This window comes from Salinivibrio sp. KP-1, assembly GCF_000968645.1.
GTDB classification, from domain to species: Bacteria; Pseudomonadota; Gammaproteobacteria; order Enterobacterales; family Vibrionaceae; genus Salinivibrio; species Salinivibrio siamensis.
On sequence record NZ_LAQR01000006.1, the window covers coordinates 1 to 56,909 of the forward strand.

55 protein-coding genes, 2 tRNA genes, 2 rRNA genes, 1 pseudogene and 1 riboswitch are annotated in these 56,909 nt (G+C 52.5%); of the genes and pseudogenes, 16 read left to right on the forward strand and 44 right to left on the reverse strand.

Going from position 1 to position 56,909, the window contains the following annotated elements; translation table 11 throughout:
- Positions 1-280: pseudogene (locus WN56_RS08090) on the reverse strand (hypothetical protein); the annotation flags it as partial.
- Between the two features lie 87 nt (positions 281-367).
- Between WN56_RS08090 and rsmD the strand changes: the two are divergent.
- The gene (gene rsmD / locus WN56_RS08095; RefSeq protein WP_046074560.1) at positions 368-979 is read left to right on the forward strand and encodes a 16S rRNA (guanine(966)-N(2))-methyltransferase RsmD; all 612 of its coding nucleotides are present in this window, start codon (positions 368-370) and stop codon (positions 977-979) included.
- 10 nt (positions 980-989) lie between these two features.
- On the forward strand, positions 990-1,256 hold the full coding sequence (locus WN56_RS08100) for a DUF1145 domain-containing protein (RefSeq protein ID WP_046074561.1): 267 nt from the start codon (positions 990-992) through the stop codon (positions 1,254-1,256).
- A 3-nt stretch (positions 1,257-1,259) separates the two neighbouring features.
- Here the strand turns inward: WN56_RS08100 and WN56_RS08105 are convergent, their stop codons facing one another.
- The 4 genes from WN56_RS08105 to WN56_RS08120 all read right to left on the reverse strand — a co-directional run bounded on the left by WN56_RS08105 (position 1,260) and on the right by WN56_RS08120 (position 3,850).
- On the reverse strand, positions 1,260-1,559 hold the full coding sequence (locus tag WN56_RS08105; RefSeq protein ID WP_046074562.1) for a DUF2007 domain-containing protein: 300 nt from the start codon (positions 1,557-1,559) through the stop codon (positions 1,260-1,262).
- 1 nt (position 1,560) lies between these two features.
- Positions 1,561-2,196: a lysoplasmalogenase gene (locus WN56_RS08110; protein WP_046074563.1), complete on the reverse strand. Its 636-nt coding sequence runs from the start codon at positions 2,194-2,196 to the stop codon at positions 1,561-1,563.
- A gap of 139 nt (positions 2,197-2,335) precedes the next feature.
- Positions 2,336-2,695 (reverse strand): DUF4145 domain-containing protein, encoded by a 360-nt coding sequence (locus WN56_RS08115; protein WP_046074564.1) that lies wholly within the window; start codon positions 2,693-2,695, stop codon positions 2,336-2,338.
- A gap of 144 nt (positions 2,696-2,839) precedes the next feature.
- Positions 2,840-3,850 carry an acyltransferase gene (locus tag WN56_RS08120; RefSeq protein ID WP_046074565.1) on the reverse strand — a complete coding sequence of 337 codons (1,011 nt, stop codon included), beginning with the start codon at positions 3,848-3,850 and terminating at the stop codon, positions 2,840-2,842.
- Between the two features lie 250 nt (positions 3,851-4,100).
- On the opposite strand from WN56_RS08120, the gene WN56_RS08125 reads away from it, so the two are divergent.
- The 3 genes from WN56_RS08125 to WN56_RS08135 all read left to right on the forward strand — a co-directional run bounded on the left by WN56_RS08125 (position 4,101) and on the right by WN56_RS08135 (position 7,766).
- Positions 4,101-5,699 carry an AbgT family transporter gene (locus WN56_RS08125; protein ID WP_046074566.1) on the forward strand — a complete coding sequence of 533 codons (1,599 nt, stop codon included), beginning with the start codon at positions 4,101-4,103 and terminating at the stop codon, positions 5,697-5,699.
- 136 nt (positions 5,700-5,835) lie between these two features.
- A complete protein-coding gene (locus WN56_RS08130; RefSeq protein WP_052708049.1) occupies positions 5,836-6,855 on the forward strand; it encodes an alpha/beta fold hydrolase in 1,020 nt (339 codons plus the stop codon).
- A 101-nt stretch (positions 6,856-6,956) separates the two neighbouring features.
- Complete coding sequence (locus WN56_RS08135) at positions 6,957-7,766, forward strand: Cof-type HAD-IIB family hydrolase (protein ID WP_046074567.1); 810 nt, start codon at positions 6,957-6,959, stop codon at positions 7,764-7,766.
- Between the two features lie 47 nt (positions 7,767-7,813).
- Here WN56_RS08135 and WN56_RS08140 read toward each other — a convergent pair whose 3' ends face one another.
- Positions 7,814-8,269: an EVE domain-containing protein gene (locus WN56_RS08140; RefSeq protein WP_046074568.1), complete on the reverse strand. Its 456-nt coding sequence runs from the start codon at positions 8,267-8,269 to the stop codon at positions 7,814-7,816.
- Positions 8,270-8,365: 96 nt separating this feature from the next.
- On the opposite strand from WN56_RS08140, the gene WN56_RS08145 reads away from it, so the two are divergent.
- Both WN56_RS08145 and WN56_RS08150 read left to right on the forward strand, forming a co-directional pair.
- A complete protein-coding gene (locus tag WN56_RS08145) occupies positions 8,366-9,868 on the forward strand; it encodes a hypothetical protein (RefSeq protein ID WP_052708050.1) in 1,503 nt (500 codons plus the stop codon).
- 87 nt (positions 9,869-9,955) lie between these two features.
- A complete protein-coding gene (locus WN56_RS08150) occupies positions 9,956-10,645 on the forward strand; it encodes a tRNA-uridine aminocarboxypropyltransferase (protein ID WP_046074569.1) in 690 nt (229 codons plus the stop codon).
- A 57-nt stretch (positions 10,646-10,702) separates the two neighbouring features.
- Here the strand turns inward: WN56_RS08150 and WN56_RS08155 are convergent, their stop codons facing one another.
- The 5 genes from WN56_RS08155 to ftnA form a co-directional block, all read right to left on the reverse strand.
- The gene (locus WN56_RS08155; protein ID WP_046074570.1) at positions 10,703-12,583 is read right to left on the reverse strand and encodes a methyl-accepting chemotaxis protein; all 1,881 of its coding nucleotides are present in this window, start codon (positions 12,581-12,583) and stop codon (positions 10,703-10,705) included.
- A 238-nt stretch (positions 12,584-12,821) separates the two neighbouring features.
- Positions 12,822-14,006 carry an NAD(P)/FAD-dependent oxidoreductase gene (locus tag WN56_RS08160; protein WP_046074571.1) on the reverse strand — a complete coding sequence of 395 codons (1,185 nt, stop codon included), beginning with the start codon at positions 14,004-14,006 and terminating at the stop codon, positions 12,822-12,824.
- A 76-nt stretch (positions 14,007-14,082) separates the two neighbouring features.
- Positions 14,083-15,204 (reverse strand): mechanosensitive ion channel family protein, encoded by a 1,122-nt coding sequence (locus WN56_RS08165; RefSeq protein WP_046074572.1) that lies wholly within the window; start codon positions 15,202-15,204, stop codon positions 14,083-14,085.
- Positions 15,205-15,301: 97 nt separating this feature from the next.
- On the reverse strand, positions 15,302-15,649 hold the full coding sequence (locus WN56_RS08170) for a universal stress protein UspB (protein WP_046074573.1): 348 nt from the start codon (positions 15,647-15,649) through the stop codon (positions 15,302-15,304).
- Positions 15,650-15,701: 52 nt separating this feature from the next.
- Entirely contained in the window at positions 15,702-16,232 is a 531-nt protein-coding gene (gene ftnA, locus WN56_RS08175; protein WP_046074610.1) for a non-heme ferritin, read from the reverse strand.
- Between the two features lie 221 nt (positions 16,233-16,453).
- Here ftnA and WN56_RS08180 point away from each other — a divergent pair, with 221 nt between their 5' ends.
- Both WN56_RS08180 and WN56_RS08185 read left to right on the forward strand, forming a co-directional pair.
- Positions 16,454-16,879, forward strand: coding sequence for a universal stress protein (locus WN56_RS08180; protein ID WP_046074574.1), 426 nt, complete (start codon positions 16,454-16,456; stop codon positions 16,877-16,879).
- Between the two features lie 153 nt (positions 16,880-17,032).
- The gene (locus WN56_RS08185) at positions 17,033-17,917 is read left to right on the forward strand and encodes a carboxylate/amino acid/amine transporter (RefSeq protein WP_046074575.1); all 885 of its coding nucleotides are present in this window, start codon (positions 17,033-17,035) and stop codon (positions 17,915-17,917) included.
- Positions 17,918-18,015: 98 nt separating this feature from the next.
- Here WN56_RS08185 and fre read toward each other — a convergent pair whose 3' ends face one another.
- From fre to trxA, 5 genes are all read right to left on the reverse strand, one after another.
- Positions 18,016-18,732 carry an NAD(P)H-flavin reductase gene (gene fre / locus WN56_RS08190; protein ID WP_046074576.1) on the reverse strand — a complete coding sequence of 239 codons (717 nt, stop codon included), beginning with the start codon at positions 18,730-18,732 and terminating at the stop codon, positions 18,016-18,018.
- Between the two features lie 114 nt (positions 18,733-18,846).
- Positions 18,847-20,316, reverse strand: coding sequence for a 4-hydroxy-3-polyprenylbenzoate decarboxylase (gene ubiD, locus WN56_RS08195; RefSeq protein ID WP_046074577.1), 1,470 nt, complete (start codon positions 20,314-20,316; stop codon positions 18,847-18,849).
- Positions 20,317-20,390: 74 nt separating this feature from the next.
- On the reverse strand, positions 20,391-21,407 hold the full coding sequence (locus WN56_RS08200) for a hypothetical protein (RefSeq protein ID WP_052708051.1): 1,017 nt from the start codon (positions 21,405-21,407) through the stop codon (positions 20,391-20,393).
- 136 nt (positions 21,408-21,543) lie between these two features.
- Positions 21,544-22,809 (reverse strand): transcription termination factor Rho, encoded by a 1,266-nt coding sequence (rho, locus tag WN56_RS08205; protein WP_046074578.1) that lies wholly within the window; start codon positions 22,807-22,809, stop codon positions 21,544-21,546.
- 183 nt (positions 22,810-22,992) lie between these two features.
- On the reverse strand, positions 22,993-23,319 hold the full coding sequence (gene trxA / locus WN56_RS08210; protein WP_046074579.1) for a thioredoxin TrxA: 327 nt from the start codon (positions 23,317-23,319) through the stop codon (positions 22,993-22,995).
- Positions 23,320-23,431: 112 nt separating this feature from the next.
- On the opposite strand from trxA, the gene rhlB reads away from it, so the two are divergent.
- Positions 23,432-24,721 (forward strand): ATP-dependent RNA helicase RhlB, encoded by a 1,290-nt coding sequence (gene rhlB, locus WN56_RS08215; RefSeq protein ID WP_046074580.1) that lies wholly within the window; start codon positions 23,432-23,434, stop codon positions 24,719-24,721.
- 30 nt (positions 24,722-24,751) lie between these two features.
- Positions 24,752-26,266: a guanosine-5'-triphosphate,3'-diphosphate diphosphatase gene (gene gppA / locus WN56_RS08220; RefSeq protein WP_046074581.1), complete on the forward strand. Its 1,515-nt coding sequence runs from the start codon at positions 24,752-24,754 to the stop codon at positions 26,264-26,266.
- Positions 26,267-26,334: 68 nt separating this feature from the next.
- On the opposite strand, the gene prlC is transcribed toward gppA, so the two are convergent.
- Positions 26,335-28,377, reverse strand: coding sequence for an oligopeptidase A (gene prlC, locus WN56_RS08225; protein WP_046074582.1), 2,043 nt, complete (start codon positions 28,375-28,377; stop codon positions 26,335-26,337).
- A 283-nt stretch (positions 28,378-28,660) separates the two neighbouring features.
- On the opposite strand from prlC, the gene gorA reads away from it, so the two are divergent.
- Positions 28,661-30,016, forward strand: coding sequence for a glutathione-disulfide reductase (gorA, locus tag WN56_RS08230; protein WP_046074583.1), 1,356 nt, complete (start codon positions 28,661-28,663; stop codon positions 30,014-30,016).
- Positions 30,017-30,101: 85 nt separating this feature from the next.
- Here the strand turns inward: gorA and WN56_RS16560 are convergent, their stop codons facing one another.
- From WN56_RS16560 to WN56_RS08250, 4 genes are all read right to left on the reverse strand, one after another.
- On the reverse strand, positions 30,102-30,455 hold the full coding sequence (locus WN56_RS16560; RefSeq protein ID WP_052708052.1) for an Hpt domain-containing protein: 354 nt from the start codon (positions 30,453-30,455) through the stop codon (positions 30,102-30,104).
- Between the two features lie 314 nt (positions 30,456-30,769).
- Positions 30,770-31,054 (reverse strand): hypothetical protein, encoded by a 285-nt coding sequence (locus WN56_RS08240; protein ID WP_046074584.1) that lies wholly within the window; start codon positions 31,052-31,054, stop codon positions 30,770-30,772.
- A complete protein-coding gene (locus WN56_RS08245; RefSeq protein ID WP_046074585.1) occupies positions 31,055-31,834 on the reverse strand; it encodes a class I SAM-dependent methyltransferase in 780 nt (259 codons plus the stop codon). It lies immediately after the preceding gene.
- Between the two features lie 35 nt (positions 31,835-31,869).
- Positions 31,870-35,019, reverse strand: a complete 3,150-nt coding sequence (locus WN56_RS08250; protein WP_231637423.1) for an ABC transporter substrate binding protein — start codon at positions 35,017-35,019, stop codon at positions 31,870-31,872.
- Between the two features lie 128 nt (positions 35,020-35,147).
- Between WN56_RS08250 and asnC the strand changes: the two genes are divergently transcribed.
- Positions 35,148-35,609 carry a transcriptional regulator AsnC gene (asnC, locus tag WN56_RS08255; RefSeq protein ID WP_046074586.1) on the forward strand — a complete coding sequence of 154 codons (462 nt, stop codon included), beginning with the start codon at positions 35,148-35,150 and terminating at the stop codon, positions 35,607-35,609.
- 75 nt (positions 35,610-35,684) lie between these two features.
- Here asnC and hemB read toward each other — a convergent pair whose 3' ends face one another.
- From hemB to rmuC, 9 genes are all read right to left on the reverse strand, one after another.
- A complete protein-coding gene (gene hemB / locus WN56_RS08260; RefSeq protein WP_046074587.1) occupies positions 35,685-36,737 on the reverse strand; it encodes a porphobilinogen synthase in 1,053 nt (350 codons plus the stop codon).
- A gap of 68 nt (positions 36,738-36,805) precedes the next feature.
- On the reverse strand, positions 36,806-37,588 hold the full coding sequence (locus tag WN56_RS08265) for a TatD family hydrolase (protein ID WP_046074588.1): 783 nt from the start codon (positions 37,586-37,588) through the stop codon (positions 36,806-36,808).
- Positions 37,585-38,337 (reverse strand): twin-arginine translocase subunit TatC, encoded by a 753-nt coding sequence (gene tatC, locus WN56_RS08270; protein ID WP_046074589.1) that lies wholly within the window; start codon positions 38,335-38,337, stop codon positions 37,585-37,587. Before tatC ends, WN56_RS08265 begins: the two co-directional genes overlap by 4 nt.
- 38 nt (positions 38,338-38,375) lie before the next feature.
- Positions 38,376-38,729 carry a Sec-independent protein translocase protein TatB gene (gene tatB / locus WN56_RS08275; RefSeq protein WP_046074590.1) on the reverse strand — a complete coding sequence of 118 codons (354 nt, stop codon included), beginning with the start codon at positions 38,727-38,729 and terminating at the stop codon, positions 38,376-38,378.
- A gap of 3 nt (positions 38,730-38,732) precedes the next feature.
- On the reverse strand, positions 38,733-38,981 hold the full coding sequence (tatA, locus tag WN56_RS08280; RefSeq protein ID WP_046074591.1) for a Sec-independent protein translocase subunit TatA: 249 nt from the start codon (positions 38,979-38,981) through the stop codon (positions 38,733-38,735).
- 53 nt (positions 38,982-39,034) lie between these two features.
- Positions 39,035-40,681 carry a ubiquinone biosynthesis regulatory protein kinase UbiB gene (ubiB, locus tag WN56_RS08285; RefSeq protein ID WP_046074592.1) on the reverse strand — a complete coding sequence of 549 codons (1,647 nt, stop codon included), beginning with the start codon at positions 40,679-40,681 and terminating at the stop codon, positions 39,035-39,037.
- Entirely contained in the window at positions 40,678-41,292 is a 615-nt protein-coding gene (locus WN56_RS08290; RefSeq protein WP_046074593.1) for an SCP2 domain-containing protein, read from the reverse strand. The genes ubiB and WN56_RS08290 overlap by 4 nt, the downstream gene beginning before the upstream one ends.
- Positions 41,293-41,301: 9 nt before the next feature.
- A complete protein-coding gene (ubiE, locus tag WN56_RS08295) occupies positions 41,302-42,069 on the reverse strand; it encodes a bifunctional demethylmenaquinone methyltransferase/2-methoxy-6-polyprenyl-1,4-benzoquinol methylase UbiE (RefSeq protein WP_046074594.1) in 768 nt (255 codons plus the stop codon).
- A 72-nt stretch (positions 42,070-42,141) separates the two neighbouring features.
- Positions 42,142-43,680, reverse strand: coding sequence for a DNA recombination protein RmuC (gene rmuC / locus WN56_RS08300; protein ID WP_046074595.1), 1,539 nt, complete (start codon positions 43,678-43,680; stop codon positions 42,142-42,144).
- A 132-nt stretch (positions 43,681-43,812) separates the two neighbouring features.
- On the opposite strand from rmuC, the gene WN56_RS08305 reads away from it, so the two are divergent.
- On the forward strand, positions 43,813-44,718 hold the full coding sequence (locus tag WN56_RS08305; RefSeq protein WP_046074596.1) for a DMT family transporter: 906 nt from the start codon (positions 43,813-43,815) through the stop codon (positions 44,716-44,718).
- A gap of 58 nt (positions 44,719-44,776) precedes the next feature.
- Here WN56_RS08305 and WN56_RS08310 read toward each other — a convergent pair whose 3' ends face one another.
- On the reverse strand, positions 44,777-45,070 hold the full coding sequence (locus tag WN56_RS08310; protein ID WP_046074614.1) for a hypothetical protein: 294 nt from the start codon (positions 45,068-45,070) through the stop codon (positions 44,777-44,779).
- Positions 45,071-45,277: 207 nt separating this feature from the next.
- Positions 45,278-46,483, reverse strand: coding sequence for a multidrug effflux MFS transporter (locus WN56_RS08315; RefSeq protein ID WP_046074597.1), 1,206 nt, complete (start codon positions 46,481-46,483; stop codon positions 45,278-45,280).
- Between the two features lie 98 nt (positions 46,484-46,581).
- Here WN56_RS08315 and WN56_RS08320 point away from each other — a divergent pair, with 98 nt between their 5' ends.
- Complete coding sequence (locus tag WN56_RS08320) at positions 46,582-47,562, forward strand: LysR family transcriptional regulator (protein WP_046074598.1); 981 nt, start codon at positions 46,582-46,584, stop codon at positions 47,560-47,562.
- A gap of 63 nt (positions 47,563-47,625) precedes the next feature.
- A complete protein-coding gene (locus WN56_RS08325) occupies positions 47,626-49,413 on the forward strand; it encodes an aminopeptidase P family protein (RefSeq protein WP_046074599.1) in 1,788 nt (595 codons plus the stop codon).
- Positions 49,414-49,466: 53 nt separating this feature from the next.
- Here WN56_RS08325 and WN56_RS08330 read toward each other — a convergent pair whose 3' ends face one another.
- From WN56_RS08330 to WN56_RS08385, 12 genes are all read right to left on the reverse strand, one after another.
- Positions 49,467-49,697 (reverse strand): glutaredoxin family protein, encoded by a 231-nt coding sequence (locus WN56_RS08330; protein ID WP_046074600.1) that lies wholly within the window; start codon positions 49,695-49,697, stop codon positions 49,467-49,469.
- A gap of 13 nt (positions 49,698-49,710) precedes the next feature.
- A complete protein-coding gene (thiH, locus tag WN56_RS08335) occupies positions 49,711-50,862 on the reverse strand; it encodes a 2-iminoacetate synthase ThiH (protein WP_046074601.1) in 1,152 nt (383 codons plus the stop codon).
- Complete coding sequence (locus tag WN56_RS08340) at positions 50,862-51,635, reverse strand: thiazole synthase (RefSeq protein ID WP_046074602.1); 774 nt, start codon at positions 51,633-51,635, stop codon at positions 50,862-50,864. The genes thiH and WN56_RS08340 overlap by 1 nt, the downstream gene beginning before the upstream one ends.
- Before the next feature lie 2 nt (positions 51,636-51,637).
- Positions 51,638-51,835, reverse strand: a complete 198-nt coding sequence (thiS, locus tag WN56_RS08345) for a sulfur carrier protein ThiS (protein ID WP_046074603.1) — start codon at positions 51,833-51,835, stop codon at positions 51,638-51,640.
- Positions 51,819-52,586: a HesA/MoeB/ThiF family protein gene (locus tag WN56_RS08350; RefSeq protein ID WP_046074604.1), complete on the reverse strand. Its 768-nt coding sequence runs from the start codon at positions 52,584-52,586 to the stop codon at positions 51,819-51,821. Before WN56_RS08350 ends, thiS begins: the two co-directional genes overlap by 17 nt.
- Complete coding sequence (thiE, locus tag WN56_RS08355; protein WP_046074605.1) at positions 52,570-53,238, reverse strand: thiamine phosphate synthase; 669 nt, start codon at positions 53,236-53,238, stop codon at positions 52,570-52,572. Before thiE ends, WN56_RS08350 begins: the two co-directional genes overlap by 17 nt.
- Complete coding sequence (gene thiC, locus WN56_RS08360; protein WP_046074606.1) at positions 53,235-55,211, reverse strand: phosphomethylpyrimidine synthase ThiC; 1,977 nt, start codon at positions 55,209-55,211, stop codon at positions 53,235-53,237. The genes thiE and thiC overlap by 4 nt, the downstream gene beginning before the upstream one ends.
- A 93-nt stretch (positions 55,212-55,304) precedes the next feature.
- Positions 55,305-55,404, reverse strand: a riboswitch (TPP riboswitch).
- Between the two features lie 56 nt (positions 55,405-55,460).
- Positions 55,461-55,841, reverse strand: a complete 381-nt coding sequence (gene crcB, locus WN56_RS08365) for a fluoride efflux transporter CrcB (RefSeq protein WP_046074607.1) — start codon at positions 55,839-55,841, stop codon at positions 55,461-55,463.
- 143 nt (positions 55,842-55,984) lie between these two features.
- Positions 55,985-56,061: transfer RNA gene (locus WN56_RS08370), tRNA-Trp, on the reverse strand.
- 266 nt (positions 56,062-56,327) lie between these two features.
- Positions 56,328-56,404: transfer RNA gene (locus WN56_RS08375), tRNA-Asp, on the reverse strand.
- 59 nt (positions 56,405-56,463) lie between these two features.
- Positions 56,464-56,579, reverse strand: a 5S ribosomal RNA gene (gene rrf / locus WN56_RS08380).
- 86 nt (positions 56,580-56,665) lie between these two features.
- Positions 56,666-56,909: ribosomal RNA gene (locus WN56_RS08385) — 23S ribosomal RNA — on the reverse strand; the annotation flags it as partial.

Here is a 56,909-nt window from a genome sequence, read left to right on the forward strand (position 1 = left end):
GCTCTGGCTCTGGCTCTGGCTCTGGCTCTGGCTCTGGCTCTGGCTCTGGCTCTGGCACGGTATTGACTTCGCTTTCGCTATCAGATGCAAGGGTTTCTTGCGGTTGTTGCGAGTTCGCCTCATCAATCGATGTTTCTACCGATGTGGTTGACTCTGCCGTCTCTTCCGCCACGTCTGGCGCAGTCGTTGGTGACGCTTGTTCTGGTTCAGGCTGTGTCTGGTCTTTTTTCCGACCCAGACCCAACCATGACATAAATCCACGTTTCTTTTTTTCTGCCATTGGCAAATCCTAAAGCATGCTTGATACAATCAGCGGCTCAATACCGAATCGGCATAGTCTATCACCTTCTTTACGGTCAAAAAATCTATGGTTAAACGCGCCAACCGCAAATCTTCATCAGCTCACGCTTCCCGTGGGGCTGGAGCTGTTCGTATCATTGCTGGCCGCTGGCGTGGCCGTAAGCTTGTCGTGCAAGACGCACAGGGGTTACGCCCCACTACCGACCGGGTGAAAGAAACCGTATTTAATTGGCTGGCGCCCCATCTTCCGGGAGCGCGCTGCTTGGATGTGTTTGCGGGCAGTGGTGGACTGGGCTTTGAAGCGCTCTCTCGCGGCGCGACTTGGACGCAGTTTTGCGAAAAAAACCCCGTAGCGGCCAAACAACTTCGAGATAACCTCGATCAGCTTGGCGCAGAGAATGCGCAAGTAGATAGCACAGATGCACTGACTCTACTCGCCGCGCCACCGCAAAACAGCCCGTTCGATGTGGTCTTTGTCGATCCCCCGTTTCATCAAGGGTTGCTTAACGACACCTTGGCTGCGCTCGCAAACAACGGATGGCTCGCACCTGGGGCATGTATTTACGTTGAAGCGGAAAGTGAGCTGGATGACTATCACGTCCCAGGAAACTGGCACTGTCATCGTGAAAAACGTGCAGGACAAGTCAACTTCCGTCTATATTTCAACGACCAAACGTAAGAGACACACTATGAAAGGACTAATTCTACTCGCCAAAGCGGCCATCGCCTTTGTTTGGATCGTCTTACTGGCCAACATCGTTCACCCGTTTCCAGGGGTGGCCGCCATGGCGCTCTATATCATGACCGGCTTTTTGTTGGTGATGCATGGGCTACAAATGCTGATTTTCTTAGGAGCATTTGGCGACAAAATTACCATGACGCGCTGGGAAAAATGGTCAATCCTGATTTTTGGGATTTTTGCGCTGCTCGATATTCGCCGCAAGCATATGATGTAAGTGTCATTCGCGACTATGCTGGCATTGCCAGCATAGTTCAAAACTGCCGGCGTTCTCTTCTCCACAGTGCTGGCATACCCAGTGTGTCTCGCTTTGCTCTTCATACGCCTGCAGTAATTGCCTTGCTTGAGCGACATTTTCTGGGGCAACCCATAAGGTTACGCCTTGCACATCAGTGGGTAACTCGCCCACTGCCGCACTCAGCGCTTCGCCTTTCAATACACAATCAATACGATGGCTGGATAACAGGCCTTTTAAGCTGTGCGCCTCCAAGGTGTTCATCGCTTGATAGACTTTTTCCATCTCACCCTCCTTGGGCGATCACCACCGAGGCACTGATCAGTGCTTGCGCTAAAAAATAACTCGACATCACCATCGCTTGTGCCGCACGAAATTCGCCCTTAAAACGCGCAAACGCCAGCACGGTATCTGACACCATAAAACAGATAGCACCGGCCAGTGCGAGTGCCGCCGCGGGGGAGTGAGTATTGAGCCAGTATTCACCGGCCGCCCATACCATCTGGGTGATCACGGCAATATACACGGCCACAGGCAGCGCGAGCTGCCCTAAGTTTGGGAGCAGTAAAAGAAAGACGATAATGCCCAGGCCAGACAACATGGCGGGCAGCCACCATACCATATGGCCGTCAAATTGCGCCCAAAACGCGAAGATATAGACCAGGTGTGCGAGTAAAAAACTGGTTAACCCCTGCACAAACCTGTCTTTGGGGAGCATTAAAAAGACATCGCCCACCACAGAGAGCAATAGCGCGACGAAGACCCATTGCGCATAATGAGAGACGCTAATGTGAGTGCCCACTATCGCCATGAGCATCACAATAGTCAGCGGTTTAAAAAGATAAAACTGCCAACGCGGGCCCCGGTAGGCTGCGGAGATATGCAGCAGTCCAGAACAACAGACAGCGAACCAGCTCCACATGAGTATCATTCCTTTCAAGACAAGGACGCCAAGTCTAGGCTGGCTGGCGGAGATGTCCAGCGTCCCTTGATGAGAACAAGATCCAGTTTAAAAAAATCGTAACGTTAACCGTGGGGTGACAACCGATTCTTGTGGTTAGCTAGCCACTCCATTGCGGCCACACTTGCGCGTAAAAACCAATTGCCCCCGCGGTAAACAGCAGGATAAGCCCCGCGGCAAGCCGCCAAATCAATCGGTTGCTTCGCGGTACTAATTCTGACTCACAATACTTACTCACCGATATAAATTCACGTATATCGTCCACTTCGTAACCCTCTTCATGAACGACTTTGTTACGAATAGTGGCGACAAAGCGCAGTTTTTTGATCACATCATGCGGCAGGCGTTTTTGGCTACTGTCGATGAGCTGATGGAGCCCCTTCCCTTCGGCGTGATAGTGCTCACGCAGCAAGCCTTCTAGGCGCTTACTGTGCTTAATCACGACTGCGACGTCATCCATGGTCTCTCTCCTTACCAGCTCCCATTTTATGAGTATGGTGGTTTTTATACCATTTAGGGGCATCAGGCTTCATGATTGCGATCTGATCCTGTCATCCTATATTCAATCAGTTATGACCGCCGTTGTCGTCAAAAGTGTCATCATTTATGGCACCAACCACGCGGTGGCGCGATATCGTTGCAATATAGCAGTGGTCAGCGCCGCCCCCGCAAAGGCATATAGCGTCAGCAAGGGGATCCAAACCATAGCGGGCGATAAAGTGGGCCAGTAAGCCCTGACGGGCCAAAGGAACACTGGGTGAATCAAGTAGATCCCTAGGCTATAACGACTCAGGGTTGCAACCCACGATGGTGTCGCTTTATTCGCTCGCCAATGTTTGACGGCAAGGAAAAGTGCCGCACTAATCAGCACCGTGTTGATCGTGGTATACGATAACCAACCCTCAGTGATATAACGCTGATGCGCAACACTGGTGGTTAACACGTGATACTCGGTCATACCCAAAGCCAGTAAGCCCAGCGCCCACCACAGTAACAACGCACGTGGCGCTTGGTGTAGCCAATAGCCTAACCATAAGTAGCCGCCATAGAGGATAAAATCATTCCGCCACCAGCCATGCGCGCCGGTTAAATACCAAGCCGTTAAGCTTATCCATGCTAATCCGATAAAAGCCACTGACCATGACGGTAAGCGTGGCATTAACGGGCGTAGCAATGGCACCCACAGCAGCAACGGGATGTAATAGTAGAAAAAGCCAAGGTGATAATAAGTTTCATGCTGAGGGGCCGCGCCCAATGTTTGGGTGACGGTCTGCCACGAAAAACCATCCGGCGTCAGTCCAGACAGACACGCAAACGCGAACGACCACACCAGAAAGGGCACCACCACCTTAACCACGCGGCGACGGATAAAATGGCGCAAGCGGAAAGGCCGCGTCGACGAGAGCAGCAGTAAGCCCGAAATCATAATAAAAATCGGCACCGCCCAGCGACTTGCACTGTTTAGCCCTACCGCGACCACCCAATCACTCAGCGCAATATCACCAATTTGAAACCGATACGGACCCAGTACATGAATCGCCACCACGAAAAAGGCAGCGAGGACACGCAATATGTCGAGGTAATCAATATGTGTCTGTGTTTCAGTCTGTTGCATTTGTTAACACTTTTAACCAGTGACCGGATCGAGCACGCATCCATCATACGCCAACTTCGCGTCAAATGATGTCCGTTAAAGTCATTATCCAGTCAAATATGTTTCTTTTTTGCCTCATTAGCAGCACGTAGATCGAGTTTTACGCTCACTAACTAGCTTTTAATCTTGCTATTTAAGTTAAAAAACAATTAACATTCGGCCTCCTTTTCCCATAGACGGGAAATGCAGTACAACGAAGGAGACCAACCCCATGCACTCAAGTACCACAGAGCAACAAGGTGGGCCGCACAAGCGCACACTGTTTACGCGCTTTCTCGATACCGTCGAGTGGCTCGGCAACCTGCTCCCTCATCCAGTGACCTTATTCGCGATTTTCTGTGTCGCTATCCTGATCGCCTCGGGTGTCGCTGGCTACTTTGATGTGTCTGTCGCCGATCCTCGCCCAGAGGGCGCAAAAGGACGTGCGGCAGATGGCATGATTTATGTGCAAAGCCTGCTCAACGCCGAAGGCTTGCAAATGATCGTCACCAACTTGGTGAAAAACTTTACCGGCTTTGCCCCACTCGGCACCGTGCTGGTGGCCATGCTCGGTGTGTCGGTCGCAGAACATTCAGGACTGCTGTCAGCCTCCATGCGCGGCCTGGTAATGGGCGCGTCGCGCCGTACCGTCACCTTTACCATTGTCTTTGCCGGTATTATCTCGAATACGGCTTCAGAGCTCGGTTACGTGGTTTTAATCCCGCTTGCCGCGATGATCTTCCATTCATTAGGCCGTCATCCATTAGCCGGGCTTGCCGCAGCGTTTGCCGGGGTATCAGGCGGTTACTCTGCTAACTTGTTGTTGGGAACTGTCGACCCCTTGCTGTCGGGGATCACCGAGTCAGCCGCGCAAATGATTGACCCAGACTACATCGTTGGGCCCGAAATGAACTGGTACTTTATGTTCGTTTCTACCTTCTTCATCGCGATTGTTGGTGCATGGATCACCGATAAGATTGTCGAGCCTAAGCTGGGCCAGTATGACCACGACCAAGCGTCTGAAGATGTCGCCGCCGCCTCCGCGAGCAAGCTTAATGATGACGAGAAACGCGGTCTTCGTAATGCCGGGATTGCGGTGCTGATTGTCAGCGGCATTTTAGCGCTCACCATCGTCCCTGAGTGGGGACCACTGCGTCACCCCGAGACCAATGAAGTGGCAGGCTCGCCGTTTTTGAAAGGCATTGTTGCCTTTATTATGGTGTTCTTTGCCGTTCCCGGTATTGTGTTTGGCCGTACCGTCGGCACCATCAATAACGATCGCGACGTGATTGATTCGATGTCTAAGTCGATGAGCGCCATGGGCATGTATATCGTGCTGGTGTTTTTCGCGGCGCAATTTGTGGCGTTCTTTAAATGGACCAATTTTGGTCAAGTGATTGCGGTCGGCGGTGCTGACTTTTTGCAAACCATCGGTTTAACAGGGCCTGCATTATTCTTTGCCTTCATCTTGATGTGTGGCCTGATTAACCTCTCGGTCGGCTCGGCATCGGCGCAGTGGGCCATCACCGCCCCCATCTTTGTACCTATGTTGATGCTGGTCGGTTATGCCCCAGAGACGATTCAATCAGCCTACCGGATTGGCGATTCAGTGACCAACATCATTACCCCGATGATGAGTTACTTCGGGCTGATTCTGGCGGTGGCGTGTCGCTATGTGAAAAACCTTGGCATAGGCACCTTGATTGCCACCATGTTGCCTTATTCGATGATCTTTATGGTGGGATGGAGCATTCTATTCTACGTATGGGTTTTCGTGCTCGGTCTGCCCGTTGGCCCTGGTGCAGAAACCTACTACAACTTCAACCAGTAACGTATCGTTATTCGGTGTTAAGGCAAGCGCTCGCGCTTGCCTTTTCTTTTTGGCGCGGCGCTTTTCCCATAAGTGTCATTTTCATCCATCCTTTAAGACGGTTATAGTAAACCTATCTCAGTGATGGTAAACCAAGATGACAGATCTCGCCGACAGTAAGGATCAGCCGGCTTTTGACGCGCACTCTCTCGCCCGTGAAGCAGTGCTGAGCGACGCATTTAAGCACCACATAACACCTTTTTGGCAACAGCGTGAACAAGGCTACTTCCACGGGGAAGGAGGGCTACGTTTACACTGGTGCAGCTTTACCCGTCCGCAGAATAGGCAAGCGGTCGTGGTGGTCAATGGCCGCATTGAAAGCGTGATGAAGTATCAAGAGATCTTTTATGACCTCGTTCAGATGGGCTATGACGTTTACAGCTTTGATCACCGCGGCCAAGGTTTGTCCGAGCGGCTCGTGATCAAACCGCGCGATCTGGGTCATGTCGAACGCTTTGACGACTATGTCACTGATCTGGCGACCTTCATGCAGTTTATCGGGGCGCACCGACAATACGACCATACCTTTATGCTCGCCCACTCTATGGGCGGGGCCATCGCCGCACTCTATGCGCATCGATTTCCCCACGCGATAGACGGGCTTGCAATGACCGCGCCGATGTTTGGCGTGCACGTCAGCCCGTGGCTTGGACGTATCGCGCCTTGGTTGTGTCGTTCGCTGGCGCGCTATCAGCATCCACCACGGTTTGGGCCCGGACAAGTTGGTTATCGTCATGTGCCGTTTGAGCAAAACCGCCTGACCCATTCTCGCGCACGGTATGCCTGGTTTCGTCAGCTCTACATCAACCAACCTCAACTGCAGATCGGCGGGCCTAGCGCTCGCTGGATTGCCGAGGGAATGGCCGCAGCCCAGCACTGCTTAGCCATCGCCCCCCAATTGGCCACTCCGACACTCATTTGCCAAGCTGGCGGCGAGCAGATTGTGTCTAATCCCGCGATGGCCGAGTTCCATTTTTTACGCCGGCAAGCCAATCAGCCGAGTCAATGGCAGTTTTTTCAAGGCTCACGACATGAAATCTTGTTTGAAACCGATACACATCGGCTGGCAGCGTTCACGGCCATTGATGATTTTTTTCAACGTCAGAGCCAACACTAAAAGCGGAAATCGCTCAGTGAGAGGGTTCCCTTTTTCACCGTCGTCAGTTGCAGTAGACTCAAACATACTGTGATTGTGATCGCCTAACTAATGAGGACATGATGTACAAACTCGTCGCTTCCGATCTCGATGGTACCCTGCTCACCCCAGAGCACAGTATCGCGCCCTATACCAAACAGGTGTTGGAACAACTGCACCAGCAAGGCATCCATTTTGTGTTTGCCACGGGTCGTCATCATGTTGACGTAGCGAGCATTCGTGAAACCGTTGGCATTCCTGCATACATGATCACCTCCAATGGCGCACGCGTGCATGACAGTGATGACAACTTGGTATTCCAACACAATGTTGACCCTGAGATTGTTGCCAACCTGATTAACGAGGTGAAGCAGGATCCGACCGTCACCATTCACCTCTACCGCGATAATGACTGGCTGCTGAGCAAAATGGATGAAGAGCTCGCCCGCTATCATAAAGACTCTGGCTTTAACGCCCAGGAGTTTGATGTGGACAACCCACCGGTCGATAACATCGCGAAGATTTTCTTTATTCGCCACGATCACGACCACCTACTCAAATACGAGCATCAGTTTTTGTCGCAGTATGGCGAGAACATCAGCGTGGCATTTTCGACGCCATTCTGCCTGGAAGTGATGGGCAATGGGGTGTCCAAAGGGGCCGCGTTAGAGGAAGTGGCGCGTCGTCATCAGCTCAACTTGGCGGACTGTATCGCGTTTGGCGATGGCATGAACGATGTCGAAATGCTACGTGCCGCCGGACAAGGCTTGGTAATGGCCACCGCACAAGCGCGCGTCAAGGCCACCCTCTCAGATAAAGCCATTATTGGTAGTCATGCTGATGAAGCGGTGGCGCGCTATTTGAAAGCGCACCTATTAGACTCACTTTTATAAGCGACCTGGCTCACACCGTGAGCCAACAGGCGCCTGATGGCGATGCATTATTCCCCCGCCATCGCCAGGATCGCCTGCCATTGCGCTGCGGTAACCGGCATCACACTCAGTCGGTTACCTTTTTTCACTAACGGCATCTCGGCCAGCGCCGGATTTTGCTTCATCTCTGCCAGTGCAATTAACGGCACATGACGCTGATATTCCACATCCACCATAAACCAACGTGGGGTTTCAGGTGTGGCTTTCGGATCAAAGTAGCCGCTATCTGGCTCAAATTGGGTATGATCGGGATAACAAGCGCGGACCACGGTCGCCACACCAGCGACACCCACTTGTTTGCACGAGGAATGATAAATCAGCACCTCATCGCCCACTTTGACCTCATCACGCAGCATATTACGCGCTTGATAATTGCGCACCCCTTCCCAGCATGAAACCTTTTGCTGCTTTAGTGTGTCTATCGAAAAGGTATCTGGCTCTGTTTTAAATAACCAATAACTCATGCTAGCTTGCTCTTAATCGGATGGTGGCGGCAATCTTGCCCTGCCTGCATTCAGGGCGCAAGCCTGCCTACTCTCGCTCAGTACAAGGAGTTTTTCGTGCCATCTCTTCGTCCCCTTATCATCGCCTCGATGAGTTTGCTTGCCCTCGCCGGGTGCGGTAGCACCTCTGGTCCGGTAGAGCTGGGCCATCGTAGCGACAAGGTTTCAACCGGCTTGGTTCACACACCGCAACCTTTTATGCAAACCGGCCGCATTTCTGTCAGCCCAGAAACGGCCAGCTTCACGCCGTGCGGAAGTCAAAAACAGTACTGGCTTGATTTAACCGCTGACCAACGCGCGACCTTATCGCAGCAGTCCGGTCCGGTATACAGTGAGTTTGAGGGCTATTTCACACCTGTGTCACGCCGCGGGTACAGTGCCGACTACCCTGCCGCGGTGACCATGACCCGCTTAAATATGCTCACCAGCGAATTAGAGGGATGCGCACAACCGCGTAATACCTTGTTGGCGGAAGGCCAAACCCCTACCACCTGGTCAGCCGCTGTCGGCCAAGGGCATCTGGCATGGGAAAGCGAGCAAGACTCACAAGAGCGCCCGCTCAGCGGACAAAGCATGAGCCAAGAGCAGGCACAATTCCGTGCTCAACAAGCCGCTTTAACGCTTAGCGCCCAAGGCTGCCAACAAAGCGCCAACACCCTCTATGGCTGGCAAGCACGCTTAAAAACGGCGAAAGGCACTTACCAAGGGTGTGCGATCTTACCTTCCGTGGATACCAGTCAGCATTGGGCGGGAGAATACCAAGGTACCAGCCAGTCGCCCGGCCAACCGACACTGACCACCCAACTGACGTTGCTGCCCGATCATAGCGCCATCACCAGCTACCACCCACAAGGGGAAGCGGTGACCAAAGAAACCGGGATTTGGCAGCCAGTTGGGGAGAACCAAGTCCAAGTGCTCACTACCCGTAGTGGTGAGCAAATGGTGGTGTCTGAGCGCATATATACACGTAACGGGTTTTCCCTCTCCGCCTCCGAGGAAACCTTTAATGGCAACAGCTACTCATTAGGTCATGACGGCTTAACGCTGAGGCTCAAAGTCGGGGATGCCGTGAACGTATCGAATCAAGCCGGCATTAAAGGCAGCGCCGAGAAAAACCCGCGCGTTGAGCAAGCACTCAAAGACTATCTTAGCGATAATGGCCAAACCGGCCCCCTCACCTATCGCTGGCTTACCCACGACCTCAATCAAGACGGGCAAGCTGATCTGTTGGTTTTGACCGACAGCTGTGGCAGTGGCGGCTGCACCTTATTGGTGTTTAAAGGCGACGCGCAAGGCTGGCAGTTTAATAGCCGCATGACACTGGTGCATGTGCCCCTTTTATTAGCACGCAGCCAAAACAAAGGTTGGCATGATTTGATCGTGCCGGTCGGTGGCGGTGGTGCACCGGCCGGCCACCATGTGATGCAATTTGATGGGCAGCGTTATCCACTCAACCCCAGCACTGCACCTCGCGCACCTAAACCGGATAGCTCAGACACAGCATTATTTGCCGATGGCATCTATGCCACCCAACAAGGGGCGGTATTGGGAGAAGAATAACGTAGACGCGCGCGCCCTTGGCACACGGGCTCGCATTCCTTGTCGGACTTGCGCACAATAGCAACCTGACACCTTGAGGAGAGTCTGATGGCCCGTTTGCCCTGCCGCCAATGCGGTTTTACCTATCACTGTATCTGTCACTGCTATTGGCTGCTGGAAAGCCAATTGCAATGCGTGCTGGTGATGCACGAAAACGAAGCGGCGCGCCAATCCAACACCGGCAAACTGGTTAAAGCGGCGCTGCCCGACACGAAAATCGAAATTTGGCAACGCAAACAACCACCGCAAGCCTTGCTCGACAGCTGGGCGCGCGGTGATGTGTCACCTTGGTTGTTGTTTCCCTGTGATGATGCCGTCCCCGCCGATAGGCTATTTGCTGACGCGGTTCGGCCTGTCTCTTGCGCGGATAGTTCAGCTTCTTGCGCAGAGACGTTAGCCGCCACCAATGCACCTCGCGCGCCGTTACAGTTTGTGGTGCTGGATGCCACTTGGCAGCAGGCGCGAAAAATGCTCAATAAAAGTCCGTGGCTCAATGGTCTGCCTCGGGTCAGTTTGCCGTCGACAGCCGACTCGCAATATACGCTCAGGCGCAACCAGCCACCGGGACACCTGTGTACCAGTGAAGCGGTGAGTGCATTACTACGAAGCCAAGGCGACGTGAACGCCGCTACGCAGCTGGACCATTTTCTTGCCCACTTTATGGAGAGTTACGAGGCCGATCGCCACCATCACACCACACCGCTCCCCGCCCCCAAGATGCTGACGTCAAACGCGTGAACAAAAAAACGCCGAGCACAGCGCGCTGCCATGCCCGGCATTTACGTCGTTTATGGGTTACAGCTTAAAGCGGCTGATCTCTTGCTCAAGGCTATGAGAAAGCTCGGATAACGTCGCGGCTTGACGCGCGGCTTCATCCGCTTCGGTCGATAGCTCATTGGACACATCGCGAATGCCCTCTGAGTTACGGGTGATCTCCGCGGTGACGCTCGATTGCTCTTCCGCTGCCGAAGCAATTTGCGTCGCCATATCGCTAATTTGGCTCACCGCCGCGACAATCTGGCTCAAGCTTTCGTTCGCCGCGCTGGCATCTTCCACACTGGCATGCGCACGTTGCTGGCTGTCTTGCATCATGGTCACCGCGCGACCAGTTGCCTGCTGCAAGGTATCAATCATTTGCTGAATTTCGGTGGTAGAGGCATGGGTACGCTGGCTCAATATCCGTACCTCATCGGCTACCACCGCAAAGCCACGGCCATGTTCACCGGCGCGTGCCGCTTCAATCGCGGCATTCAATGCCAGCAGATTGGTTTGCTCAGCCACTTCTTGAATGGTCGACAAGATGCTGGTGATGCTGTGCGCATGCTGATCCAGCTCACCAATTACACCGGTCGCCGCTTCTACTTCACGGGCAAGCTCGGTGATCGAGTGCTTACTTTGCTCCACTTGCTGGCCGCCATCGTTGGCTACGCTTTCAGTCTCTTGGGCGGTGCGCGCGGTATTATCGGCATTGCCGGCAATATCTTGGGTCGCCGAGGCCATTTCATGGATAGCGGTCGCCACCATATTGATTTCATCTTGCTGATGACCAATCCGGGTGGAGCGCTCTTCCGCTTGCGCCGCAGTTAGCTCGGCTTGTTGCTTGAGCGAGCCAGACAGCTGACGTAAGTGCGACACCATAGTGTGCATGTTGCCGACAAAGCGGTTGAAGTTGTTGGCAAGTTTGCCAATTTCGTCATTACTGTGTGGCTCTAGGCGCTGGGTTAAGTCCCCTTCACCGGAGGCAATTTCTTCTAGCGCGGCGGATACATTGAGCAAGTCACGGAACAACACGTGCATCAACCACGTCACGGCACCGGCCACCAGCAAAGTGATCACTACCGCGGTCAGCATTAGGTCGAACAAGGTATCACGCTGGCTGGCGTATTCAGTGCGCTTATCCAGCTCAATCGCCAGTACCCAATCGGTGTTAGGAACAGAGGCAAAATAAAACAGTTTATCAACGCCATCGACAGGCAATTCCACCAGCGATTGCTGTGCCAACGCCTGACGCACGCGGTTTTCATTCAGCTCAGGAGACAGGCTGCGATACGGTTTTAGCAGGCGCGCTTTGTCTTTGTGAGCGAGAAAAGTGCCATCAGCACCTAGCAGCATCGCGTTCGCATTTTTGCCCACTTTTAATTGGGTCACGTCACGGATCAGCTGGTCAATCAACACATCTGCGCCCACCACACCGATTAATTCGCCATTACGACGTACTGGCTCGGCCAAGGTCACCAGCATCGCACCGGTAATCGCATCACTGTAAGCAGTGGTAATAATCGGGCTACCTGCGCTCACGGCTTGCTTGTACCACGGACGGACGCGAGGGTCATAATCATCGCGGTTGCGCTCAGGACGCGAACGATACATGGCGCCTTTTGGGGTGCCAAAGTAGATATCGTCAAACCCACCGGCCTCACGCGCTTGCTGCAAATAGCTCACACGATGGCTACTGCTGGTGTAATCGGTAAAGGCACTGGTGATATCAGCACGGATTTGCACCCAACCGCTGATCGATTCAGTCGCCGCATCGGCGATACCACTGACGCGGCTATAGATGCTCGACTGGGTTTGGGCTTGAATTTGGCTTACAGCAAGCCAGGTGAGAAAGGCGGCCATCAGCAATACAGCAGATAAGCATGCCCCAATTAATTTTTGTTTTAGTGATAACTGCATGGGAACGGCTCTCAAAGCAACGACAGGTTAATTCCAAACTCCCCGATAACCGAGGTAGCAATAGTGAACAGCCGTCACCCCGTCCCTAGGGTACCGCGAGCCCATCCTGCGCGTCGCGGGTTCACAGCGCCGGATGATTTTTATCCGGCATGGCAAGCGCGCTAATGTATCAACACTGAGACAGGATTGCTATTTTTAAGTTAAAAAACAGTCAACTAGAGAGCACTTAGAATCAAGATCACACATGCTGCCCGGCTACCCAGCCGGAGCTCCAGGCCCATTGGAAGTTATAGCCGCCGAGCCAGCCGGTGACATCTAGCACTTCACCGATAAAATACAGGCCGGGGATATCTCGCGCTTCAAGGGTTTTCGAGGAAATTGCGTGGGTATCTACCCCGCCAAGCGTCACTTCTGCGGTGCGGTAACCTTCAGTGCCGTTTGGGGCAATTGACCACTGGTGAAAGTAGTGATGAAGTTGATCGAGCTGCTTGTCATCGAGCTGCTTGAGCGGTTTATCCGGCAAGCTATCGCGCGCAATCAAGACCTCGACCAAACGTTTGGGGAATAGGCGAGACAGTGAGGTTTTTAAGGTTTGGTTGGGATGCTTATCACGCATCGCCACCAGCACGTCTTTTAGCGACTCACTAGGGAGTAAATCGATGGTGACCGCTTCGCCCGGCTGCCAAAACGAGGAGGTTTGCAACACCGCCGGTCCCGATAAGCCGCGGTGGGTAAAGAGCAGGTTCTCGGTAAAACACACACCCGATTCGGTGGTGATCGAACACGGCACCGACACCCCGGAAATATCGGCAAAGCGAGTTTTGTCCTCTTGGTGCAAGGTATACGGCACCAAGGCGGCGCGGGTGGGCAGCACTTTTAAACCAAATTGTTCGGCAAGCTGATAACCAAAGGGGGTGGCGCCGAGCTTGGGCATCGAAAGGCCGCCCGTGGCAACCACCAACGACTGGCAGCGCACCGGCTCGCCATTGAGTTTAAGGCGAAAGCCGGCTTCTTCTTGTTCGATATCATGCACTTCACAGCGATAGCGTTGACTGATGGTGGCTTGGTCGCATTCGGCCAAGAGTAGATTGACGATATCTTTGGCGCTGTCATCACAAAACAGCTGGCCGTGGTCACGCTCGTGATAGGCCACACCATGGGTGGCCACCAGACCAATAAAGTCCCATTGGCTGTATTGTGCCAATGCGGATTTGACGAAGTGCGGGTTTTCACACAGGAAGTTACTCGCGGTGACATCATAGTTGGTGAAATTGCAGCGTCCGCCGCCTGAGATCAGGATCTTGCGGCCCGGTTTTTTGGCATGATCCACCACCAAAACACGGCGGCCACGTTGGCCTGCTTGTGCCGCACACATCAATCCTGCCGCACCGGCGCCAATCACAATTACATCATACTCAGTCACACGCTTACCTGTTTATTCTCTGCTCACCCTGTGGGAGCGGCATTGTAGCAGCCCGCACGTAAGCGGCAAGCGCGATTTAACGCGCCTGCGCTTCGGGCGGTGGCACCATGACACCTGCGTTTTGCTCAATCATACGAGGGTCCATATGCAACGTACGGGTTGGGAAGGCAATATCCGCACCGTGCTGATGAATAATACCAATCACTTGCAGCAGTACATCCTGCTTCACGCGGTGATAACGTTGCCAGTTCACCGTTTTGGTGAAGGTGTAAATAAAGAAATCGAGCGAGTGTGGGCCAAAGCTGTTGAAGTTCACAATCAAGGTTTGTCGCGTTTCAATGTCTGGGTGGGCTTCAAGCATGGCATACACATCGTCAATCACCGCGCTGATTTTATCGGCGTCTTGGTAACGTAGCCCGATGGTTTCATAGATGCGGCGGTTGAGCATCCGCGAGGGGTTCTCGACCACCACGTTACTGAATACCGAATTGGGAACGTATAAAGGGCGCAAATCGAAGGTGCGCACCACCGTCATACGAATACCAATTTTCTCCACTGTGCCCTCAATGTTGCGATCCGGCGAGCGCACCCAATCACCGACTTTAAACGGGCGATCAAAGTAAATCATCACCCCACCGAAGAAGTTCGACAGCAAGTCCTTAGCGGCAAAACCAACAATTAAACCCCCGACACCCCCGACGGTCAGTAGACCTGAGACGCTAACGCCCAGGCTTTTCAGCAAGGACAAGGCCCCGAAGCACACAAAGAGGGCGCGTAAGACATTCCCCAAGGTATTGATAGTGGTGTGGTCGCGTTTGCTCGTCTCAATCATCACCTGCTCGCTGCTGTTAACTAGGCGTAACAGCACCCAAATGATGACCCAGATCACCACCAAATCTTGCACCAAGGTAAGCCAACTGAGTGAGACATTGCCTAAGGTGTTATCGACAATGATTTCCAGCGAATGAGAAGCTGGCCATAGCCAAATCAACACACTTAAAGGCGTATCTATCGCCGGCCAAATGATGTCGTCCCAGCGGGTGATGGTCTTTTCCGCCAAGGCTTTCAGCCGCCCAACCAGTACGTGCCAAATCGTCCATGCAATGGCACTGATGCCCGTTAACGTGACAACATCCGAGATCCATTCCCACGCCGCTGCCTCATGAAGCGACTGCCACCATTGGAGTAGGCTTTGCATGATTCCCTCAATTACGCTGTGATCCGAGTAGTGGCGTCAGGTTAACAAAAAAAATGCTGACCGAGGTCAGCATTTTGTCGAAATTGTTGGCGTCCGCTTACCAGCCCGCAAAAGCGACAAGAAAAAAGGTCGCGAGCAAGGCACCAGACAACGCAGCATTGAGGATGAACAAATGGCGCACTTTGTTGCATTTGCTCACGAATATTTCATCGTGATGATGGAGATACTCCTGACTACGAATGTACTGGTACAAGCGCTTTTGGCGCGAGATATCGCCTTGGGGTGAGAGTGAGAAAAAGTTGTTATCTCCGCGACAAATTTGCTGATAAAGCAGCGGATTCGCGTCGCGCAACATCACAACGAGCGCGCGCAGTGAAGACAGGTAGCGCGCGAAATTAACCAGTGTGACGGTAAAAACTGCCACGATTAGGATATCACCGTTCATAGACCTCTCCCTCCGCTACGCCGGATAGCGCTCAGAGGGAGAGGTAACCAGATTACTGCCCTGCTGAGCCGTCCATCACTGACGTAGACTCTTCAACCGCCATCGATGCCAAGTCTTTGTCAATAAAGAACAGTGCCTTGCCATCTTCGCCGACTAACTCGATCTTATCGAGTATGCCTTTAAACAGCTTCTCTTCTTCATGCTGCTCCGCTACATACCACTGCAAGAAATTGAAAGTAGAATAATCTTGTGTGGTAAACGCAACGTGCGCCAAGCTGTTAATTTTTTCCGTAATCAAGCGCTCGTGTTGATAGGTTTCGCGAAACACTTCGCCCAGTGATGCGAACTCATGACGTGGTGCGTCAATCGAACCCAAAATAGGCATCGCCCCTGTCTCACTGACGTACGTAAAAAGGCGCTGCATATGCTGCATCTCTTCTTGTGCGTGCTTATGCAGGAATCGCGCGGCTCCTTCGAAGCCTTGATCCTCACACCAAGCGCTCATTTGTAAGTATAGATTTGATGAGAAAAACTCCAAATTGATCTGCTCATTGAGCCTGTCAACCATGGCAGGTGCTAGCATATAAAACATCCTCTTTATTTGGGGTTAGCTGCCATTCTGACCAGCAGCACGTTGGTTTTCAAGCGGATCACGCCGACTAACCGCATCGAGACCGAGTCTTGTATCGAATTTATGACTCGTGTCATCGTCGAGTTGTTGATCGGAATGCGATCACAGTGACTGTTTTTTATACGCAAGCTCGCTAAACTGCGATGACAGCCAGATAGAAAAAGGATAACCCTATGTCATACAAGCATATTTTGGTTGCTGTCGATTTGTCAGATGACAGTGAACGCCTGCTCAAGAAAGCCGATGCCTTAGCCAGTGCCCTCGACGCCCAACTTTCCTTAGTCCATATCGACGTTAATTACGCCGAGCTCTACACCGGGCTCATCGACATTAACTTAGTCGAGTCGCGTAACCGTGTGATTGAAGAAGCGCAGCAAAAGCTGAATCAACTGGCCAGTGACGCGCAAAGTCCAGTGACACATACCTTGGTCAGCAGTGGCGATCTTGCCGAGGAAATCACTGAATCGATTCAAAATATGGGGATCGATCTGGTCGTGGTCGGCCATCACCAAGACTTTTGGAGCTCGTTGCTCTCCTCCACCAAGCAGTTACTCAATAAAACACCGGTGGATCTGTTGATGGTGCCTATCCGCGACTAACAGAACCACTTTCTTCCCCCGCGAAGGCGGTGATTCCGCCTTCTTGCTGCCATCATCGCTTTATCTACTACTCACACCAAGATGAACCGATTGCGTCCCCGCGATGAAACGGTACACTGCCCTTTTTACCATTTTATCGAAGGAACCGAAGTCATGGGGTATCTTAGCGGCGTCACACTGCTGTGGGCCTTTTCATTTAGCCTGATTGGCGTGTATCTCGCCGGCCAAGTAGACAGTTATTTTTCTGTGCTGATGCGCATTGTATTGGCTGGACTGGTGTTTTTGCCCTTTTTGCGCCCTCGCCAAGTACGCCCTGCCTTTGCCGCAAAATTGATGCTGGTCGGTGCATGTCAACTCGGCATTATGTACTGCTTTTTCTATCAATCCTTTTTATTTTTGTCGGTGCCAGAGGTGCTGCTGTTTACCGTCTTTACCCCGCTTTACGTCACCTTGATTTACGATGCCTTAAAACGCCAGTTTAGCGCCTGGTATCTCGTCACTGCCGCGGTTGCAGTGCTTGGCGCCGTGGTGATCCGCTATGCGACCGTCAATCCTGACTTTTTAATCGGCTTTTTGGTGGTGCAAGGTGCGAACCTGTGCTTTGCGATTGGCCAAGTTGGTTACAAATACCTGCTTGAGAAAGAACAAACTCAGCTGCCTCAGCATGCGGTATTCGGTTGGTTTTATCTTGGCGCCTTAGTGGTGGGTGTGCTGGCTTTTGCCTTGCTGGGCAACAGCGACAAGCTGCCCACGACACCCACCCAGTGGGGTGTATTGATTTATCTAGGCACTATCGCCTCAGGACTGGGGTATTTCTTTTGGAATAAAGGTGCGACGCTAGTTAATGCGGGGGCACTCGCGGTGATGAACAACGCCCTGATCCCAGCCGGCATTGTGGTCAATGTACTGATTTGGAATCGCGAGGCAGATCTCATGCCATTACTCAGTGGCGGGGTGTTGATTTTAGCTGCGCTGTGGTTTAACCAAACCTGGGTCAAACGCCACGTTGCCGCGCAACGGAGTGCCGCCCCACGGTAGGCCGCCCCACGGTAGGCCGCCCCACGGCCTCTGCCACCCAAACACAAAACAGGCAGGGAAATCCCTGCCTGTTCACTTATCCGAGAGAGAAGACGCGATCAGATAAAGGCAAACGCGTCTGAGTAAAGGTGATCGCGGCTCACGCCACGCTCTTTGCAGAACATGTCACGCGCCACACCCGCCATTTCAAAACGGCCAGCGATATAGATGTCGTAAGCGCCCAGGCTGACAAAATCTTCCATCACCGCTTCCAATACATTACCCACTTTGCCGCGCCACTCGCCTTCGGCTTGTTCCACCACTGGCATAAAGGTGATATTACTGTGTGACTCAGCCAGTGCTTGCAGCTCATCATGCGCATAGAGCTGACAAGGGGTGCGGGCGCCCCAATAAATAAAGATCGGAGACTGTATACCTTGGCTAATACAGTGATCGACCATGCTGCGCACGTAAGAAAAACCAGTACCACCGGCAATCAGCAGCAAAGGACGCTCGCTCTCACGTAGCCAAGCATCACCGGCAGGCTCAGTAATTTCAAAGTCCGCTTGACCACTTTCTAACGCGGCTTTGGCCTTTTCAACCACTTCTAAGGCAAACGGGTTTTCATCTGCCGCGCCAACGTGCAGCTCAAGCTCTGCACCCGCTTCACGACATGGGCTGCTTGCCAGCGAAAACGGGCGCTTATCTTTTTCACCCATCACCGCCATCACGTATTGCCCCGGCTGATAGCTCACCGCCTGCTGCGGCTTTAGGATAATGCGGTAGGTGTGACACGCCAACGGCTCAACGGCGGTCACTTCACATAGTATCGACATTCTGTTCCTCTGTTTGTTATTGCTACAGCCGATGAGGTTATTAGAGGCGGCATCACTACCGCCTTTGGCTGTGTTTGTATCGTTAATGGTGAATGCTAGCGCATTCCAATAGGATTAGTCTAAGATCCCTAATTCATCCCAAATCGCGTCGACACGTGCGACGACCTCTGGATCTTTAGCAATAGGCGTCCCCCACTCACGGTCGGTTTCCCCTTGCCATTTATTGGTGGCATCGAGGCCCATTTTCGAGCCGAGCCCAACCACGGGAGAGGCAAAGTCAAGCGAATCAATAGGGGTATTATCCACCATCACGGTATCGCGCGACGGATCCATACGCGTGGTTATTGCCCAGATCACGTCATTCCAATCACGCGCGTTGACGTCGTCGTCACACACTATCACAAACTTGGTGTACATAAACTGGCGCAAGAACGACCACACGCCCATCATCACCCGCTTGGCATGACCAGGGTATTGTTTTTTCATGGTTACCACCGCCATGCGATACGAGCATCCTTCAGGCGGTAGGTAGAAATCGACAATCTCTGGGAACTGCTTTTGCAAAATCGGCACAAACACCTCGTTAAGTGCCACGCCTAAAACGGCAGGTTCATCCGGTGGACGCCCCGTGTAGGTGCTATGGTAAATCGGTTTTTTGCGCATGGTCAGATGCGTCACAGTGAACACATGGTGACGCTCAACCTCATTGTAATAACCGGTATGATCGCCATACGGCCCTTCATCCGCGTACTCATTAGGGTCGATATAGCCTTCCATCACAATTTCCGCACTGGCCGGTACATCCAAGTCGTTGCTGATACATTTGGCCACTTCGGTTTTACTGCCCCGTAATAAGCCGGCAAACGCATACTCGGACAAGGTATCCGGCACGGGCGTCACCGCGCCTAGAATGGTGGCAGGGTCAGCACCATAGGCCACGGTCACTGGGAAAGGTTCATTGGGATGGGTTTGCATCCAATCATGCAAATCTAACGCGCCACCGCGATGGGCCAACCAACGCATGATCACTTTGTTTTTGCCAATCTTTTGCTGGCGATAAATACCCAAGTTTTGCCGCTTTTTGTTAGGGCCACGCGTGATTGTCAGTCCCCAGGTAAGCAAAGGTGCCACATCACCCGGCCAACAGCGCATCACCGGAATGGTATCCAGATCGACCTCATCGCCGCTCAGCACCACCTCTTGGCAACGAGGGCGGCGTACGGTTTTCGCCGGCATGTTGAGCACTTGGCGAAAAACGGGCAGTTTATCGAGTGCATCACGAAAGCCCTTGGGCGGCTCTGGCTCTTTGAGATAAGCAAGCAATTTGCCGACTTCACGTAGCTCGAGGACGTCGTGACGCCCCATGCCCAAAGCAACACGCTTGGGGGTACCAAACAGGTTCGCCAGCACCGGCATGTCATAGCCCACGGGATTTTCAAACAACAGTGCGGGACCACCAGCTCGTAACGTGCGGTCGCAAATCTCGGTCATCTCAAGATCGGGATCAACCGGCTGGCTAATGCGTTTTAGCTCGCCTTGGGTTTCAAGATAGTCAATAAAATCGCGCAAATCGGAAAGTTTCATATCAGGCTCAAGGGGTTAATGGTCGCCTCTATGATACCAAGTTAAGCGGTATCCGGATCGGTAAAGGCTCGACATTAGCGCGACGGTAACGCAGATGCAATGTGCTGTTGGCCAAGCGGTCCGAGCTGGTCTTGTAATCCGCTCAACCAATCCCCTTTGCCCGCTTCCACCAGCAGTTGTGCCACTTCTTTACCTTGACGCAACGACAGCTGTGTTAGCAAAAAGTCGGCAACGGGTGCAGGTAACGGCGACAAATTGGCCAGTTGTCGAATCGCAGGTCCTCGCAGCGAGGGGTTGTCAGCCGCCGCCATCATTTGCCGCAGTGCAAAGGGATCAGTTCCCCGCTCACGCAGCGCGTGCAAGGCCGCAAGGCTATACTGATCGGTGCCTCGGCGCCACAATCGCTCATACAGCGCAGAACGCTCAGTGGCTTGTGCCAACGCCGCCAAAATAGCATTGTCGGGCATCCACATTAGGGTCGGATCATTGAGGTACTGATCGGCCAAATACGCTAAGCCATCGGCGTCATAATCGGCAATCATGGTCACCAAGGCGTCACGGCGTTGACGATAGTCGGGCTGATCGGGGTCAATCCACTCGGCCATCACTAATTGGCGATAGCTCAATAGCATGCCGAGCTCTTGGGTTAATTGCTGCTGACGATAGCGATTTAGCTGCTTGCGGGCCGAGGCCGCATAATGAAATGCTGGCGTGGTCACCCAGTAACCATCTTGTTGATGACGCAATAAGAAGTGCGGCTGCTGCTGACTTAAAGTAGCAAGGTACTCACGCCACTTGTCGTTATCAAGCCGCAGAGGCGAAGAAAGCAGCCGATATAAGGTCGCTTCTCGGGTGAGCGGCGGCAGTTGGCGGATGTGCGACTCAAGCGCGCTGATCTCGCCATTGGCTTGGAGGGTAAAGGCAGTCCGCATGGCATCTATCGTGCTCGCTTTATCTAACACTTGCTCGATAAAAGGCTGAGTCACAATTTGGCCCTCTGTCGCTGGCGCGTTGGCCGACACAGAGAGCGAGAAAAGGCCCACTAGGCCTAGGCCAATCCCTAATAACTTGATGCGAAAACGTCTTGCCATCCGTTGCAATCCTATCTTCGGTGCCACGCGTCCTGCGTCACCTTTCCTTGGTGACAATGATTGTGCGAGCTCAGTATCAACGGGGCAATAAAAAAGCACTGCGAATGCGCAGTGCTTAACATTATTGCGTTATCAGTTACGAGTTTTGCCGACGCATGGCGTCAAAGAACTCATTGTTGGTTTTGGACATCGCCAGTTTACCAATCAAGAATTCCATGCCTTCCAGCTCGCCCATCGGGTGAACGATTTTGCGCAGGATCCACATTTTTTGTAGTTCATCGGGCTTGGTCAGCAACTCTTCACGACGGGTACCAGAGCGGGTGAAATCGATGGCAGGGAAAACACGTTTTTCAGCAATCTTACGCGACAGGTGTAATTCCATATTACCCGTGCCTTTAAACTCTTCGTAAATCACTTCGTCCATCTTCGAGCCTGTGTCCACCAGCGCAGTGGCAATAATGGTCAAGCTGCCACCTTCTTCCACATTACGCGCCGCACCAAAGAAACGCTTAGGACGGTGCAAGGCGTTGGCGTCAACACCACCGGTCAATACTTTGCCTGACGACGGTACAACCGTGTTATAAGCACGCGCCAAACGGGTAATCGAGTCCAGCAAGATCACCACGTCTTTTTTGTGCTCCACCAAGCGCTTGGCTTTTTCGATAACCATTTCAGCCACTTGCACGTGACGGTTCGCTGGCTCGTCAAAGGTTGACGCGACCACTTCACCCTGCACCAAGCGCTGCATCCCGGTCACTTCTTCTGGGCGCTCATCAATTAAGAGCACCATCAGTTCACAATCCGGATGGTTGAACGCGATGCTTTGCGCAATGTTTTGCAGCAGCATGGTTTTACCCGCTTTTGGCGGTGCCACAATCAAGCCACGTTGCCCTTTACCAATCGGCGAGGCTAAGTCGAGTACACGGGCGGTGATGTCTTCGGTGGAGCCATTCCCACGTTCCATCACCATGCGCTCGCTGGCGTGCAATGGGGTCAAGTTTTCAAACAGGATTTTGCTGCGAGCATTGTCTGGCTTGTCACTGTTAACTTGGTTAACTTTTAATAGCGCAAAGTAGCGCTCGCCGTCTTTTGGCGGCCGAATTTTACCCGCGATGGTATCGCCTGTGCGCAGGTTAAAGCGACGAATTTGGCTTGGCGATACATAAATGTCGTCCGGGCCGGCCAAATACGAGCTGTCTGCGCTGCGCAAGAAGCCAAACCCGTCTTGAAGAATTTCCAGTACGCCATTGCCGAAAATATCTTCACCGCTTTTTGCGTGCTGTTTGAGGATCGAGAAAATGATGTCCTGTTTACGCAAGCGAGCCAGGTTTTCAAGTCCCATGCTTTCGCCAAGCGCAACCAGCGTCGAGACGGGTTGAGTCTTCAGTTCGGTAAGATTCATAGTGGTGAGTGTCTTGTTTGTCAAAGTTGAGGTCTGAAATTAGTTAGCGTGTCGAGACCAGTGGTATGTTCGAGAGATGAACAGAAGTACAAATTCCGTGCAATAAGGTAGCACCTAAATGGGGTATCGTCTAGTTAGCAGAAAAACAACCGCCGCTGAGAGGCAGCGACGGTTACTTTAGCATTAGAGGTTGGCGTCAAGAAACTCTTTCAACTGAGTTTTTGACACTGCACCAACCTTGGTTGCTGCTACGTTGCCATCTTTAAAGAGCAGCAACGTTGGGATACCACGGATGCCGAACTTAGGCGGTGTACCTGCGTTCTGGTCAATGTTCAGTTTTCCGATGGTGACTTTACCTGCGTATTCTTCAGCGATTTCGTCCAGGATTGGCGCGATCATTTTGCAAGGTCCACACCATTCTGCCCAAAAATCTACCAATACAGGCCCTGCAGCTTTTAGAACGTCTGCTTCAAAGCTGTCGTCGGTTAGCTGCATAATTTTGTCGCTCATCTTCTACTCCAATACATGTTTTTGTTACTGGCTAAATTGCGACCAGTAAATTATGGGACTATTTGACTGGATTCGCTTCCGTATTGCAAGCCTAAGCTGATATTCTATCCGGATGAAAATGACGCATATCACAGAGCAGAAATTTGCCGAGCTCGGCTTGCACGCCGATGTTCTTAAGAGCTTGGAGGCCAAAGGGTTTACTCAATGTACCCCAATCCAAGCCTTGGCATTGCCGGTCCTGCTCACCGGCCAAGACATTGCAGGACAGGCGCAAACGGGGACAGGCAAAACCCTGGCGTTCCTGGCTGCGACGTTTCATCACCTCCTTACAACCGATGCCCCAGCATCGCGTAAAAAGAATCAACCGCGTGCCATCATATTAGCTCCTACGCGTGAATTAGCGATTCAGATCTATAATGATGCGGAGCCGCTATTAGCCAATACGTCGATCAGCGCAGGACTTGCCTATGGTGGCGAAGGCTACGACAAACAGCAACAAACACTTGAACAGGGTGTCGACATTTTAATCGGAACCTGTGGTCGAATCATCGATTTTTACAAAAAGAAAGTGATTGATTTGCATGGTATTCAAGCCGTCGTGCTTGATGAAGCCGACCGTATGTTTGATCTCGGTTTTATCAAAGATATCCGCTTTTTGTTTAACCGCATGCCCGCCCCCGATCAGCGCTTGAACATGCTGTTTTCGGCGACCTTGTCGTATCGCGTTCAAGAACTGGCCTTCGAGCACATGACGAGCCCAGAGCATGTGGTGGTCGAGCCCGAACAAATTACCGGCCATCGCATCAAAGAAGAGTTGTTCCAGCCATCGAACAAGGAAAAAATGCCGCTGCTGCAAACCTTGATCGAAGAAGACTGGCCTGAACGCGCGATTATTTTTGCCAACACTAAGCATCGCTGCGAATCGATTTGGGCGCATTTAGCCGCCGATAACCACCGTGTAGGCTTGCTTACGGGTGACGTGCCGCAGAAAAAACGGGTTAAAATCCTCGAGCAATTCACCAATGGTGAGCTGGATTTGTTGGTGGCGACTGATGTCGCGGCGCGCGGCCTGCATATTCCGCAGGTGACCCATGTGTTTAATTATGATCTCCCAGACGACGCACAAGACTACGTGCATCGCATTGGCCGAACGGGGCGTGCAGGCGCCAGTGGTAGCTCCATCAGCTTTGCGTGTGAAGAATACGCCGTCAATCTCCCCGCGATTGAAGAATACATCGAACACAGTATTCCAGTCAGCGAATTTGACCGCAGTGCACTGCTAAAAGATTTGCCGCCGCCCAAGAAAATGGCCAAGCGCCCCAATACGCAGCGTCGCAGCAACAACAAAGGTGGCGGAAATAACCGTAACCGCCAACGTCGCCGTCCGCAAAAGTCGGCATAAGGTTTAACGGCACATAGGTCAGAGCGCATCATGAGTGGTCACGGACATCCCACATCGACCCCGTCGCTGTACGCCGCGATTGATTTAGGCTCCAACAGCTTTCATATGCTGGTGGTGCGCCAAGTGGCAGGCAGCGTGCAAACTCTCGCGAAAATTAAGCGAAAAGTTCGTCTCGCCGCAGGCATGGACGACCAACAACAGCTAAGCGACGAAGCCATGCAGCGTGGCTGGGATTGCTTGGCCTTGTTCGCCGAGCGCCTGCAAGATTTCAACACCGACAATATCCGTGTCGTCGCCACGGCGGCTCTACGTCGCGCAAGCAACGCGGATGCGTTTTTAGCCCGAGCTAACAACCTGCTTGGCCACCCGATTGAAATCATTTCGGGGGAAGAAGAGGCGCGCACCATCTACCAAGGGGTCGCGCATACCTCTGGCGGGGCGGGCAAACGCTTGGTGGTCGACATCGGTGGTGCCAGCACCGAGCTCATCATTGGTGAGCAATTTGAGCCTACCTTATTGCAAAGCCTCAATATGGGCTGTGTCACCTTTTTAGAAGACTATTTTGCCGATCGCGTGCTCAATCAATCGGCGTTTGATACCGCGATTGCCGGCGCCAAAGCCGAGTTAGCCCCGCTGATTGCGCAATATCGTGCGCTCGGTTGGGACTGCTGCGTAGGCGCCAGCGGTACCGTGCAGGCACTGCAAGAGATCATGGTCACCCAAGGCATGGATGAAGTGATTACACTCGATAAACTGCATCGTTTGCGCGATCAAGCCATCGCCTGTGGGCAAATGGACGCATTGGATATCGAGGGGTTGACGTTAGAACGTGCGCTGGTGTTTCCAAGCGGCTTATCGATACTGATCGCCATTTTCGAGTGCTTAGAGGTGACACGCATGACCCTAGCGGGTGGGGCGCTGCGAGAAGGCTTGGTGTATGAAATGATGACCGCGATGCGCCATAGCGATATTCGTGCCCGCACCATTGCCAGCATCCAGTCTCGCTATCAGCTGGATGAAGCACACGGTATCAATGTCGCCGACACCGCCTTGGAGCTGCTCAATCAATGTCCGGCATCCTGGGTACCTGAGCCGGAAGCACAAAGCTTGCTTCATGCCGCCGCCTGCGTGCATGAAATTGGTTTAAGCATTGGCTTTAAGCAAGATGGTGATCATGCCGCGTATTTGATCACCCATCTCGATCTGCCCGGCTTTACGCGAGCACAGAAACAATTGGTCGCCACCTTGCTCCGCTACTATCGAGAGCAACTGGTGCTCATTGATGGCCAGCACGCGCTGTCTACCACCAGCGCCAATCGTCTGTTGCGCCTGCTGCGAATTGCGGTGATCTTATGCCATCGACGCGACAGTCGCGTCCGACCGATGCTAGCCCTCACTGCCGAGGAGGATGCTCTTACCCTACACTTGGACACCACATTACTCGAGGCCAGCCCCTTGTTGCGTGCCGAATTAGAGCAAGAGGCCTTGCGCCAATCAAGCCTTGGGTTGCCCCTAGTGGTGCTCACTGACGAGACTCGCATCTAACACCGGCGATGAATAAAAAAGCCCACACCAGTGATGATGCGGGCTTTTTTTATTGAAGATCTGCGACACTACGCGGTGGTGATCCCGCTATGACGCAATAAGGCGTCAGGGCTTGGTTCGCGACCTCTAAAGCGCACAAACAAATCTTTCGGTGCCTCACTGCCGCCACGGCTGAGAATATGATTCAGGAAGTCCTCGCCGGTGTCGCGGTTAAAGATCCCTTCTTCTTCAAAGCGCGAGTAAGCATCGCTCGATAGCACTTCTGCCCATTTATAGCTGTAGTAGCCTGCACTGTAGCCACCGGCAAAAATATGGCCAAACGCGTGCGGGAAACGGTTCCACTCAGGCGCGGGAACCACAGAGACCTGCTCACGCACCGCACTGAGTGTTTCCATGATCCGCGGGCCGACCTCTGGGTCAAACTCACTGAACAAACGGAAGTCGAATAAACTGAACTCAAGCTGGCGCAACATCGCCATCGCCGAATTAAAGTTCTTCGCGGCGAGCATTTTTTCTAGCATGTCTTCCGGTAAGGCTTCTCCCGTTTGGTAATGCCCCGAGATAAAGCTCAGTGCCTCTTGCTCCCAGCACCAGTTCTCTAAAAACTGGCTTGGCAGCTCAACCGCATCCCAAGGCACACCATTGATCCCTGACACATCCGCTACGTCGACTTGCGTCAACATATGGTGAATGCCATGACCAAATTCGTGGAATAAGGTCACTACTTCGTCATGGGTAAACAGCGCAGGGTCATCGCCCACTGGTGGGTTAAAGTTACAGGTTAAATACGCCACTGGCGTTTGTAGCTCACCGTCTGCTTGACGACGACGAACGCGACACTCATCCATCCATGCGCCGCCACGTTTGTTTTCTCGCGCATACAAGTCAAGGTAGAAGCTACCGCGCAAGGTGCCTTGGCTATCATGAATATCATAAAAGCGCACGCTCTCATGCCAGGTGTCGATGCCTTTACGCTCGGTAATCGTCATGCCAAACACACGATGCATCACTTCAAACAAGCCGGAGAGTACACGTGCTTCAGGGAAGTATGGGCGAAGCGCTTCATCAGAGATGGTGTAGCGTGCTTGCTTGAGTTTTTCACTGTAATAAGGGATATCCCAAGGCTCGAGGGCATCAACCCCAAACTCTTCTTTGGCATAGGCTTTCACTTCCGCGAATTCACGCTCGCCTTGTGGGCGCGCTTTATCGACCAGATCATTCAAAAAGCCCATCACCTGGTCTGGGGTTTCCGCCATTTTCGTGGCGAGGGATAGTTCACTGTAGTGATTAAAGCCAAGTAGACGTGCTAACTCATGCTTGAGGCGCAGCGACTCGTTCATCAGCTCAGTATTGTCCCACTGCCCCGCCTGCGGCCCGCGATCAGAGGCGCGCGTGGTAAAGGCTTCGTACATTTCCTGACGCAGCGCTCGGTTATCACAGTACATCATGACGGGCAGATACGAAGGGATATCCAGGGTAAATAAGTAACCTTGTTGCGACTTGCTCTCGGCTTGCGCTTTTGCCGCGTTGCGCGCCGATTCGGGTAACCCCGCTAAGTCACTTTCATCGCTAATCAGCTTGCTCCACCCCATGGTGGCATCGAGCACATTGTTGCTAAACGATGATGATAGCTCCGACAACCGCTTTTGAATCTCACCAAAGCGGTGTTGCTGGTCGGCTGGCAAGGCAATTCCGGACAGTTCAAAGTCTTGCAGCGCATCGTTAATCGCTTTTTGCTGTGCCACATCGAGGGCGGAAAACTCAGCACTGTCTTTCATCGCTTTGTATGCTTGGTATAACCCCTTGTGCTGACCACGCCAGGTGGAGTATTCCGACAGTAACGCCAGGCAGCTTTCATACGCCTCACGCAATGGCTGACTATTGACCACCGCATTCATATGGCTCACCGGTGACCAGATGCGGCCAAGTCGATCTTCCGCCTCTGTGACAGGCACACTGACCGAATCCCAGCTGGGTTGCTCAGTCGCCGCCGCGGCATCTACCGCTTGGCGACAGTCAGCAATCGCGGCTTCCACTGCTGGTTTGACATGCTCTGGCTTAATGGCGGAAAACGGAGGTAAATCCTCAAATTGAAGAAGCGGGTTGGACATAGTGCCTTCCTTTTTGCTGATAAGGCGCTCGCATCGCGAGCCCCGGGCAGATAAGTAACCTTATTTATATGCCGTCTCTCTCTACGCTTTTCAATCCCTCCCCGTTTAGCGGGGTGTATTGCGAGCGTTACAAAATGATTCTGAGACTGCTGCCGCACTGTCGGTTTGGTATGCTATGTCTTTAGGGGTCAGAGATAGTGGCTTTACAAGCGACGCCAAACACGACAAGCTGACCTCGATATCAATGCCAGTGGCACCTAGTGCCTATAAGATGGAGAAAGACATGGCGAAGCATTTCGACTACATCTGTATCGGTGGCGGCAGCGGCGGTATTGCCTCAGCCAACCGTGCCGCGATGCACGGTGCTAACGTCGCCCTTATTGAAGCAAAGCACCTTGGTGGCACCTGCGTAAACGTAGGCTGTGTCCCTAAAAAAGTCATGTGGCACGGTGCTCAAGTTGCCGAAGCCCTTAACCTTTACGCATCAGACTATGGCTTTGATGTGGACGTGAAAGGCTTTAATTGGTCGACCTTAGTGGATAACCGTGAAGCCTACATTAGCCGCATTCATAAGGCTTACGACAACGTTCTGGGTAAAAACAATATCGATGTCATTCGTGGTTTTGCCCGCTTTGTCGATAACAACACGGTAGAAGTGGATGGCGAGCACTACACCGCCGATCACTTTCTGATTGCCGTGGGGGGCACACCCACTATTCCGAACATTCCAGGCGCAGAGTTGGGGATTGATTCCGATGGCTTCTTTGCCCTCCCCGAGCAACCTAAACGCGTGGCCGTGGTCGGTGCGGGTTACATTGCGGTCGAAATCGCCGGCGTACTGCATGCCTTGGGCTCTGATACCCACTTATTTGTGCGTAAAGACCGCCCATTACGCACCTTCGACCCTATGGTCACCGACACCTTGGTCGAGGTAATGGAAAAAGAAGGCCCCACTCTTCACACCCAACATGTCCCCGTGTCGGTCACTGAAGAAAGTGATGGTAGCCTGACTCTGGCCTTTGAAAACGGCACCACCCACAACACGGACACCCTGATCTGGGCGATTGGCCGTCACCCGACGACCGATAAAATCAACCTCGGCGCCACCGACGTGCAGACCACGGCCGATGGCTACATCAAGGTTGACCCCTATCAGACCACCAGCGTCCCACACATTCACTGTGTCGGGGATATCATGGATGGCGGGATTGAGCTGACGCCTGTCGCCGTCAAAGCAGGACGTCTACTCTCAGAACGTCTGTTTAACGGCCAAACGCATGCTAAAATGGACTATGATTTGGTTCCCACCGTGGTATTCAGTCACCCACCCATTGGCACCATTGGTTTGAGCGAACCAGAGGCGCGTGCCAAATACGGCGATGACAATATTAAAGTCTATACCTCCAGCTTTGCGGCCATGTACACCGCCGTCACCCAGCACCGTCAACCCTGTAAGATGAAACTGGTTTGCGCAGGCGATGAAGAAAAAGTGGTCGGTCTGCACGGTATTGGCTTTACCGTTGATGAAATGATTCAAGGTTTTGCGGTGGCGATGAAGATGGGCGCCACCAAAGCGGACTTTGATAGTGTGGTCGCGATTCACCCCACCGGGTCAGAAGAGTTTGTTACCATGCGCTAAACCGCGCGAAATGGGCTCACATCAAAACGCCGTGTTCAACACGGCGTTTTTTATTGGTCACTCGCGAGCATGATGAGACAGGCGACTAGTGAGTGAGCTGCGCACAAAATCGTGCTAAGCCTTCTTTAATGTCCGCTAACGCAGCAGCGGCTTGGTCGGCGGCCTCTTGCTTTGCCGCTTGCTCGAGTGTCAATGCTTGCTGATGCAGCTCGAGCGCCGCTAAATTGCCAGCGCTGCCTTTCATTTTGTGCGCTTCGCGCGCCAAGGCGGTGTAGTCGGCGTTAGCAAGCTGCTTTTCCATGCTTGGCAGTTGTTGCTCACTTTCTTCAACAAATATACTGCAAGCCTCATCAAGAAGCGCCGGGCTATCCATTAGCCGGCTTAAGGCTTCTTCTTTATCCCAAACCGATACATCGGCTTTTCCTTGATTGACACTCATGATGGACCCTTTGTACTGATAGACCTATGTGCCACGGGGGCTGTTTGATGGCTTTGTCGCCACCTTGTTTCTAATCGTTACTAAGCTTAACTGTCTACGTCTAGCACATTGAGAATGTCGCTAAACTCAGGCTCAATCATGCTCGCTTTTCCCCCAATTCATAACAAAGAAGTGAGTGCAGAACATGATGGATATGTTGCCTTGGCTAATCGTTTCTGGCCTGATTGTCTCAGTGATCACCGGACTACTGACCGTACTGATGGTAAAAGGCCTCGACTAAGCCCTTCAAGGCTCCTTAGTTCGCTATGGAGCCTTTATTTTTCCTTCCTTTTTTTGCCTTTCTTTTTTTCTTTGTTCGCTTTTTTGCCCTTTTTGTCTTTCTTGTCCGCTTTATTCTTGGCTTTTTTGGCTTTTTTGGCTTTTTGCGCTTTTTTATCCCCGTCACTGGCAAGAGGCACAGGGCGACAGAGATAACCTTTTTCACTGGCGACTCGCGCACACTTACTGCAAGCCGCTCGCGGTGGCGTGGTAATCGATGCGAGCGCACTTAAGTTGGCCTCAACCTCACCCCGTCGCCATTTGCACAAAGACTTAGCCATTTACGCCTCCGCACTTAACGCTGCGTTGATATACATGTCAAAGCGGTTCTTCTTGGTGGTAATACTAGAGTGTGGTGGCGTTGCCGCCAAGGGCTCAGCATAATCTGGACGCTTAACCACTACGCGGCTACGCGCGAGCTGGCACGCAGGCGCTAACAAGGCATCGGCGTCCGTGTCAGCGCCCACCAAAGCCTGAAACACACGCATTTCTTTTTTCACTAAGGCTGCTTTTTTCTTGTGGGGATACATAGGATCTAAATAGACCACATCAGGTCGTTGTAGCCCAGGGGTCTGCGCCATATCGGTAAGTGCTTGCTCACTACTGGCATGCAGCAGTGTCATGCGCGATTGCATCCATGTACCAATCTCACTGTCTTGATAGGCGCGCTGTAGCCCATCGTCGAGCAATGCGGCGACCACTGGATGCCGCTCAATCATTTGCACCTGACAACCTAAGGATGCTAATACGAACGCATCACGACCCAAGCCAGCCGTGGCATCCAACACCCGTGGCGTGACGCCTTTGTTGAGCCCCACCGCCTTCGCGATTGCCTGCCCTTTGCCGCCACCGAACTTACGCCGATGGCCGACCGCACCGCCAACAAAGTCGACATACACAGTGCCTAACTTAGGCTCATCCTGTTTGCGCAGCTCAAGGCGTGTCGTGGTCATGATCAACGCAAATGACGAATCAGGTGTGTGTGTAAGTGACCACTTGCTTTTTAGTCCCTCAAATTGCTCGGATTTGTCAGGGGCGTCGCAAATCAAACTGAGTTGCACATTGGCTCTCCGCGGCTGGTTATGCGCCGAGTATATCAGAGATGGATTTTTTCCTTTATCGTCTCTCGACGCGTCGACCAATTTTTTACCTGCTCGCCTAAGGGCGCGGGTACGCTAAAATGATAGCCTTGGGCATAATCCACATCCAGCGCGCGTAGTTTGTTGAGAATATGGGCGTTCTCGACAAACTCCGCCACGGTTTGTTTCCCCATTTGTTTAGCCAACTCATTGATTGCTTTCACCATCGCATAATCGGTGTCATCGGTGGCGATATCGCGGATAAATTGGCCATCGATTTTAATGATGTCGACCGGCAAGCGCTTCAAATAACCAAACGACGAAATGCCCGCGCCAAAGTCGTCCAAGGCAATCACACACCCCAAGGCTTTTAGCTGCGAGAAAAGCTCGATAGCACTGCTCATGTTGGTAATCGCCGCGGTTTCAGTGATCTCCAGACAGATGCACTCGCTAGGCACTTGGGTTTGCTTAATCGCGGCGATTAAGAAGGTGACAAAATCTTTTTGGGTGATTGACCGTCCCGACAGGTTAATCGAGATTTTACCCAGCTTGGCAATCTGATCCGGGTGAGCATCAAACCACGCCAGCGTTTTGGTCACCACCACAGTGTCGAGTTGATGTGCCATATTGTAGCGCTCGGCTGCTGGGATAAACATGCTGGGCGGCAACCAACCGCCTTGGGTGTCGCGCATCCGCACCAACGCCTCGATGTAGAGCGTATCTTGTCTACCTGGTCGAATATCGACGATCTGCTGTGCATAGATATCAAAGCGGTCGTGAGCAATGGCATCATGGATGTGGCTGACATATGCCATTTCTTGCTCACGGCGTTGCAGCTCCTCATCATCCGGATGATAAAGGTGTAAACGGTTACGCCCTTCGTCTTTGGCGGCATAGCAGGCGGTATCCGCTTGCGCGTGTACCTGCTGCGGCGAGCCGGCGGTACGATCCAGAAGACGAATCCCCAACGAACACGCCAAGCGCATGCGACTGCCGTGCCAGAAAAACTCACTGTCCGCCAAGGTTGCCAGGAGTTGGTGCCCCCAACTCAACGCGCTCTCGGCCGAGTGATGATAGGCAATCACACCAAATTCATCGCCCCCGAGTCGCGACAAGACCGCCCCTGTTGGCAGATGTTGCTGGATGATCTGGGCAACTTGTTTAAGTGCCTCGTCCCCCGCTTCATGTCCGGCGGTGTCATTAATCAGCTTGAACTGGTCCATATCGATGTAGTACATCGCGTGACACTGATCTTCTTCTCGCGCTTGTAACAGCGCGGCGGCGAGCTTTTGTTCAAAATAACTACGATTATACAGCCCCGTTAAATAGTCGTGATGGGCTTGATAAGTCAGCTGGTTTTCCATTTCTCGATGCGCGGTGATGTCTTCGCCCACCACCAGCAGCTGCGTCTGATTATGCATCGCGCGCACGGTTTCCCGGACCCACAAGGTATGACCATTGCCGGCACGATAAGGTATCTCACGCCGCCACACCTGCTCTTGGTTGTTGTGATCCCGTTTAATCATTCGATGGGGAGGCACTTGATGATCCGCATATAAGGAGGTGATCTTGTGCCCTAATAACGCGGCTTTGTCATAACCAAACAAATCAGCGGCATACTGATTGAGCGATTGAATACGTGCTTGGTAATCAATGGTTAATAGAATGACAGGCTGCTGTTCATACAACATGCGGTATTCAATTTCGCTGCGCTGTAGCTTCTCTTCGGTTTGTTTGCGCTGGGTAATATCACGAGCTTCTAACAGCACGCGCCGTTGACCGTTTTCGCTGGGAAACCCTTTGACCGCCACGTCCAAAATCACCTCACGATGCGCTTCACTGAGGCAAAGCTCAAACCGGCGAGGCTGGGAGAAATCGGTAAGCTTGAGGTGCTCCTCGAGGTGGGCGGGATTGCGCCAAATCGGCCAAAACCACAAAGGTCGTCCACGATACGGGTGACTCACGCTGATTAATTGATTAAAGCTGGCATTGCCTGACACTAAGATCCCGTTCTCATCCAACAGCGCAATAAACTGGTTACTTTGATCAAAAATACCTTTAAGCATTGCTCGGTGACGCTTTAACGCTGACTCACTGCGACGTAACTGGCGAATATTGGCACCGAGCATGGCTATCACGCTTCCCAATACCAACACCGCCAATGCCACGGCTTGAAACGCAACTTGGTGCTTTTGCCAAAGCGGCTGAGGCTTGTTAATCACCTCAGCGTCTTCGATGGCGCTCACATCCACACCCAAATCTTTCAGTGCGGGGTAATCGAATAACGTCAGGTTAGTACTGTCTCGTTCAGGGGGGAGGTTGCCCGCCAGTACATCCAACAGCAGCTGACCTTGGTGCTGACCTTGAGTTTTACCATCGATCACAATGCCACCGATCACGCCCTGACCCAGCATAAAGCTCATCGCACCATAAATCGGTACAGGCGAATCTTGGGTAAGAGTATGAATACCACTGAGTCTATCGAGAAAGGTGCCGTTCGCATCGCGAAAATAGGACAAGTAATACACCGCCTCGCCCGGCTGCATCGCTTGAATACGGTCACGTAAGCCTTGGAATGGCAGGTTGGAGAGCCTCACAATCTCGAGGCCTGACTGACCCGCCTTTCTCAGTTGCGCCTTCACCACATTCCAATACTGACGACTGGAGAACGTCTCATCGAGCAGTACATACACCCGCTTTAAATCTGGATGCAAGCGCTTCATTAGCGCCAAGTTGCGCGGTAGGTCTATTTCTTCTTTCACCCCCGTGACCTTGGGCAGTAAGGGGTAATGTTGACGACCAAAGTTATTGAGCCCCGCATAGACGACCGGTGTATCGCCCACGTACTCATGCAATTCATGGATCAGCCATAATGCGGCATTATCCGTGGTCAGAATGGCATCAAAATCATGGTTGGTCAGTTTATGGATATAAACATCTTTGAGCTGTTCGCGATAGGCATCCGAATGGTAGCGTTTACTTTCTAGGTAGGAATGCTGGAAAGCGATCTCTTCGCCTTGCGTGGCTGTTTCCAACCCTTCAACCAACGCCTGGTTCCAAAAGAAACCAGGATGATAGGAGTGCACCACCAGCACATCTTTTTGTGCGGCATTGACGCTACTGGCGATGAACAGTAGTAAGCCACCGAAAACGTATTTGATCCCCACATCCCCTTCCTGTTGGTTTGTTGGTATCTTGCTAAACAACGCGATACCCTACATTAGGCGTTAACGAAGTGGCTAAGCAACCGCGTTAACGAAAAATCTGGCCATGCTATAACTAAAAGACTAAAACAATGAACGAGTTGCCAAAATTGGATGACCTAGATCGTCGTATTCTCTCTACGCTGTTGGATGACGCGCGCGTCCCCTACGCAGAAATGGCAAAGCGCTTTCATGTCAGCCCCGCCACCGTTCACGTGCGGGTTGAGAAAATGAAAGCCGCGGGCATCATCGAAGGCACGGAAATATTGGTCAACACCAAAAAACTCGGCTACGACGTGTGCTGCTTTATCGGCATCAATCTTAAAGCGGCGCGAGATTACCACTCGGCACTAGAAAAACTCAATCAGCTCGACGAGGTGGTAGAAGCCTACTACACCACGGGGGCCTATAATATTTTCGTTAAGCTCATGTGCCGCTCTATCGAAGAGCTACAGTTTGTGTTGATTGACAAGCTTCAAGCCATCGACGAAGTACAATCCACAGAAACACTGATCTCACTACAGAACCCCATTAACCGCAATGTGATCCCTTGAGTTTTGTGGGGTCATCCAGGGCAGGCTAAAAAAAACGCCCTTGCTCGTGGCAAGGGCGCTTTCATAAAAGGCGAGTTAGCCGACCGTCTCTTCCGGTCTGGGAGGCAAGGTGGCACCCGCGTCTTCCGCTAACCACTCGGCCACTTGCTTAGCAAAGTAGGTGAGGATCCCATCGGCCCCCGCACGCTTAAAGCACAATAATGACTCCATCACTGTCTCGCGCTCTTTTAGCCAGCCATTATCAATGGCCGCCTTGTGCATCGCATACTCGCCCGATACCTGGTAGGCAAACGTCGGCACTTTAAGCTCATTTTTTACCCGGCGTACCACATCCAAATACGGCATCCCGGGTTTAACCATCACGGTATCAGCCCCTTCAGCAATATCCATCGCCACTTCGTGCAAGGCTTCATCGCTGTTGGCCGGATCCATTTGATAGTTAGCTTTGTTACCCCCTTTCAGGTTCGCCGCCGAGCCTAATGCATCGCGAAACGGGCCGTAGTAATTGGACGCATACTTGGCAGAATACGCCATGATCTGGGTATTGATATGACCATTGGCTTCCAATGCCTCACGGATACGACCAATCCGTCCATCCATCATGTCAGAAGGCGCGACAATATCGACGCCCGCTTCGGCATGAGATAGGGCTTGTTTGATCAGTACCTCAGTGGTGGGCTCGTTCATCACATAGCCGTCTTCATCAATGATCCCGTCTTGGCCGTGCACAGTGTAAGGGTCTAGTGCCACATCGGTGATCACGCCCATTTGCGGCACATGCTCTTTGAGTAAGCGCACCGCGCGTGGCACTAACCCTTCGGGGTTAAATGCCTCCGAGGCACAACTGGTTTTAAACTCTTTCGGGATCACAGGAAAGAGCGCAATGGCAGGGACACCCAGCTTGGCAAGGTAATCGGCTTCATGGAGCAATAAATCAATCGAGAGTCGCTCGATGCCGGGCATGGATGCCACTGGCTCACGACGATTCTTACCCATGAGCACGAAGATTGGGTAAATCAAATCGCTTGCGGACAATGAATGTTCCGCCACCATACGGCGGCTAAAGTCAGTTTTGCGTGTACGACGCAGGCGTCGAGCAGGAAAGGCGCCTTGAATGGATACGGTCACTGTATCCTCCTTTAAGTTGCAGACCTGGGCTTTGGGGCAGCGAACTGCCTCGTGTAGTGTTCACCCAGTCACTGAATAGAAAAGCAGCGCTGAGTGTTTTTTATTGTGCAATCAATAATATGTTCGACAGGCTGTTGACGTAATCGTGCCACTGTTTGGGCGATATGGGGCAAGTATTTCGGCTCATTACGACTGCGTTTAGGTCGCGGCCGTATATCGCGAGGCTGTAAATACGGCGCATCGGTTTCTATCATCAACCTGTCATCGGGCAACCAGCTTACCTGCTGCTGAAGCTGCTGTCCGCGGCGCTCGTCGCATAGCCATCCCGTTACCCCTATATATAAACCGACATCGAGGCAATCGCGCAGCGCGCGGTCATCGCCAGTAAAACAATGCAGCACCGCCGCGGGCAGTTTGTCGAGCCATGGACGCAAAATGGCGAACCAGCGATCGTGGGCATCACGACAGTGCATAAACACCGGCATTGAAAGCTCAGCCGCTAGCGCAAGCTGCGCCTCAAAGACCGCTTCTTGTTGTGGCCGCGGCGAAAAGTCCCGATTAAAATCAAGCCCACACTCACCGATTGCGACCACCTCGGGACGCTGCGCTAATTGCTGAATCGCGCTTAAATCTGTCGCCTCGACCGATTTGGCATCATGCGGGTGAACACCCGCCGTGGCATAGGCAAAACCAGGATAAGAGCTCGCAAGCGCGGCGGCTGCTTGGCTCTCATCGATACTGGTGCCGGTCAGAATCATGCCCGTGACGCCCGCCTGTTTGGCATCAGCCACCACGGTCTCTCTGTCTTGATCAAACCGTGTGCTTGTCAGGTTAACACCAATATCGATCATTCACTGGCCTCCTCGGATTCTGATTTCTCACGTGGGACATAAAAGCGCGATAGCACCACGCCCAGCTCGAACAGCAAGCACATGGGAATGGCCAGCAAGGTTTGTGAAATCATATCCGGTGGCGTCAGCATCATCCCCACCACAAACGCAGCCACTACCACATAGGGCCGCTTGCGGGTTAAGCTTTGTGCCGTGGTCGCCCCTGTCCAAACCAGCAGTATAATCGCGATAGGGATCTCAAAGGCAATGCCAAAGGCGAGAAAGAGCGCCAAGATAAAGTCGAGATAACTGGCAATATCCGTTGCCACTTGCACCCCTTCTGGCGCAATAGACGTGAAAAAGCCAAACACCAATGGCAGCACCACCCAGTACGCAAATGCCACGCCCGCGTAGAACAGCAACGAACTCGACACCAAAAGCGGCATCACTAGCCGCTGTTCATGCTTATACAGGCCGGGAGCAACGAACGCCCAGATTTGATATAGCACCACAGGGATGGCGACGAAGACGGATATGACCAAAGTCAGCTTAATTGGCGTAAAGAAGGGAGACGCGACATCCGTAGCGATCATGCTCGCCCCTTCGGGCAGTTTGTCGATCAGCGGTTGGGCAATCAGGCTGTAAATATCATTGGCAAAATACACCAAGCAGGCAAAGACCACTAAGATGGCGATAATTGCGCGAAGCAGGCGGTTACGAAGCTCCATCAAGTGGCTGATAAGGGGCTGAGTATCGTTCACAGAAGACATAGTGGTTTGTTCACCGAAAACATAAAGCGTCTGACTCGTTATCGCTTATCCGTTGATGGCGCATCGTCGCCTTCATCGGGGTGATGAGAAGAAGGCGATGCTGCATAAGGGCGTTGTACATCCGCCGCGCGTTGACGCAGGGTGTCGACCGACTCTTGTAGCTCAGGTGACAAATCTTTCATCCCCGCTTGTTCGGCCTTGTGTAAATTGTCTTGGAGCTCTTTTAGCTTGAGCTCTTGTTCAAGCTCATCACGGACAGATCCTGCCATCCGTTTCGCCGCCCCCACCCAGCGCGACACATTGCGTATCGCAACCGGTAATCGCTCCGGGCCAAGCACCACGAGGCCAATAATGGCAATCAGCACTAACTCCCAGAAACCTATATCAAACACGGCTTACACCTGCTCTTTATCTTTGCGTGCTTGCTCTTTTTTCGACGCGTCGGCGTCACTGTTGTCCAATGACTGCTGCTGAAAATCCGCATCTTTGTCAGTGGTTTTGGTTTCATCATCGTTCATTGCTTTTTTAAAGCCTTTGACCGCTGAGCCAAGATCGCCCCCCATGTTACGTAGCTTCTTGGTACCAAATAACAACACCACAATCACCGCAATGATCAGCAACTGCCAAATACTAATTCCACCCATACCGGTTCCCTTTCTTCCGTTTGGTTAACTTGATGTGCGTAGCAGTGTAACTGCTATTTATTACAGGTTTTATTACAAAGTCGCCAGCCCCACAACCAAAAGATAACCGCACCTGCAGCGGCGACACTCGGTAAGGTCTCGACTCGGTTGGCAAACAAAATGGTCGCCGTCAGCAGTAACGTCGCACCAATCCCGAGCATATAAGTGGCGCGCGAGTGACGCTGTTTGGTCTGCAAGTAACCGTGATAATAGGCTTCTAAACGCTGATTGACCTGACGACCTTGCCGTAAGCCGTCGTACACCAGTTCTGGGATCTCGGGGAGTTTTTCCGCCCAAAACGGTGCCTTTTCACGCACCGCCGCCCAGACAGCTTGCGGCCCCACTTGCTGTTTCATCCACGACTCTAAAAATGGCTTCGCCGTGGTCCACAAATCTAGTTGCGGATAGAGCTGACGCCCAAGCCCTTCAATGTAGAGCAAGGTTTTTTGCAACAACACCAGCTGTGGCTGCACTTCCATATTAAACCGGCGCGCGGTGTTAAATAGGTTTAATAAAACATTACCGAACGAGATTTCGCACAATGGCTTTTCGAAAATGGGCTCACACACGGTGCGAATGGCAAACTCAAAATCATCCACGTTGGTGTCGTGCGGCACCCAGCCAGAGTCAACATGCAGCTCCGCCACTTTACGGTAATCGCGGTTAAAAAAGGCGATAAAGTTTTCTGCCAAATAGCGTTTATCGTCGCGATTAAGGGTGCCGACAATCCCGCAATCAAGCCCAATCCACTGCGGATCATGTGGGTGCTCGTAGGAGACAAAGACATTGCCTGGATGCATATCCGCATGGAAAAAGCTGTCTCGGAATACCTGGGTAAAAAAGACCTCAACCCCACGTTCGGCCAGCAATTTCATGTCAGTACCATTGGCTTCTAGCGCCTCGATATCCGACACTTGAATGCCATAGATTCGCTCAGACACCATCACGTCTTTGCGGCAGTAGTCACTGAACACTTCGGGCACATACAGCGCCGGGTCGTTTTCAAAATTGCGGCGCAGCTGAATGGTATTGGCCGCTTCACGCATCAAATCCAGCTCATCGAGCAAGGTTTTTTCGTACTCGCGGATCACTTCGACCGGTTTTAAGCGACGCGCATCAGGCAGAAAACGCGCCACCAGCCGTGCCACACGATACATGAGCCGCAAGTCAGCTTGGATCACTGGCAAAATATCGGGGCGGATCACCTTCAGCACCACTTCACGCCCATTCGATTTGAGCGTAGCGGTGTGCACTTGCGCAATCGACGCAGAGGCGAGTGGATGGGGATCAAAGTCGCTAAACCAGGTTTCTAACGGGCCGCCTAACGAGGCTTCGATTTGCGCTTTGGCTTTGTGGCCATCAAAGGGTGCGACTTTATCTTGCAACTGTGCCAGCTCGTTGGCGATATCGGCGGGGAATAGATCACGACGCGTCGACATCATTTGCCCAAGCTTCACCCATACCGGGCCCAAGCTTTGCAGCGCCAAACGCAGTCGCTCCCCCACCGGCTTATCTGGGTGCTGATTCTTCAGCCAAAACAATGATTGGCGGCCAAGGTGCGCCAGCCGTGTTAAGGGTTGTTTGGGGAGTAAAGCATCCACACCATAAAGCAGTAAGGTACGGATGATAAAATACAAGCGACGAATTTCATTGAGTGTCATGCAGACTCCACCCGTTCTACCAACTGCTTAAACCTGGCTTCCAACCGCGCGACATCGCTGCGCAGCTCGTCCACTTGGTCACTGTATGCCGCCACTTCTAATGGCCCAGGCGCTAAGCGCCATTCTTCCGTAATCACTTCTCCTGCATAGCGCTGTTGCCGCTGAGCCAATTGCTGCAATTGCTGCCAGCGCTGCTGCGCCTGACTCACCACCGTATGCGCAATCACATCGCCGGTGTAAGGTGCTAGCCACTCTGCCACATCTAATTCGATACCACTGAGCAACTGAGAAAACTGCTGGGCGACATCGACATCCCCCTCCAGCGTGAGTTTATCCGCTTTGATTAAGGCGGTTAAGTTTGCTTTTTGCTGTAGCTGTGGCAGTGCTGACAGTGACAACGATAGCGCCGCGTCGCATTCACCTTCGTAATGGCTAAGTACATCAATACGTTGGCCGAAGACGAAAATCAGTTGGCGATCAAGCTCTTGTAGAGTCACTCCGATACAACGCCCTTTTAGCCGAGCAAGGCGACGCTGGCTGTCGGCGTCTTTAGCAATCACAGCATTGAGCGCTGTTTCCAGGGCCGCGCACAACAGTGAATCAAGTGCCATGTTGGCTCCTTAGAATTTATATCCACGGTGCAGCGCCACGATCCCACCCGTCAGGTTGTAGTAGCTGGTTTGTTCAAAACCGGCTTGCTCCATCATTCCTTTTAAGGTTTCTTGATCAGGGTGCATGCGAATCGATTCGGCCAAATAGCGGTAGCTGTCTGGATCGTTAACAATCAGTTGCCCCATTTTGGGCAATACATGGAAAGAGTAGGCGTCGTAGACTTTTGACAACGGCTCGGCAACGGGTTTGGAGAATTCCAACACCAATAAACGCCCACCAGGTTTAAGCACACGGAACATCGAACGCAAGGCCGCATCTTTATCCGTCACGTTACGCAGCCCAAAGGCGATGGTAATGCAATCAAAGTGGTCATCAGGGAATGGCAGCGCTTCTGCATTGGCTTGTACGTAGCTCACATTGCCGACAATGCCTTTATCACGCAGTTTATCGCGGCCCACTTTGAGCATTGAGTTATTAATGTCGGCGAGTACGACTTCACCACGCTCGCCGACAAGACGCGAGAATTTTGCGGTGAGATCGCCCGTACCACCGGCTAAGTCGAGCACTTTTTGCCCAGGGCGGACACCACTGCAGTCAATGGTAAAGCGTTTCCAGATACGGTGAATGCCCATCGACATCACATCGTTCATCAGATCATATTTTGCAGCCACCGAATGAAACACATTGGCCACGAGGCTTTCTTTTTCTTGGCGTTTCACTTGTTGGTAGCCAAAATCGATCGTCTCTTGATCCTGGTGCGCGTTTTTATCTGTCATTTTATTCCCCTAACGTATTGGCCCCAGTTTACTTTATCGCCCATCCCGACTCCAAGCGTACGACCAAGTTTATTATGATTCTTGCGGATTTGCGTCCCGCTCTGCCTGTGTAAGATTAAGAGGCTCATCAGGCGCAGGGTCGGTGGCAACACTGGCCAGCGACGGGCTGATGTCCCGTTTCACCTCCACGCCCAGCGCTTTAAACCCCTCTGCTTGGCGAATAATATTACCGCGGCCTTGGCTAAGTTTGTTCATCGCCCCTTGATAACTGTCACTGGCTTTACCCAACGCATTACCCAACGCTTCCATATCACTGACAAACAGCCGCACCTTGTCGTAGAGCTTGCTCGCTTTTTCGGCAATCTGTTTGGCATTTTGGTTTTGGTATTCATAACGCCATAAGTTATTGATGGTGCGTAGTGCCACCAGCAAAGTGGTGGGACTGACCAACATAATATTATTATCCATCGCCTCACGGATCAGGCTGGCATCGGCTTCCACGGCCACTTGGAAAGCTGGCTCCACCGGAATGAACATCAACACATAATCCAGTGAACGCACACCATGAAGCTGATGATAGTCTTTGCGTCCCAAGCCACGAATATGCTGGCGAATGGCTTGGACATGCTCTTTTAATGCTGCATCTTGCTCAACCAAAGTGTCTGCGTTGTAGTAGCGTTCATACGCAACCAGCGCCATTTTGGCATCTATCACCACGTCTTTATCTTGGGGTAATTTCACCACCACATCGGGCTGGTAGCGCTTGCCTTGCTCGTTTTCAAAGCTCACCTGGGTTTGATACTCACGCCCTTCACGCAAGCCGGACTCTTCCAAAATACGCGCCAACACCACTTCGCCCCAGTTGCCCTGTTGCTTGTTATCACCTTTAAGCGCTTGAGTTAGGTTATGCGCTTCCCGCGTCATGTCCGCATTCAGTTGCTGGAGGTTTTTGATTTCATGGATCAGGGTGTGACGTTCTTTGGCTTGCTCACCAAAGCTGTCAGTGACTTGCTTTTTAAACCCTTCCAACTGCGACTTAAGTGGTCCAAGTAAGCTCTCTAAGCTCATCTTGTTTTGCTCATCAACGGAATGGACCTTTTGCTCAAATACCTGGTTGGCCAGCTGCTCAAATTGGGTACGCAGCCTTTCCTCCGCATTTTCCAATAAGGCGTGCTTTTCTTTCGCGGCATTGAGTTGTTGCTCCGCGCTGGCTTTGACCTCGCGCAGCTCAGCGAGCAGCTCAGACTTTTCCTCTCGCACCGCATCAAGTTTGTGGGTCAACGTTTGATTGTCTTGGCGCAATTGTTCCAATTGACGCAACTTCTCACTCGCGGAGGTTAATTTGCCGTAATACTGGCGCAGCTCTTGTGTCAGACGATCGCGCTCTACATCTAAGCTGTCTAGCTCTTGTTGTTGCTGCTCCAGTTGCTGATGAAGCTGTTGTTGCTGTATATCAGCCGTTGACTGCTGTTGCGCATATTGGGTATCAAACCAATGTTGATACTGAGCGACCACGCGTCGATGCAGCCAATAACTCAACCCGGCGGCACTGATCACGCCAAAACAGAATGTGAGAATAGCTAACGTCGGTAATGACAGGCCAGAAAGCATAATGGGTTCTCTATTGTGCGGTCATCAATGTCAGCAAGGCTAATGGGATACTGGATAGATGTCCAGTCTATCTCGGTGCGTACGAATACCGTAGACTGCCTAGCTTAAAAGGCAGATTTGCAGGGAGGCAGTATGCATAATGAACGTAAAGCACTGATATTTGGATTATCTGCAGTGCTATTGTGGTCAACGGTCGCGACCGCATTCAAAATTACCTTAAGCTACATGACCCCGATTCAAATGCTGGCCGCTGCCAGCGTGGTCTCTGTACTGGTATTGACCGCTATTGCCGCGGTGCAAGGCAAGCTATCGGCACTTTGGCCCACTTTTCGTCGTCGACCTGGCTATTATTGCCTACTGGGGATGATTAACCCTTTGATTTATTATTTGGTTCTTTTCAAAGCCTATGATCTTCTTCCTGCCTCTTTGGCCCAACCATTAAATTACAGCTGGGCCATTACCTTGACCTTAATGGCAGCGGTATTTCTCGGCCAAACCATTCGTCGCCAAGATTGGATTGCGGCAGCGTTGGGCTATTTTGGAGTGGTAGTGATCGCTACAAAGGGCCAGCTTTTATCGCTTCAGTTCGATAGTCCGCTTGGCATTGGGCTCGCGTTGCTCTCCACGCTATTGTGGGCAGGGTTTTGGGTACTAAACACTAAAAACCCTGCCGACCCTGTGCTCGGCATTCTGTTGAGCTTTATGCTGTCATTACCTGCATCTTTATTATTGGCGGGGATAACAGCATCTTGGAGCGGTATCCCATGGCAAGGCTGGCTAGCGGTGAGCTATGTGGGGCTTTTTGAAATGGGGATAACATTTATGCTGTGGCTGAGCGCGATGAAATATACCCAGAATGCCTCTCGGATCAGCAATCTGATATTTATCTCGCCATTTATTTCCTTGATGCTATTGGCCACCATTATTGGTGAGACAATCCATATCAGCACCCTAATCGGTCTTAGCTTTATTGTCGTGGGTCTGCTGATTCAGCAACGCAAACCCAAAAAAAGCAAACAGCCAGCGGCGAGTACCTAACGCTCCTGGCGCCACACGCCGCTCTGTCATCTTTATCCCTATGAGTGATGGGCGGCGATCAGCCCATCTTGCGTTGGATTATATACTCATAAAGCTCGTCAGCAGATAAACCATCTTGCGCCAAGCCTTGGGTGATTTCTTCAATACGCTCAGAACGGCGCTCTTCAATTACCTGATTAAATTGATAAACCAGTTCGTGTAAATATTTCAGTGGCACCTGATGAGCGGCGCTACGTACACGCTCTTCACTTTGGCTACCTAATTCTGCCAGCAATTTGCCAAACATGATTTTCTCGGGCGATTCCTCAAGTTGCTCAAGGACGCGCGCCATTTCGATTGTCGATAATGACATAGTGTGTAACTGACCTTTGGATATAAAACGAAAAGGAATGAGCATTAATTCGGTTTGCTTAGTAAATATACTCTTAACTTGGGGCTTTTAGCAAAATAAAAAAACGCTGGCCGAAGCCAGCGAAAAGGGATGATGGGTTGTCGAGACCCCAGCGTTTTGCACGTCTTATTATTATTTGCCAACTGAACGGTTGTTTTTACTGATTATTTAATCTCTTACCGCTTTCGCATGCCATTGCTTACCTTTCGGCGACCACAAAATCAGTAGCCCAGGCAACAATAGCCACATATGCACTGTCATCAGATCACTGGCCGATAATCCCAAGCGCTGGGTTAAGCTGACTAAAAGGCCAGCGCCACTCATTTGGAACAGCCCCAACAAGGCTGCCGCCGTGCCCGCCCGGTCAGAAAATGGCGCCAATGCCGCACCCGCTGATGCGCCCAGCACCCAGGCAAAGCCGAATGACGAGGTGAAAATCGGCAACATAAAGGCCCAAGGGGCAGCAATAGGGCTGAGTGCCAGCATTAATCCACCAGAGCCCACCAGCATCATCAAGCCAATATTGAGCGCGCGGCGGCTGCCAAATTGTTGCATATAGCGTGGCGCCAACATCGCTGCGGCAATGTTTAATGCCGCGTTGGCGCCAAACCAAAAGGTGAAGCTATTCATGGAAATACCGTACCTGTCCATCAGCAATACAGGCGCAGAGGTGACATACGCTAAGATCACCGCCATCGCCAGCATGCAAAGAATGATGTGGTAGGTAAATGTTGGCACGCGTAGCACTTGCCAATACCGACGTAAGCTGAATAAGCGCCCAGAGTTATCTGTGTGTGTCGGGCGCGTCTCAGGCAAAAACACGCTAACCAAGACCAAACCCAATGCCGCATAACCTAGCATAAAACTAAAATTAGCCCGCCAATCAAACATTTGTGTCAGCCAGCTTCCTAACAGTGGCGCCAAGGCAGGCACAAAGCAAATCGCGCCATTTAAGTAGCTAATCATGTGGCCGCTGCGCTCAGCACCGAATCGGTCACGCACCGCTGCAAATGCACACACGGAAGTCGCACACGCGCCAAAACCCTGTAGCAAACGCGCCACCAGCATCATATCCATCGAGGTCGCGAGCCACGCCATCAATGAGCTAAGGCCGTATAGCGAAATACCAATGATCGCGACAGGCTTACGACCAAAACGGTCAGCCAATGGCCCCGCAAACAGCTGGCCCAAACCCAAACTAAACATAAACCAAGTGACGGTATCTTGCGCCAACGTTGGGCTCACATTAAAGTCACCGGCCATATACGGTAATGCAGGCAGGTAAATATCAATCGCCATCGGACTAAACAGCACCAGTAGCACCATTAAGGCGACCAGCAAACGATTCGATGTCGGTGAATCAGTGTGTGTCATTGGTTACTCCTCTATACAGGCACGCAGTATAGTGGTTTCACGATATGAACCATAATGGTTTATAGTAAAAGCAGATATTCCAAAGGAGAATACCAGCAATGGATTTGGATCAGCTGCAGCGCACCGACCTCAATTTATTGGTGTGCCTACATGTATTGTTGGAAGAGTGCAATGTCACGGGCACGGCGAAACGCCTACATTTAAGCCAATCGGCGGTAAGTAAAAATTTGGCCCGACTAAGAGCGCAATTTAACGACCCACTTTTTACGCGAGCGGCCCACGGGCTCAAACCCACGGTTCGGGCGCAAGCCTTACAAGCGAAACTACGCGCTTTACTCAATGATGTTGCGGCGATGACCGAGCCAGATCACTTTCAGCCGCACTTAAGCGATCGCTGCTTTCGCTTTGCCCTCGTCGAGAGCGCCTATCCATTGCTACTGCCACAGTTTATTGGCGATATGCTAGAAGCGGCCCCAGCTATCACACTCAATACCGCCGCTTGGGATCAAACCACCTTTGATGGGCTTGCGCGAGGCAATATCGACTTTGGTATCACCGGCAAGGACTTAAATCCCGCCGATGCCATGTTGACCATGATGCCGCCCAAAGGCGTGCGCTACCAAGAGCTTTGCCAAGATCACCAGTGTGTGTTGATGCGTGCCGATCACCCTGCACTCAAGGGGCCATGGGATGAAGCGCGTTACCTTGGACTGCGACATGTACAGGTGAAGTGTGATGGGAATGACCGCTGGCTGTTGGACTATAAACTGGCAGAGCGTAATATTGAGCGTGACATAGCCATGTACGTGCCAGATTTCAACAGTGCGGCGAGCCTGTGTACCTATACCGACCTGGTGTTTACCTCACCAAGCCAGTTTGCGCATTATATTGCCGCATCGCTCAATTTGGTGGTACGGCCGTTACCAACGCCAATACCGCCGATGGCGTACACCTTGTTTTGGCATCAAAATCAAGAAAATGACCCAGGGCATCAATGGCTGAAAGCCTTGATTATTTCGCGCTGTCAGCAATTTAGCCCAGCGAAATTGCAGCCTATTGCCAATCGCGCTAGGGTCTAACCCACCGGCTTTTCACGCGTGGCCGAACATGGCGAGTTCACCCTATACAAAGAAGGAAGAATAATGGACGCGACCCTTACTAAGCGTATTGAGCAGCTAAGACACTGGCTGGCTCAACACGACTATGACGCCCTACTCATCCCCCATGAAGACGAATATCTCGGTGAGTATGTGCCTGAGCACAACGAACGCCTGCATTGGGCGACCGGCTTTACCGGATCAGCAGGCGCCGCGGTGATCACCCGCGACAAGGCGGCGATTTTTGTTGATGGCCGCTATGTGGTTCAAGTCCGTAAGCAAGTCCCCGCCGGCCTGTTTGACTACTGCCATCTGATTGATGAGCCACCGGTGCAATGGGCCCAACAACAATTGCCCAAGGGCGCTAAGCTGGCTATCGACGCTCGCATGCATAGCGCCGCTTGGTACAAACGCACTCAACGCACGCTGGATGGCGCTTTGACACTGGTAAGTGTTGAGCAAAATCCGATTGAAAGCCTGTGGGACGATCGCCCCGCCCCGCTTAATAGCCCTGCCATTTTACTAGGTGAAGAGAAAACCGGCCGCGCCAGCTTGGATAAACGTCAAACCATTGGACAGCAGTTAGCCGATCAGAATCTTGATGCCGCGGTACTCACTCAACCCGATGCCGTCTGTTGGCTGCTCAATATCCGTGGTCGCGACATCCCACGTTTGCCGGTGGTGCTAACCCAAGCGATTATCAAGCAATCCGGTGACGTGACGGTGTTTATCGACCCTGACCGTCTCCCCGAAGGCTTTGCTGCTCACGTAGGCCAAGGCGTGAGCGTCGCGCACCCTGATAGCCTGGTTGATGCCCTGCAAGCGCTGAGTGGTCAACGTGTATTGGTCGACCCAAACGGTGCCAATGCCTGGACACTGGACACCCTCCAACAAGCGCAAGTCACCGTGGTGGAAGCGCAAGACCCGTGTGCGCTTGAAAAAGCGGCCAAGAACCCGCAAGAAATCGCCGGTATGCAAGCCTGCCACGTGCGCGATGGTGTTGCCGTGACCCGCTTCTTGGCGTGGTTTGACCGTCAAGTCGACGCCGGTGAACGCCCTGATGAAGCCGTGCTCGCAGACACCCTGTATCAATTCCGCCAACAAGACGATCAACTGGTCGACTTAAGCTTTGATACCATTTCCGCCGCCGGTGGCAATGCGGCCATGTGTCACTATAACCACAACAATCAGCCCAAACCGAGCGTGATTGAGAGCAACAACGTCTACTTAGTCGACTCAGGCGGCCAATACTATGACGGCACCACCGACATTACCCGTACCGTGCCGGTGGGCGAATGCAGCGCTGAGATCAAAAAGGCCTTCACGCTGGTGCTTAAAGGGCATATTGCGCTGGCCACCGCGCTGTTCCCGAAAGGCACCTCAGGCAGCCAGCTTGATGCCTTAGCACGCCAGTATTTGTGGCAACACGGCTATGATTTTGACCATGGCACCGGTCATGGTGTCGGGCATTTCTTGGACGTGCACGAAGGTCCGCAGCGCATTTCCAAAGCGCCCAATAGTGTCGCGCTATTGCCGGGTATGGTGGTGTCAAACGAGCCGGGCTACTATCGCGCCGAGGCGTTTGGGATCCGGATTGAAAACCTCGAGTTGATTGAAGAAAAGCCCACCGAGGGCGACATGACGATGCTCGGGTTTGCCTCACTCACGCGTGCGCCGATCGATCGTCGTTTAGTTGATGTGAGCTTGCTCAGCGAGGCGGAAATTCAGTGGTGGAATCGCTATCATCAAACCGTGTGGGATGAAGTCAGCCCGCACCTCGATGATCAAGACCAAGCTTGGTTAAAACAAGCGACAGCGCCGCTAAGCCGTTAAGTCGCGTCTTCACCGAGTGTGAAAAACAAAAAGCGTCCGATTGGACGCTTTTTTTATTCCCCTTTCAGGGCTTTCTCGACCGCTTTAGGCGAAAAGCCGCGCAAGGTGGTATCGCCAATGCAAATCACCGGGACACCCCGCGACCCTGTTGCTGCCAGCAGCTTCTTGCCTTTGGGCGTAGCCGTATCGACAACACGATAACGCAGCCCCTTTTTATCCAAGTAAGCTTTGGCCGCCTCACAGTGAGGACAGCGCGGGCCCATATATAAAGTAATACGTTTCATGCCCGCATTGTCGCTAACCCGCTGCCGTTTGTGAAGCCATTTGCACCTGACGCGCGATATCGTAGATGTTATCCCAATCTTTCCATACCACCTCAAAACCGAGGGCACGGACGCTGGCGGCTACCTCTGCCGCGCTGCGCTCATCACTGATAGCAAACTGCTCCAATTGTGGCTCCGGGTTCGCGTAGCCGCCCGGTTGGGTTTTTGACGCCGCGGATAAGCTCGTGACCCCAAGCGGTAACACATTGTCGCGAAAGTGCGGTGACTCACGTGTCGATAGCGACAGCTCCACCTGCGGATTCCACAACCGATAGGCACAAATAAGCTGAACCAGTTGCTTGTCGGTCATCACCGATTTCGGCTGTAAGGCGCCCGCGCAAGGGCGTAAGCGTGGAAAAGATAGCGAATAGCGGCTTTGCCAGTATTGCTTTTCCAGATAATCGAGATGCTGGGCGGTAAAAAAGCTGTCGGTACGCCAGTCCTCAAGGCCAATTAATGCGCCGAGACCAATCTTATCGACCCCTGCTTGTGCCAACCTATCTGGGGTTTGCAACCGATAGTGAAAGTCGGTTTTATTCCCGCGCTTGTGGTGTTCCCCATAGGTTGGAGCGTGGTAGGTTTCTTGGTAAACCATCACCGCATCCACACCTTGTGCCACCAAGGCGCGATACGCCTCGGTATCCAGCGGCTGCACCTCCATCGCCACATGATGAAAGTATTGCTTCACCACCGGTAAGGCGCGGAGAAAATAGTCGAGCCCCACCTTGGTTTCATGCTCACCGGTCACCAAGAGCACACTATCAAAGCCCATCTTTTTGATCGCTTCACACTCGGCGGCGATCTCGGCTTCATCCAGCGTGCGCCGTTTTATTCGGTTTTCCATCGAAAAACCGCAATAGGTACACACGTTAGCGCACAAATTGGAGAGATACAGCGGAATATAAAACCCCATGGTGTAGCCAAACCGCTGCCGCGTCAGCGCCGCAGATTGCTGAGCCATGGCCTCGAGATATCCTTCAGCGGCAGGACTGATCAGGGCGGCGAAGTCGTCCAAATTACGCGAGGATTTAGCCAGCGCCCGCTCGACATCTTGGCGCGTTTTGCTGTAAATCGAAAGCCGATGATGATCCCAATCGAGTGCTGCCCACCGCTCAGAAAAACTCATCACGCCTCCTTAGCGTCAAGAAACGCGGTTAAGGGGCTAGAAGCGTGGGCGTGATTATTTGAGCCCGCCAGCCTAGCGCGATACGCACATCGTCCGGCTTCAACCGCTTGTTTAAACGCCGCGCCCATGGCAATCGGATCGCCGGCGGTGGCAATCGCGGTATTAACCAAGACGGCATCGGCGCCCCTCTCCATCGCTAACGCCGCATCTGACGGTGCGCCAATGCCGGCATCAACGATCACCGGCACACGGGCTTGCTCGATAATGATGTCGAGAAACGCCATTGAGGCCAGCCCTTGGTTGGAGCCAATCGGTGACCCAAGGGGCATCACCGCCGCGCAGCCCACCTCTTCCAAGCGCTTACACAGCACAGGATCAGCATGACAATATGGCAGCACCACAAACCCCTCATCCACAAGGGTTTTCGCCGCTTGAAGGGTTTCAATCGGGTCAGGCATCAAATATTTGGGGTCGGGGTGAATCTCCAACTTCACCCAGTGCGTTCCCAATGCTTCTCGGGCAAGACGCGCGGCAAAGACCGCTTCTTGCGCATTCTTCGCTCCCGAGGTATTGGGCAGCAGGTGCACACCTAGCTCGCGCAGCGGGGTTAAAATATCATCTTGTATGGCATGGACATCGACTCGCTTTAGCGCCATGGTGACCAGTTCAGTACCACTGGCCGCCAGTGACTCGGCCATGGTCTTGCGACTAGCAAACTTGCCGGTGCCGGTTAACAGCCGAGATGAAAACGTCGTATCCGCAATGGTTAACATGATTATCCTCCGGCAATCGCTTGAAAGACCGCCAAGCTATCGCCAGCGGTGAGTGACGTGGATGACCAAGCATCACGCGCAATAATGGTCTGATTTAGCGCCACTGCGACTGATTCGGCCGGCACCTTCATCTCCTCAATCAATTGCGCGACAGTTGTGGCATTGACCTCTGTCGGCGTGTCATTAATGGTTAACTGCATCGCTTACCTCCCGCTTTGGCTGACAAACCGCACAATGCGGATCCACGGGCAGCGAAAAGTGCTGCCATGTCATGGTTTGTCCATCCAGTCGTGACAAGCGATTGGTTTCGACCGCCTGCCCTAATAACAACTTTATTCCTTCCAGCGCTTGCGCGGTGGCCATCATGCCGACCACAGGTCCCATTACCCCAGCTTCAGCGCAGCGTGTGGGTTCAGAAAGCGTCACGTCTGCGAAGGCGCACGCATAACATGCGCTATGCGGTTGATAAACCAATAACTGGCCTTGCCAACCGATCGCTGCCGCGCTCACCAACGGCGTACCAGCCTCTACACAGGCTTGATTGACTGCATGGCGAGTGGCGAGATTATCACTGCAGTCAAGGACCACATCCGCCATCGCTACTTCAAGCGCCAGACGCTCACCTTCTAGATAGGCATTGATGGCTCGGCACTGGCAATGTGGATTCAGCGCGACCAAGTTAGCGGCTAGTGACGCGGCTTTATCGGTGCCGATTTGCGCCTCCCGATACGCCACCTGACGCGCCAAGTTAGATAGCTCAATGTGGTCCGAGTCAGCAATCGCTAACTGACCCACGCCAGCGCCTGCAAGATAGAGGCCCGCGGTGGTTCCAAGCCCACCGGCACCGACCATCAACACGCGCGCCTTGCTAAGTGCCTGCTGCCCGCTCTCTCCGACTTCTGGCAGCATGATTTGCCGGCTATAACGCAGGTATTCACTGTCCGATAGCATCACGCCCTCCTTGTTGTATTGATGGATTAAGACAGCGGTCAAATGCGTCAATGCGCGCCGCTAAATCAGGCGCTTGCGTCACGGCACGGACCACCGCAATGGCGTCCACGCCAGTGCGCCAAACGTCAGGGGCTCGGTTGAGATCAATACCGCCAATCGCCACCGTCGGAAAACGGCCATCCACAGTCGCCACCTGCTGTGCTAACGCAGAAATGCCTTGCGGCGACTCGGCGAGCTGTTTGGTGGTGGTGGGAAAAATATGGCCGATGGCAAGATAACTGGGCGAGAGCGCAATCGCTGCGGCAAGCTGTTCGGGACTGCGCGTCGATACACCTAGGCGCACGCCTTGCCGCGCAAGCCGGTCAAGGTCCGCCTCTTGTAAGTCTTGCTGCCCCAGATGAACGCCATAGGCGCCAGCTTCAAGCGCAAGCTGCCAGTGATCGTTGATAAACACCTGCGCATGGTGCGTGCGGCCCAATGCCACCGCGCGCTGTACCCAGTCTGCCAATTGTGGATGGGCTGGCTGCTTCACACGCAGTTGCACGGTTTTCACGCCCAAGCAAAGTAAGCGTTCAAGTAAATCCACGTCGTCTACCACCGGATATAATGGGCCTATGCCTTCCGACATAGGCGCAAACGGGGTCAGGCTCATGATTCCACCTTATCGCTGTCGCTTACCTCAGCGCCTTGTTGTGGCGAATGATTAGATTTTTGCAGGTAGAGCTCACTGCCCTTTTCTCGAAACTCTTGCGATTTTTGCTGCATGCCTGCTAACGGGTCTTCCAGCATGGTGACATCAATCGCTTCGCCCGCAGCGGCATAGCCATTTTCTTTGGCGTAATCGCGGACTTCTTGGCTGATCTTCATGGAGCAGAATTTTGGCCCACACATGGAGCAAAAATGCGCGACCTTGCCCGACTCTTGAGGCAGGGTTTCATCGTGATAAGTACGCGCCGTCACTGGATCTAATGCAAGGTTAAACTGATCTTCCCAGCGAAATTCAAAGCGCGCTTTGGAAATGGCGTTATCTCGCACCTGCGCGCCCGGATGTCCTTTGGCTAAGTCGGCGGCGTGCGCGCACAACTTGTAAGTAATCAGTCCGGTTTTAACATCCTCTTTATTGGGCAGACCCAGATGCTCTTTGGGCGTGACATAGCAAAGCATCGCACACCCAAACCAGCCAATCATCGCCGCACCAATCCCGGAGGTAATGTGGTCATAGCCAGGCGCAATATCGGTAGTCAGCGGGCCTAAGGTATAAAAAGGCGCTTCGTGGCAATGGATGAGCTGCTCGTCCATATTCTCTTTGATCATGTGCATGGGCACATGGCCAGGGCCTTCAATCATCACCTGTACATCGTATTCCCATGCCACCTTGGTCAGCTCGCCCAGGGTACGTAGCTCACTGAACTGGGCTTCGTCGTTCGCGTCAGCTACTGAGCCGGGACGTAACCCATCGCCTAGTGACAGCGATACATCATAGGCAACACAAATCTCGCAGATTTCACGAAAATGGGTATAGAGGAAGCTTTCTTGATGATGCGCCAAGCACCACTTGGCGATAATCGACCCGCCACGCGAGACAATCCCAGTCACGCGATTAGCAGTCATGGGCACATAGTGCAAACGCACCCCGGCGTGAATGGTAAAGTAGTCGACCCCTTGCTCGGCTTGCTCTATCAAGGTATCGCGCATCACTTCCCAGGTCAGGTCTTCGGCAACGCCATTCACTTTCTCAAGCGCCTGATACATAGGCACAGTGCCAATCGGGACTGGGCTATTACGTAAAATCCACTCGCGAGTTTCGTGGATATTGCGTCCGGTCGATAAATCCATCACCGTATCCGCGCCCCAACGGGTCGCCCACACCAACTTTTCGGTTTCTTCCTCAATGGAGGAGCTCACCGCCGAGTTACCAATATTGGCATTCACTTTCACGAGAAAGTTACGCCCAATAATCATCGGCTCCGCTTCTGGGTGGTTAATGTTGGCCGGAATAATCGCACGCCCTTCAGCAACTTCTTGGCGCACAAATTCGGGAGTGATGTTTGAGGGTAAATGCGCGCCAAAGCTTTCTCCTGGGTGCTGGCGATTTAGCTGCTCTTCACGATACTGCTGACGCCCCATGTTTTCCCGGATAGCGATAAATTCCATCTCTGGGGTGATAGTGCCTTGGCGTGCGTAGTGAAGTTGGGTCACACATTGGTTAGGTTTCGCCCGACGGATAGGCGGTAAGGCGCTAAAGCGAAGATCATCTAAGGTTTCATCACTGAGGCGAGTCTGCGCATAGTCTGAGCTCACTGCATCAAGAAACTCTGTATCGGCACGCTCATCAATCCAGGCTTTGCGCAGTGGCGCTAAGCCTTGGTAAATATCGATAGCACTCTGTGGGTCAGTATAAGGCCCTGATGTGTCATAAACCCGAATGGACTCATTGGCTTCGTAATGCGGATTGTCTTTACTACCACCCACTAAGGTCGGAGACAGATGGATCTCGCGCATGCCCACGCGAATATCGGGTCGCGATCCCTCGACATAGACTTTTTCCGAGTTGGGGTAGGTTTGCGCAGAAAGGGAATCGATAAAGGATTTGGCCTCAAGACGGGCCTGTTTACGGGTCGACATAGCATTACTCCGGTGTTCATTATGGGAATTAATGCTTGCCGGAAAACGCTGAATTGAGATGTGAGCAAACTGGCAGACGCGTAAGGTCTGTGATCTGATGCATCTCTTGTTCCCTTCGCTGGTCTTAACCAGATCAGGTTCAACGGATCCCACTTGATGTGGTCTCAGCCAATTGGCACTCCGACAAGTTCAATGCCAGTATAAGAAATCACCGCCGCAACAACAAGCGACGTAACACGATGTTTTCACTTAACCGGTGATGCGTGCTAGCAACCAAGCGCCCATCGCGGCTGCACTTAAGCACAACGCGAGATTGAGGCCCACATTCAACAAAGCTTTCACTGTTTCACCATGTTGGAACAGCATCAAGGTATCTACTGAAAAGGTCGAGAAGGTAGTAAATGCGCCCAAAAAACCAATCGCAACCAGTTGGCGCCAAGGCACCGGAGCAATCACCTCTTGACTCATCGCAGCTAAAAAGACGCCCATCGCTAATGACCCGAGTACATTTACTATTAAGGTGCCGTATGGGAATGCACGACCAAGCACCGCAACGCTCCACTCTGATACGAGAAAACGCGAGGATGCCCCTAATGCGCCACCAAGCCCTACCCACAATATGCTTACCACTGGGTGCTCCTTTCGATTGGTAAAAAGTCATCATACCGCGACATGTGAACAAGAAACAGGAGGAAGAAAAAGCCTAGAGGTGTGGTTGCTACCACAGAGAGTAGATACAAAAAAAGCACCGACAATGTCGATGCTTTGATGTGTGGCAGGGGTAGAGGGATTCGAACCCCCAACACGCGGATTTGGAATCCGCTGCTCTGCCAATTGGAGCTATACCCCTGTAGATAGGTGCCTATTGTAGCGATCCCGCGACAAATTACCACCACCAATTACTCTTCAGACGTTTGATCGCTTATTTATAAAGCAAATCTTTCCCAGAAGCCCAATAACAAAAAAACCCCAGCTTTTCAGCTAGGGTTTCTAAATAGTGGCGGAGGGCCGGAGTTGCGGACAACGGGCAGGCCATCCTGCGGGACTCATTCGCCCGCAGGGCGAACCTGCCAATAACAAAAAAACCCTACTAAAATTAGCAGGGCTTCTAAGTAGTGGCGGAGTGGACGGGACTCGAACCCGCGACCCCCGGCGTGACAGGCCGGTATTCTAACCAACTGAACTACCACTCCGCACCAATGCTGTATGACTAAAGACTTATATCTCTTTGCTTTAATCAATTGTATTCAAAGCCTGGCGATGTCCTACTCTCACATGGGGAGACCCCACACTACCATCGGCGCTGCTTCGTTTCACTACTGAGTTCGGCATGGAGTCAGGTGGGTCCAAAGCGCTATGGTCGCCAAGCAAATTCGGTAATCTAGAAAGCTGTTCGTTCTCGCCACAATCAACTGGCTTATTTTAAGTCCAACCCAAAACCTCTTGGGTGTTGTATGGTTAAGCCTCACGGGCAATTAGTACAGGTTAGCTCAACGCCTCACAGCGCTTACACACCCTGCCTATCAACGTTCTAGTCTAGAACAACCCTTTAGAGAGCTCGAAGCTCTAGGGATGACTCATCTCGGGGCCAGCTTCGCGCTTAGATGCTTTCAGCGCTTATCTGTGCCGAACTTAGCTACCGGGCAATGCGTCTGGCGACACAACCCGAACACCAGCGGTTCGTCCACTCCGGTCCTC

Bases quoted from the DNA above. Each gene is read 5' to 3' on its own strand.
- WN56_RS08350 (WP_046074604.1), bottom strand. From the start codon at position 52,586: ATGCTATCGGACAGTGAATACCTGCGTTATAGCCGGCAAATCATGCTG.
- tatA (WP_046074591.1), bottom strand. From the start codon at position 38,981: ATGGGTGGAATTAGTATTTGGCAGTTGCTGATCATTGCGGTGATTGTG.
- WN56_RS08240 (WP_046074584.1), bottom strand. From the start codon at position 31,054: ATGGCTAAGTCTTTGTGCAAATGGCGACGGGGTGAGGTTGAGGCCAAC.
- WN56_RS08130 (WP_052708049.1), top strand. From the start codon at position 5,836: ATGACAGATCTCGCCGACAGTAAGGATCAGCCGGCTTTTGACGCGCAC.
- WN56_RS08125 (WP_046074566.1), top strand. From the start codon at position 4,101: ATGCACTCAAGTACCACAGAGCAACAAGGTGGGCCGCACAAGCGCACA.
- ubiE (WP_046074594.1), bottom strand. From the start codon at position 42,069: ATGACAGATAAAAACGCGCACCAGGATCAAGAGACGATCGATTTTGGC.
- WN56_RS08290 (WP_046074593.1), bottom strand. From the start codon at position 41,292: ATGGCACTTGATTCACTGTTGTGCGCGGCCCTGGAAACAGCGCTCAAT.
- WN56_RS08185 (WP_046074575.1), top strand. From the start codon at position 17,033: ATGGGGTATCTTAGCGGCGTCACACTGCTGTGGGCCTTTTCATTTAGC.
- fre (WP_046074576.1), bottom strand. From the start codon at position 18,732: ATGTCGATACTATGTGAAGTGACCGCCGTTGAGCCGTTGGCGTGTCAC.
- WN56_RS08115 (WP_046074564.1), bottom strand. From the start codon at position 2,695: ATGGATGACGTCGCAGTCGTGATTAAGCACAGTAAGCGCCTAGAAGGC.
- WN56_RS08340 (WP_046074602.1), bottom strand. From the start codon at position 51,635: ATGTTAACCATTGCGGATACGACGTTTTCATCTCGGCTGTTAACCGGC.
- WN56_RS08305 (WP_046074596.1), top strand. From the start codon at position 43,813: ATGCATAATGAACGTAAAGCACTGATATTTGGATTATCTGCAGTGCTA.
- asnC (WP_046074586.1), top strand. From the start codon at position 35,148: ATGAACGAGTTGCCAAAATTGGATGACCTAGATCGTCGTATTCTCTCT.
- WN56_RS08315 (WP_046074597.1), bottom strand. From the start codon at position 46,483: ATGACACACACTGATTCACCGACATCGAATCGTTTGCTGGTCGCCTTA.
- rsmD (WP_046074560.1), top strand. From the start codon at position 368: ATGGTTAAACGCGCCAACCGCAAATCTTCATCAGCTCACGCTTCCCGT.
- WN56_RS08330 (WP_046074600.1), bottom strand. From the start codon at position 49,697: ATGAAACGTATTACTTTATATATGGGCCCGCGCTGTCCTCACTGTGAG.
- WN56_RS08105 (WP_046074562.1), bottom strand. From the start codon at position 1,559: ATGGAAAAAGTCTATCAAGCGATGAACACCTTGGAGGCGCACAGCTTA.
- WN56_RS08135 (WP_046074567.1), top strand. From the start codon at position 6,957: ATGTACAAACTCGTCGCTTCCGATCTCGATGGTACCCTGCTCACCCCA.
- WN56_RS08150 (WP_046074569.1), top strand. From the start codon at position 9,956: ATGGCCCGTTTGCCCTGCCGCCAATGCGGTTTTACCTATCACTGTATC.
- WN56_RS08265 (WP_046074588.1), bottom strand. From the start codon at position 37,588: ATGATCGATATTGGTGTTAACCTGACAAGCACACGGTTTGATCAAGAC.
- WN56_RS08200 (WP_052708051.1), bottom strand. From the start codon at position 21,407: ATGGCAAGACGTTTTCGCATCAAGTTATTAGGGATTGGCCTAGGCCTA.
- thiC (WP_046074606.1), bottom strand. From the start codon at position 55,211: ATGTCGACCCGTAAACAGGCCCGTCTTGAGGCCAAATCCTTTATCGAT.
- gorA (WP_046074583.1), top strand. From the start codon at position 28,661: ATGGCGAAGCATTTCGACTACATCTGTATCGGTGGCGGCAGCGGCGGT.
- gppA (WP_046074581.1), top strand. From the start codon at position 24,752: ATGAGTGGTCACGGACATCCCACATCGACCCCGTCGCTGTACGCCGCG.
- tatC (WP_046074589.1), bottom strand. From the start codon at position 38,337: ATGTCTTCTGTGAACGATACTCAGCCCCTTATCAGCCACTTGATGGAG.
- WN56_RS08165 (WP_046074572.1), bottom strand. From the start codon at position 15,204: ATGCAAAGCCTACTCCAATGGTGGCAGTCGCTTCATGAGGCAGCGGCG.
- WN56_RS08120 (WP_046074565.1), bottom strand. From the start codon at position 3,850: ATGCAACAGACTGAAACACAGACACATATTGATTACCTCGACATATTG.
- WN56_RS08325 (WP_046074599.1), top strand. From the start codon at position 47,626: ATGGACGCGACCCTTACTAAGCGTATTGAGCAGCTAAGACACTGGCTG.
- rhlB (WP_046074580.1), top strand. From the start codon at position 23,432: ATGAAAATGACGCATATCACAGAGCAGAAATTTGCCGAGCTCGGCTTG.
- WN56_RS08180 (WP_046074574.1), top strand. From the start codon at position 16,454: ATGTCATACAAGCATATTTTGGTTGCTGTCGATTTGTCAGATGACAGT.
- WN56_RS08320 (WP_046074598.1), top strand. From the start codon at position 46,582: ATGGATTTGGATCAGCTGCAGCGCACCGACCTCAATTTATTGGTGTGC.
- ubiD (WP_046074577.1), bottom strand. From the start codon at position 20,316: ATGAAACTTTCCGATTTGCGCGATTTTATTGACTATCTTGAAACCCAA.
- thiE (WP_046074605.1), bottom strand. From the start codon at position 53,238: ATGAGCCTGACCCCGTTTGCGCCTATGTCGGAAGGCATAGGCCCATTA.
- WN56_RS16560 (WP_052708052.1), bottom strand. From the start codon at position 30,455: ATGAGTGTCAATCAAGGAAAAGCCGATGTATCGGTTTGGGATAAAGAA.
- rmuC (WP_046074595.1), bottom strand. From the start codon at position 43,680: ATGCTTTCTGGCCTGTCATTACCGACGTTAGCTATTCTCACATTCTGT.
- WN56_RS08140 (WP_046074568.1), bottom strand. From the start codon at position 8,269: ATGAGTTATTGGTTATTTAAAACAGAGCCAGATACCTTTTCGATAGAC.
- thiS (WP_046074603.1), bottom strand. From the start codon at position 51,835: ATGCAGTTAACCATTAATGACACGCCGACAGAGGTCAATGCCACAACT.
- thiH (WP_046074601.1), bottom strand. From the start codon at position 50,862: ATGAGTTTTTCTGAGCGGTGGGCAGCACTCGATTGGGATCATCATCGG.
- rho (WP_046074578.1), bottom strand. From the start codon at position 22,809: ATGAATCTTACCGAACTGAAGACTCAACCCGTCTCGACGCTGGTTGCG.
- ubiB (WP_046074592.1), bottom strand. From the start codon at position 40,681: ATGACACTCAATGAAATTCGTCGCTTGTATTTTATCATCCGTACCTTA.
- WN56_RS08310 (WP_046074614.1), bottom strand. From the start codon at position 45,070: ATGTCATTATCGACAATCGAAATGGCGCGCGTCCTTGAGCAACTTGAG.
- trxA (WP_046074579.1), bottom strand. From the start codon at position 23,319: ATGAGCGACAAAATTATGCAGCTAACCGACGACAGCTTTGAAGCAGAC.
- WN56_RS08110 (WP_046074563.1), bottom strand. From the start codon at position 2,196: ATGTGGAGCTGGTTCGCTGTCTGTTGTTCTGGACTGCTGCATATCTCC.
- WN56_RS08100 (WP_046074561.1), top strand. From the start codon at position 990: ATGAAAGGACTAATTCTACTCGCCAAAGCGGCCATCGCCTTTGTTTGG.
- prlC (WP_046074582.1), bottom strand. From the start codon at position 28,377: ATGTCCAACCCGCTTCTTCAATTTGAGGATTTACCTCCGTTTTCCGCC.
- WN56_RS08155 (WP_046074570.1), bottom strand. From the start codon at position 12,583: ATGCAGTTATCACTAAAACAAAAATTAATTGGGGCATGCTTATCTGCT.
- WN56_RS08170 (WP_046074573.1), bottom strand. From the start codon at position 15,649: ATGAACGGTGATATCCTAATCGTGGCAGTTTTTACCGTCACACTGGTT.
- ftnA (WP_046074610.1), bottom strand. From the start codon at position 16,232: ATGCTAGCACCTGCCATGGTTGACAGGCTCAATGAGCAGATCAATTTG.